We start from the raw sequence: 54,392 nt of genomic DNA on the forward strand, positions 1-54,392 counted from the left end.
TCAAGATGGCCGCGGGTCACAGCGGGCGGAGCAGCTCCGCCGCCAGCGCCCGGGTGACCGGCCGTCCGAGCCGCAGGGACTCGTCGTCCAGCAGTGCGACGGTCTGGCGGGCGGCCGCGTAGGACCGTTCGATGTGGCTTGCGAGATAGCTGACCACGGTCTCGTCGATCGCCAGTTGCCGGTCCGCGGCCAGCTTGACGATCAAGGCGCGGAACAGCTGGTCGTCGGGCGGCAGCAGCGTGACGACCGGGACGGCGCGCAGCCGCGACCTCAGATCGGCCAGGGCGATGGGCAGGGCCGCCGGGGCCTCGCGCGCCGTGATCAGCACGAAGGCCTCGTCCTGGCGGGCGAGGTTCAGCAGGTGAAACAGCGCTCGCTCGTCGAGATCGGTGGCCGTCAGATCCTCCAGCACCAGCGCGCCGGTGGCGAGTGCCCCAGGGACCACGCTCGCCTCGAGGGCATGCGCGGACAGGGATCGGGCGCCAGCCCGCTCGGCCCAGATCGCGGCGAGGTGGCTCTTGCCAGAGCCGTCGGGGCCGACCAGGAACATGGTCCGCGCCGGCCATTCCGGCCAGGCGTCGACCAGAGCGAGCCCGGCCGCGTTGCCTGGACCTTCGAAGAAATTGTCCCGCGTCAGGCTCTCCGCATGCGGCAGCGCGAAGGCCAGCTGACGAGGGGGGATATGGCCGGCCAAGATCGAATTGCTCCGTATCGTGTGGTGCGTGAGGTCGGGACGGGCCCTCCGCGGAGGATCACCGGACCTCGATGGTGCTCATGTGGCGCACCCAGTCGACGAGATACAGCCCGACCGACACGAGGGTAAAGACGGTGACCAGCACCATCAGCACCACATCGTAGGGCTGGGGCTCGAAGCCGAAGCTGAGCGAGGCCAGCACGAGCGCCGCGAATCCCACCTGGGCGACCGTGTTCAGCTTGGACACCATCAATGGCTTCATCGCGACCGGCCGGTCGAACAGCCAGGACACGATCACCGCCGAGACGATCATGATGTCGCGCGAGACCACCAGGATCACGATCCAACGCGGGATCGCGCCCCAGATGCCAAGCGTGACGAAGATCGAGACCAGCAGCGCCTTGTCGGCGAGAGGATCGAGCAGCGCTCCCAACTCGGACCGCAGGTTGAAGCGCTTGGCCAGGAAGCCGTCCACGGCGTCGCTCACCCCCGCGACCACGAAGACCAGAAATGCGATCTCCATCTGGCCGGCCGCAATGGCCCAGACGACGATCGGAACCAGCAGGATTCGACCCAGCGTGATCAGATTGGGGATACTGTGGGGAATGGTCACGCAGCGGGTCCCGACGACGACTCGATCAAAAGACAATCCGATTCCGAAACAGGGCGAACCGGTCCGTTCCTAGATAGTATGGGGACGAGCCCCTTGCGAGCCATTGCGCGCGGCCGGATTCCGACGTAACCAGCGGCCAGATTAGGGGTTTTTACCATGACCGAGCGCAAGAACGGGCTCACTTATGCAGATTCGGGCGTTGATATCGATGCCGGAAACCGTCTGGTCGATCTGATCAAGCCCATGGTGCGCGCAACCGCCCGCGCCGGCGCGGATGCCGAGATCGGCGGCTTTGGCGGCCTGTTCGACCTCAAGGCCGCCGGATTCAAGGATCCGGTGCTGGTCGCGGCAACCGACGGCGTCGGCACCAAGGTGAAGATCGCGATCGAGACCGGGCTGCATGGCGGCATCGGCATCGACCTGGTCGCCATGTCGGTCAACGATCTCGTCGTGCAGGGTGCCGAGCCGCTGTTCTTCCTCGACTACTTTGCGTGCGGCAAGCTCGACCCGGAGGCGACGGCGTCGATCGTCGCCGGTGTCGCCGAAGGCTGCCGGGAATCCGGCTGCGCGCTGATCGGCGGTGAGACCGCGGAAATGCCGGGCCTCTACAAGGACGGCGACTACGATCTTGCCGGTTTCGCGGTCGGCGCGGCGGAACGTGGGACGCTGCTGCCGTCTCCCGACATCGCGGCCGGTGACGTGGTGCTGGGGCTCGCATCCTCCGGCGTCCACTCCAACGGCTATTCGCTGGTGCGCAAGATCGTCGCCCAGTCCGGCCTCGGCTTCGATGCGCCGGCACCGTTCGCGCCGGTCCTGACTCTCGGCGCGGCGCTGCTGACGCCGACCCGGCTCTATGTGAAGTCGTGCCTTCGCGCCATCCGCGAGACCGGTGCGGTGAAGGGGCTCGCACACATCACGGGCGGCGGCTTCACCGACAACATTCCGCGCGTGCTGCCGAAGCATCTCGGCGTCTCGATTGACCTGACGGGCCTGCCGGTGCTGCCGGTCTTCAAATGGCTGGCGGAGCAGGGTGGCATTGCAGAGCGCGAGCTCTTGCGTACCTTCAATTGCGGGATCGGCATGATCGCGATCGTCAAGGCCGAGGCCGTCGATGCCGTCATCGAGGTGTTCACCGCGAATGGCGAGCACGTCGCACGGCTCGGCGAGGTCGTTGCTGCGACAGGCGACGAGCGGGTGATCTACACCGGCGCCCTCGATCTGGCTCTGTGAGACGGGTGAGCCGATGAAGCGCCGCGTCGCCATCCTGATCTCGGGCCGTGGGTCGAACATGGCCGCGCTGATCCACGCGGCGTCGCAGCCGGATTTTCCGGCCGAGGTCGCCATCGTGATCTCCAACCGAGCCGATGCGGCCGGACTGCAGAAAGCGCAGGAAAGCGGCGTCGCGATCGAAATCATCGAGAGCAAGCCGTTCGGCAAGGACCGCGCAGGGTTCGAAGCCAGACTGCAGCAGGCGCTCGATGCACGCGGCATCGAGATCATCTGCCTGGCCGGATTCATGCGCCTGTTCACGGCGGAGTTCGTGCAGCGCTGGTATGGCAGGATGCTGAACATTCATCCGTCGCTGCTGCCGTCGTTCCCCGGCCTTGATCCGCACGGCCAGGCGCTGCGTGCCGGCGTCAAGCTGTCAGGCGCCACCGTGCATTTCGTCATTCCGGAGACGGATGCTGGTCCGATCGTGATGCAGGGCGCGGTCGTGGTCAGGGACGACGATACGCCGGACACCCTGTCGACGCGCATTCTCGGCGTCGAGCATCGCATCTATCCCGAGGCGCTGAAGCTGCTGGCCAAGGGCCTAGTGCGGCTCGAAGGCGATCTCTGCCGGACGTCGTCCGTGGAGCAGGGCGATCACGCGCTGATCTGGCCCGTCGTCCGGTAGCTGTCGCCGGACGAAAAAAATCCCCGGCGGGGCCGGGGTACATCAAGGCTGACGAAGTCTGATCATCCGCGGCGAGCGAGCGTGACGCGGAGCTCGTGAGTTGGTTTACGAACCCGCGCTGTGGCGCCCTCCGCCGGGACGATGCTCACGAGAGCTTCAGGTTCTCTGCCGACGTCTTGCCGCGGCTCTCCACCAGATCATATTCGATCGTCTGGTTCTCGTTGAGCGTGGTCAGTCCAGCACGCTCCACGGCCGAGATGTGGACGAACACGTCCTTGTCTCCGCCAGCCGGTTTGATGAAGCCATATCCCTTGGTCGGGTTGAACCACTTCACGCTGCCCTTGTAGGTCGGCATCGCTGTCTCCTCGTCTAGACGAAAAAAAGACGCGGCCACGCTCGCGCGTGCCACGCCACAAACGGGCTTCCCGGGATCTGCTCAATTTCCGAAGTCGCGAAACGCACAGTCGAACGGCCAATCCGATTGTACGGGAGATTGCAACACGATTTTCCGCCGATATCAAGTTTGGCGGACTGATGAGAACGCGTCGCGGCGTCGCGTCGCCGGCTGCTGCAACTGCGTGGCTTGTGGCGCTGGAACCACAAATCCTTGCAGGGCAGCCGCGGCATGGCAATCCTCATTGACCGCGATCGGGAACTGCGGGCAGAACATCGCTGCAATATTGAAGCGAATTTGAGCGGGCGGCGAACGGGGCATCGATGCGCGGGGCGTCTCAGGCCAGGCTGGGTTGGCGAATGCGCAGCGGCGCATGCGGGGCGATGCTGCTCATCGGCGGGCTCGGTTTGGCCGCCGCTTCTTCGCCGTGCGCCGCGCAGGCCAGCATGCCGAGCATCGCCGCAAGCCCGACACCAACGCCGAGCCCGCTGCCCAGTCCGGCACCGGGCGCGATCAGTTCCGAACGCTCGGCCGGCCGAACCGTGCTCGATCTCGGCTCGAGCTTCCTCGAACGGCTCGGTACTCAGGTCACGCAGGGCGCCACCCGGCTGCCGCGGAGTAATCCCGGCGGCGGCGGCGCGCCGGAGGCTTCGGAACAGCCTCGGTTCCGGACCTGGGGCGAGATGTATGGCGTAACCGTCCGCAGCAATGCGCAAGGCGACTTCGCCGGCGACAAGAGGACGACTTGGGGCGGCGTCGCCGGTATCGGCATGCGTCTCGTGCCGGGCGTGAATGTCGGACTATCCGTCGACCAGAGCCGGACCTGGGTCGATGTGCCGCTGGCGCTGCAAGCGGCGACGCTCGATCTCACACAGTTCGGGTTCAACGCCTCGGTCGACCAGGGACCCTGGACCTGGGCGATCGCGGTCGTCCATGGCTTCGGCGGGATCAGTGCGCGGCGCGACACCAGCCTCGGTACGGCGACGTCGGTCTACGGCGCCCACATCACGGGCGTGCTGAGCGAGCTTGACTACTACTGGAGCATCGGTGAGAGCCGGATCGTTCCGAAGCTTGCCTTCGAATACACGCGCGCCACGACGGCGGCATTCCAGGAGGCGGGCGGGCTCGATCCGCTGTCGGTCAGCGGTGCCTCGCTGGAGCGCGCCCGCGTTCTCGTCGGCGCCGAGTTCGGCCGCTACTTCATCGTCGACGGCAAGATCCTCGACGTCTCGGCCTATGGCAAGCTGGTCGACAATTTCAGCCAGAATCTCGGCGCGGTGACCGTCAGCCTCGGTCCGCAGAGCATCACGCTGCAGGGCCTTGGCGAGGGCCGCTACGGCGCCGACGCCGGCGCGGCACTGTCGCTATCCCTGAATCGAACGGCACGCCTCTATCTCAACTACGATGCGAAGCTTCGCTCGGTGCTGCAATCGCATCAGGGCACGCTCGGCGTCGAGCTCAAATGGTAGCTCCTCATACGGGTTTCGGCGCGACGTAGCCGTTGAAGCCGACGACATCCCGCGCGGGCGCCATCAGCGGCACGAGATTCAGCGGATGGATGAACTCGTCCCGGAAGCAGGCATGGACCTTCGGATCGAAGATGCGCTTCAACCAGTCGATGACGACCTTGTGCCGGTCGGAGTTGCGAAACTCCTTGTGATAGGTCAGCCACAGATCCATGTGGTAGTTGATGCCGAGATCGACAGGAACGAGCGGCGCCCCGAGCGCGACCGCCGAGGTCGGCAGAAAGCCGATGCCGGCGCCGCGCTCGACCGCGTAAAGCACGGCAACGCTCGAATTGGTTGAGATGCCGACGATGCCTTCGAGGGACTCCAAGCCGAGGATGCGCGCATAGCCGGTCTCGTCGAGCTGCACGCCGTGCTGCTTGATGATGCGATGATCCTTGAGCTCCGCCAGCGATGTCGGCAGTCCATGCGCGTCGCGATAGGCTTCCGACACGAAGCCGTAGATGTGCAGACGGCCGAGCTTTGCAACGATCACGTCAGGGTTGGTCGGCCGTTCGAACTGGATCGAGATGTCAGCCTCCAGCCGCGACACGTCGGCCTGCTGCATCGCGCAGCTCAGATCGACGGTGATCCTGCGATAGGTCTTCTGGAAATCGATCAGTCGCGGCAGGATCCAGAAATTGCCGGGGCCTTCGGTCACGGCGACGCGCACCGACCCCTGAGTGTCGGTCGACAGCGAAGCGCGCCGGAAGATGTTGAAGCTCAGCCGCTCCATCTGCTCGACGTCGAACAGCAACGATCGTCCCTCGTCACTGAGCGACAAGCCGGATTGATCACGGATGAAGAGCTTGCATCCGAGCTCTTCCTCGAGCCGGTCGATCTTGCGCATCAGGGTTGTGCCGGTCAGTCCGAGAACATCCGCCGCGTTTCGGAAGCTGCGGTGACGCGTACAGAGCAGAAATGCTCTCAAATCCTCCCATGAGGGGTTAAGCGTTTCGTCAGACTTCCTGCGCTGCGTGGATGCAGCACCCCGATGCAAATGTTGCCGCATACACTCCAGCTCCGACAAGTATGATGACGTCATCAAAGCCAAGCTGGAAACATAGATGCAGAACCCTCACCGCGGAAGCACAGAATTCACGCTGCGACATCAGCTCGACGCGCTGCCGCGGACGGATCGGGTCGCGGCTCAGGCGGTCACGCCCGATCGGCTCGGCGAGCTCACGGCGCTCGCACGCCGGGAAATACCGGGCGTTCGTGCCTCAGAACACGAGCTTGCGGAGTTCTTGCGGCACGATCCGGACTCGATCTTCGCGCTCTACCGCGGCAGGAACCTGCTCGGCGGCATCGCCTTCCTCTATCTCAACTGCTCAGGCCTCGATGCGTTGCTCCTGGATGAGTTCAATTTGAATGATCCGCCGCGCAGATTTCTGGCGCGGCCGGACGAAGACGTAGCCGCCATCTATGTCTGGGCGCTCGTCGCGCAAGGGCGAGGAGCGATCGGTCTCGGCAATGTCGCGCAGGCGCTGCAAGGCGCGAGATTTCGCGCCGCCGATTACTATGCGCAACCATCGAGTCCGGAAGGGCGCGCGTTTCTCGGCGCGCTCGGCTTCACGCCGGTGCCGAGCTTTCAGCCCGATCTCTGGTGGTATCAGCGGCCGTGGAACCGGATGCCCGAGATGATCGCGCCTTCGATCCAGTCGATGAAGGGTTTCGAACAAGGGAGCATTGCGGATGCACAGCATTAGTTCGGCCAGGGCGGCAAAGACAAATCCCCGCGCGATCACGGTGCGCATCGCGCGCGACCCGAATGACCTCATGCTCGTTACCGCGATCCGCTCGGCGGTCTACCTGACCGAGCAGGATTGTCCGATGGAGGAGGAGTTCGACGGCAACGATCTGGTTGCAGCCCACTTTCTCGGTTTCGTCGGCAAGGAGCCGGCGGGATGCGTACGCGTGCGCTTCTTCGGCGACTTCGCCAAGGTGGAGCGGCTGGCGGTGCGCCATCAGTACCGGCGTTCGCGGCTGTCGTTCAAGCTGGTTCGCGAGGCTCTCGACTATTGCAGGCGAAAGGGCTTCAAGAAGGCCTATGGCCACGCGCAGGATCGTCTCGTCGATTTCTGGGCGCATTTCGGCGCCAAGCCGCTCGGCCATAATCGCAAGCTTACATTCTCCGACTTCTCCTACACGGAGATGGTGCTGGACCTCGAGCCGTGCGACGATGCGATCACGCTCGACAGCGATCCCTACATGATCATTCGTCCGGAAGGCGACTGGGATCGGCCGGGTGTGCTCGATCTCTCGGCCGGCCGGCCGGCATCGTCGCCCTTGCACGACTTCGCCGCAGCGAGACCGTGATGACGGGCCGAGATCTGTTCGGTGCCACCGAGGCGGATCCGCCTGTTCTCGTCTGCGCCGATCTGCAGTGCGAATATCTCGCCGAGGGACGCAGGCATCTGATCGCCGATGGCGACGTCGTCATGGCGCTGTGCCGGCAGTTGATCGCGCTCTGGCGCGACAACCTGTGGCCGGTCGTCCATCTCAAGCGGATCGCACAGGCAGCCTGGTTCAACCCGGCCTCCAACCTGACGAACTGGCTTCCGGACTTCAAGCCAACGCCGGGGGAGCTCGCGTTCGAGCATCCACTGCCCTCGGCCTATAGCTCGGCCCGGTTCGCCGAGTACATGGCGAACATGCGCAGCATGCGCTGCGTGCTGCTCGGCTTCTCGCTGGACGAGACGATCCTCTCGACGGTGGTGGACGGCTTTCACCGCAGTCACCGCTATCAGGTGATCGGAGACGCCGTCGCCTGCCGGCAGGCCTGCGCCGGCGACGCCGCGTTGTACAAGCTGGTTGTAACCAAGGTGATCGGCAATTTTGCCGGCGTCCTCGACAGCGCCGAGCTTATCGGCGCCGGCGGCCGGCTCGCGGTGTGACCGCGGCGGCTATTGGCGGTATCATCCTGAGGCGAGTCGTTCGGCCAGATCGATAATCATACGGCGATCGGCCGGATCGCTGATCTTGTTGAACGCGACGACGAGGCGAAGGGCCTCGACGACGTGCAGGTCGACCGGATTCTCGCTGAGCAGCCGCAGCAGCCTCTGTTCCGGCGGTTCGCAATCGTCTTTGCTCACGCGGCAGCTCCAGGACCGAGACCACGACATGACCCGAGAGGAAGAGCTCAAAGAGCTGGCGAGCAGCCTCCGGGCAGCCATCGCAAAGGCGCGCCAGCTCAATCTGCCGACCAGCGCCTACATCCTTTCGATGGCTCTGGTTGAGGTGTCCCAGACAATCGAGGCGGAGTTGAGGGGGCAGACCAGCGCCGAATGATGGGCGGCATCATGACCACCCGTGCCGCCTGCTGCAATCAACTTGGCAGACTCGGGAAGACGCAGCCGGCCAGAGCCGCTGCGACGCCGATCAGGCCCGGTCGACCCGGACGACGCGGCCCTTCTCGATGGCGAGTGCGAGCTTGCCGTGCTTCAGCGCGAGCGCGGCCTCGCCGAACAGCTCGCGGCGCCAGCCCTGCAGCGCAGCAACGTCGGCATTGTCATCGGCGGCGATCTGCTCGAGATCGTCGACGGTGGCGATGACCTTGCTCGCCACGGCGTGGCGTTCCGAGGTCATGCGCAGGAGAACCTTGAGCAGCTCGACGATCGCAGCGCCGTTGGAGTTGTTGCGCGGCTTTTCCAGCTTGGGCAGGGCGGCGAGATCGCGCGCCAGGCCGCGCTGCACGGCGGCAACGATGTCGGAGCCCCATTTGGAGCGCTCGAAGCCCTTGGGCAGCGAGCGCAGATTGCCGAGCTTCTCGATCGATGTCGGGGCATGGGTGGCGATGTCGCCGACCGCGTCGTCCTTCATCACGCGGCTGCGCGGCACGTCGCGGCTCTGCGCCTCCTGCTCGCGCCAGGCCGCGACCTCGATCAACACGGCCAATTCCTTCGGCTTGCGGACGCGGGTCTTCAGCCGCTCCCAGGCGCGCTCGGGGTGGAAGTCGTAGGTCTTCGGCGAGGTCAGGATCTCCATCTCCTCGCTGACCCAGTCACTACGCCCGCGCTTCTTCAGATCGGCATCGAGCGCGGCGAACACGTCGCGCAGATGGGTGACGTCGGCCTCGGCGTAGTGCGCCTGCTCCTTGGTCAGCGGCCGGCGCGACCAGTCGGTGAAGCGGTGGGTCTTGTCGGGGCGATGGCCGGTGATGCGTTCGACCAGTTGGTCATAGGCGATGCTGTCGCCATACCCCAGCACCATCGCGGCGACCTGGGTGTCGAAGATCGGATGCGGCACGATGCCGGCGCGGTGCCAGATGATCTCGATGTCCTGGCGGGCGGCGTGGAAGACCTTGAGGACCTTCTCGTTCGCCATCAGCTCGAAGAAGGCTTTGAGATCGATGCCCTCGGCCAGCGCATCGATCACCACGGCCTCGTCCGGGCTCGCCATCTGCACGACGCAGAGCAGGGGATAGTAGGTGGTTTCCCGCAGGAACTCGGTATCGACGGTGACGACCGGGTGGCGGGCGAGGCGGGCGCAGGCGGCTGCGAGGTCCGCGGTGGTGGTGATCAAGTCCATGAACGATCCATGACGAGGCTCTTACGCCGTCGTCCGAAAACGCTGACAAGTCAAGGGTGTCGGCAAAGGGTACGGGACGAATTCGTGTCCGCTTGTCGGCCCAATCCGCCCCGAACGCAAGCACCGCGACGCGAGCTGATCGCTCTATGGTTGATGATAGGGCGCGTCCGGCGCCGGTCAGTGATGCCGGACGCGGCCCGCAGGCCGGCGCGCCGAGGGCACCGCGAGCACGATCAGGCACAAGGCGATCATTGCCAGACCCATGAATTCGAACACCAGCGCGTCCACGTCTCAGACCTCCCCGACTTGTTGGTTCAACTTGTCGGGGCTGCGTTGATCGTTTCTTAAGGGCCCGGGCGCTGTCAGGGCGATGGTGGACGCGAGGTTAAGACCGCGTGTCAGGTGCCGCAGAAGGTCTGCAACACCTGCTCCTCCGGCTGCGGCGGATCGGCATAATCAGCCCGGTCCGGCTGGTCGTCATAGGGCCGGGCCAGCACCGCATGCAGCTCCTCGAACGGCGCGTAGTCGTCGTTCTCGACCGCTGCCGTGATCACCGCCTCGATGCGGTGGTTGCGCGGGATGAAGGCGGGATTGACCTTGCGCATGGCCGCGCTCCGCTCCGCCGCCGTCTGCGGTTCCTCCGCCAGGCGCTGGCGCCAGCGCTGGGCCCATTCGTCGAAGCCGGTGGGATCCTCGAACAGGACGCGGACCTCGCTGAGATCGCCGCTGCCGGCGGCGTCGCTGAGACGGCGGAACGTCAGCGTGAAATCGGCTCGGGCCGCCGCCATCGCGTCGAACAATGCCTGCGCCAGCGGCTGGTCGCCCTCGCGCTGCGTGGCCAGGCCGAGCTTGCGGCGCAGGCCCGCCTGGTGCGCGTCCGTAAACTGGGTGGCGAAGCCGTCGAGCGCAGCCTCGGCCTCCTTGATCGCCTGGTCCTTGTCGTCGCCGAATAGCGGCAACAGGCACTCGGCAAGCCGGGTCAGGTTCCACATCGCGATGCGCGGCTGGTTGGCGAAGGCGTAGCGGCCGAACTCGTCGATCGAGGAGAACACCTGCTTGGGATCGTAGGCGTCCATGAAGGCGCAGGGGCCGTAGTCGATGGTCTCGCCGGACACCGAGGTATTGTCGGTGTTCATGACGCCATGGATGAAGCCGACCAGCAGCCACTCGGCGATCAGCCTGGCCTGGCGGGCGATCACGGCATCCAGCAGGGCGTGGTAGGGGCGCTCGGTACCGGCGAGATCCGGATAGTGCCGGTGGATGACGTGGTCGGCGAGCCGGCGCACGGCGTCAGTGTCCTGGCGCGCGGCGAAATACTGGAACGTGCCGACCCGGATGTGGCTGGTGGCGACACGGGTCAGCACCGCGCCGGGCAGGGCGGTGCCGCGATAGACCTGCTCGCCGGTCACGACCGCAGCCAGCGAGCGCGTCGTCGGAATGCCCAGGGCCGCCATCGCCTCGCTGACGATGTATTCGCGCAAGACCGGCCCCAGCGCCGCGCGGCCATCGCCGCGGCGCGAAAATGGCGTCGGGCCGGAGCCTTTCAGCTGGATGTCGCGGCGGACGCCGTTGCGGTCGACGACCTCGCCGAGCAGGACCGCCCGGCCGTCGCCGAGCTGCGGCACGAAATGCCCGAACTGGTGGCCGGCATAGGCCATCGCGATCGGCTCAGCGCCCTCGGGCACGGTCTTGCCGGCCAGGATCTCGGCGCCCTCCGGCGTTTCCAGCTCGGCCGGGTTCAGCCCCAGCTCCGCGGCGAGAGGCCGGTTCAGCTTGATCAGACGAGGCGCTGCGACGGGGGTCGGCGCCACCCGGGCAAAGAAATTGTCCGGCAGCGTGGCGTAGGAGTTCTGGAAGGGGAAATGCACGGTCATGGCTCCAAGATAGGCGCGGGGCGGCCGTTTTTCGAGCCCAAACGGCCGTCGGATGAGCGTTTCGGCGCCAGCTCAATTCGGCATCGGCGCCGACGTTGCGGTGAGGCCCAGGGCGGGCGGCCTTTTCCGGCGCGAAGCCGAAAAGGCCCGTTCCTGCGGTTGCCGCGCCGGGGCGGCTCGGCTAAACCCTGCGCGCATTCGGAGCGCGCCCCTGCGGCTGCGCCGATTCCTTCTCCTCACGACGACCATTCAGGACGACCATGCATCGCTACCGGACCCACACCTGCGGCGCGCTCCGCGAGAGCAACATCGGAGAGACGGTCCGGCTGTCCGGCTGGTGCCATCGCATCCGCGACCATGGCGGCGTGCTGTTCGTCGACCTGCGCGACCATTACGGCATCACCCAATGCGTCGTCGATCCGGACTCGCCGGCGTTCAGCCTGGCCGAGAAGCTGCGCTCGGAATGGGTCGTGCGCATGGAGGGCAAGGTGCGCCGCCGCCCGGCCGGCGCCGACAACAAGAGCACCGACAATGACGATCTGCCGACCGGCAAGATCGAGCTGTACGTCTCCGACATCGAGGTGCTCGGCCCCGCGGACGAGCTGCCGCTGCCGGTGTTCGGCGAGCAGGAATATCCTGAGGACATCCGGCTGAAATACCGCTTCCTCGATCTGCGCCGCGAGAAGCTGCACCAGAACATCATGACGCGCGGCGCGATCATCGATTCGATGCGCCGGCGCATGAAGGAGCAGGGCTTCTTCGAATTCCAGACCCCGATCCTGACCGCGTCGTCGCCGGAGGGCGCGCGCGACTTCCTGGTGCCGTCGCGCATCCATCCCGGCAAGTTCTACGCGCTGCCGCAGGCGCCGCAGCAGTACAAGCAGCTGCTGATGATGTCGGGCTTCGACCGCTACTTCCAGATCGCGCCGTGCTTCCGCGACGAGGACCCGCGCGCCGACCGCCTGCCCGGCGAGTTCTACCAGCTCGACGTCGAGATGAGCTTCGTCGAGCAGGAGGATGTGTTCGCGGCGATGGAGCCGGTCATCACCGGCGTGTTCGAGGATTTCGCCAAGGGCAAGCCAGTGACCAAGGGCTGGCCGCGCATCCCGTTCGCCGAGGCGATCCGCAAATACGGCTCCGACAAGCCCGACCTGCGCAACCCGATCGAGATGGCCGACGTCTCCGAGCACTTCCGCGGCTCCGGCTTCAAGGTGTTCGCGCGCATGCTCGAGGACCCCAAGAACCAGGTCTGGGCGATCCCGGCGCCATCCGGCGGCAGCCGCGCGTTCTGCGACCGCATGAACTCGTGGGCCCAGGGCGAGGGCCAGCCCGGCCTCGGCTACATCATGTGGCGCGAGGGCGGCGAGGGCGCAGGTCCCCTGGCGAACAACATCGGTCCGGAGCGCACGGCTGCGATCCGCAGCCAGCTCGGCACCAAGGAGGGCGACGCTGCCTTCTTCGTCGCCGGCGATCCCGACAAGTTCTGGAAGTTCGCAGGCCTCGCCCGCAACAAGGTCGCCGATGAGCTGAACCTGTCCGACAAGGATCAGTTCAAGCTGGCCTGGATCGTCGACTTCCCGATGTACGAGTACAACGAGGACGACAAGAAGGTCGACTTCTCGCACAACCCGTTCTCCATGCCGCAGGGCGGCCTCGAAGCATTGCAGACGCAGGATCCGCTGACCATCAAGGCGTTCCAGTACGACATCACCTGCAACGGCTACGAGATCGCCTCCGGCGGCATCCGCAACCACAAGCCGGCCGCGATGGTGAAGGCGTTCGAGATCGCCGGTTACGGCGAGCAGGAGGTGGTCGACCGCTTCGGCGGCATGTACCGCGCCTTCCAGTACGGCGCCCCGCCGCATGGCGGCATGGCCGCCGGCGTCGACCGCATCGTGATGCTGCTCTGTGGCACCACGAACCTGCGCGAGATCTCGCTGTTCCCGATGAACCAGCAGGCCATGGACCTGCTGATGGGCGCGCCGTCGGAGGCCAGCACGAAGCAGCTGCGCGAGCTGCACATCAGGACCAACTTGCCGAACAAGTAGTTCGGCGGACTGAGGTTGATGCTCGAATCTTGGTCATTGCGAGCGCAGCGAAGCAATCCAGGGTGGCACGAGGACTCTGGATTGCTTCGTCGCCTGCGGCTCCTCGCAATGACGATCGTGTGGGGATCGCAGAGCGGTCGTCACAGGTCGCGCATCGTTCACGCGGCCGAACGGCCCGGCAGCATCCGTGTCAGGACGCCGTCGCGGCGGACGACGTGATGAAACAGCGCGGCCGCGACGTGAAGGACCACCACGATCCACGCGATCCATTTGCCGACGACATGGTGGATTGCGTCGACCGGTGGCTCGAACGCCTCCCAGGTGATCCCCCAGCGCGTCTCGATCCAGCCGAATAGCGCCGTCTCACGGAAGTTCGGCAGCGCGAACGCTCCGAAGTCGGTGGCGGCATCGGTGCCGATATAGCCGGTCAGCGGCATCAGGATCAGCAGCACGTACAATCCCCAATGCGCGGCGTGCGCGAGCCACGCCTCGGCATCTGATGCATGCGGCTGATCGGGCTGGACGTTGACGAGCCGCCACAGCAGGCGAGGCAGGACGGACAGGCCGACGATCATGCCCAGCACCCAATGGACGTTGAGCACGGGCAAGGCGTCCGGGGAAGTGTCGTCCATGAACCAGATGACATAGTACACGACGGCATAGGCCGCGATGAAGGCCGCGGCGCCGGTCCAGTGGAAGAGCTTGGCGATCGCACCGAACTCCATCGTCGTATTCTTCCATGGCATCACGAACCTCTTCCCACTGTTATGAGCTGCGATCTGCTGCTATCGCCAAAATCGGCAGCGAGCCAGCGATGGGCCGGCGGGTCAGGACGCTTCTCCCGTCAATTCAGTCTCACCTCGTCGTTATCGGATGCTGAGCTGCGGCATGTCGTCGCCGGTGACTCGAGACTGCGGCGCAAGATGACCCGGCCTTAAAGGCGTCGCTCTGCATTTGATGTTCTCGCGTTAATGCTGGTTAAGACTGCGAACAACTTCATCCGGGTCTCCGGTCGCGTCCAGGCAGCGCCGGACGATCGGGAGCATCGCGCTGACGTGGTCGAGCGGCCGGCCAGAGCGGTCATCGTGCCCCTACGGCAAACCGTTGATTCTGAGAACTAATCGTTCGTGCCGCTTGTTAGTTCGGCACCTTGCGCGACGCGGCGCGTAACGCGATCGAGCGGTGTGGGCCGCTATGAGTTCCAGGCGGCACCGATCAGTCGAATGGCGGTTGCGGTGTCATGCAACCTGTCCTTAATAGGAAGCCTGTCTGACTCATGTAGTGAACATAGCCAACCAATCACAAGAAGACGGATAGTTCAAAATGACCGTTCGCTGGTGTGCGCTCCTGCTCGGAACTTGCCTCTTCGTCCCTGCCGCCTCTGCTGTCCCCATTTCCCCCGATGTCGTTCGTGATCTCGCCGCCCGCGTCGGACCGGTCGTCGGCCAGGCCGCGACGTGCCGTGAGATCGCCCAGGGGCGCGTCCAGACCATCATCGATCAATTCAGCGAAGTGATCCGCCAGGGCTCTTCGAATGGCGGCGAGCGCGATGGGCTCATCCGCACCTTCAACAGCTATATCGCCGAGGGTCGCGGCCGGGTCGCGTCCTCGCAGGTGAACTGTCAGACCGCAGAGCGCCAGTTGGCAGAGCTTGAGCGGTCACTCAGCCAGCAGCAGTCGGCGGCGCCCTCGCTGTCCTTCGCGCTGGCGCCGTCGACCGCGGCCGCGTCGACGCAGCCCACGGCCAACCTGCCGCCTCCGCTTCCGCACGGCGTCAGCGACACCGAGATCCGGTTCGGCACCGTCATCCCGTTCTCCGGAGTCCGCAAGGAGTCCGCGCGCCAGATGAAACTCGGCATCGAGACCGCGTTCGCCCGCGCCAATGATGCCGGTGGCATCAACGGCCGCAAGCTGCGGCTGATTGCTGCCGACGATGGCTATGATCCCACGCGGACGCTCGGCGCCATGACACAGCTGTACGAGAAGGATCAGGTGTTCGGCTATATCGGCAACATGGGCACTGCCAACAACGCGGTGGCGATTCCCTACGCGCTGGAGCGCCGGGCGCTGTTCTTTGCGCCCTACAGCGGCTCCGCCGTCGTCCGCCGCGATCCGCCCGACCGCTACGTCTTCAACTATCGTGCGAGCTACGCCGAAGAGACCGCCGCGATCGTGCGCTATCTGATGAAGGTCAAGCGCATTCCGGCGAAGCAGATCGCCGTATTCGCGCAGAACGACGCCTATGGCGACGACGGCGCCAACGGTGTCGCCAAGGCGTTCCGCGCGAACGGCATCACCGATCCGATCATCCGCTATGGTTTCCCGCGCGGTACGCTCGACGTCGACGAGGCCGTCGGCAAGCTGAAGGCGCAGACCAAGCCGCCGATCAAGGCCGTGATCATGATCGCGACCGACCGCGCGGCGGCGAAATTCATCGAGAAGACCCACGAGGCGGTTCCAGGGCTGATCTATGCCAACATCTCGGCGGTCGGATCGTCGTCGCTCGCGGCCGAGCTGAAGCTGCTCGGCTCGAAATACACCAACGGCGTCATCGTCACGCAGGGCGTTCCCTCGGTCGCCGGCTATTCGAGCCTGGTGCTCGACTACAAGACCGCGCTGGAAAAGTACTTCCCCGGCGAAGCGCCGGATTACACCTCGCTCGAAGGCTTCATCTCGGCAAGCATCCTGATCCAGGCCCTGAAGCAGACGACGCCGCTCGAGACCGAGCGGCTGGTCGACACGCTGGAGTCGATGCAGAGCATCGACCTCGGCCTTGGCAGCAAGCTGTCGTTCGGACGCGCCGAGCACCAGGCCTCGCACAAGATCTGGGGCACCGCACTCGACGAGACCGGCACCTACCAGGCGATCGAGCTGGAATGACGGGCGGGGGGGGGGACGCAGCCGAACTTGTCGTCCCCCGTCAACGCCGCAGTGCAAACAACGTCCCCCGGCCGGCTTGTGGGCGGCCGGGCGGCACGGATCCGGCCTCGAGATCATGCCGGAACTGTTCGACGGATGCTTCATTGACTTGCAGGCGCAACAACCGTGAGCGACCGCAATGTCCATGCGAACACAGATTTCGGCGATGGTCTTCATGATGGTTCAGGCCGTGCTGTTCGGTGCGGGAGTTCTGACGATTCTTCTCACGCCGCTCAGCAATCACGCGATGCTCGCAATGCCTGTCATGATTGCCCTGAGCGTGGTGCTGTCAGCCATTGTCTCGTGGCAGATCGCACCGCGGCTCCGTGCGCGATATTGGCGCCGGCGTGGAATCAACCACGACCTGATCTCGGGCTGACGCCAGAGAGCAGCCCGCGGCCGCCCCGGCCCAGCTCGCTTCTGCGTCCGGCTGTCATCTGTGCGGCGCAGCACCAAAACAGGCGATGTCGTTTGAACCAACGCTGACCCGCGCGGTTAGACAGCATTCCCTTGGAGGATGAACCATGCGCGTTCCAGCAGCAGCGACCGTCGTGTTACTATCCTCTTGTCTCCTCTCCGCAGGCGCGTGGGCCCAGCAGGCCGACAGCATGCCGGGAACCAGCCAAACCCAGGCCGTTCCCGTGCAGCCGGAACGCACGCCCCAGCAGTCGGACCAGGCCCGTGAACGCGAGCGCCAGAGGGCCGAAGACACGCGGGTGAACCGCGACTGGACGGCACAACAGCGCGATGACGACCGCATGGGCATGGATCGCATGGACATGGATCGGATGCGCCAGCACCGCATGGGCCGCATGATGGACCAGGACATGGATCATCGCACCACGGGCCGAAACGCGCGAATGCAGCGCGATGATGACGACATGGATCGTCGCGCGCGCAGCTCCGAGGGGGATCGGCCCTACCGGCGCGTCAAGATCTGCTACGAATACGAGAACGGCGACGAGCTCTGCCGCTATCGCGACTAGCCCGGCAAAGGCGGCCGCAACGCATCGGCTTGCGTGTGCCGGCGCCACAAGCGCCGGCGTGCTGCGGCACGTTTGTTTGGAAGTGTAATTTGTGTTGGAAGCGCAACTTCGCGCCAGCTGATCTTGGCGTCATCTCGTGCGCCGCGCCAACAACAGTGCGCCGCCCAGGCTGCACATGACGGCGCCTGATGCCTGCCGCATCCGCGTCACGAGGCTCGGTCGGTGGGCGAGACGATGCCGCGCCTTGGCGGCCCAAAACGTCACGACCAGGTCGACGCTGGTGTTGAGCGTCACCGAAAGGGAAAAGTGAAGACACCCCGCAAGGACGAGGCGGCGCGGGGCAGCATCCGATCTAAATGGGCGGCGTTTTGATGCCAACGCTCTTGAGCTGCAGCGCCTCGGCTCCGAGATAGAAGAACGAATCTGGATCTTTCGTCAAACATCTCCTTGTCTTCGACACCAGCCGCGCGGACCATGTTAGAAAGTCTTCGTCCTTCCTCGCAACCCGCCCGTCTCGGTCGAAGTAGCTGTTCACGACGTAGAAGCGGCCGTCACTGAGATGCTGATCGCCCATGTAGCATCGGCTGAATTCAATCACGGGGGATCGGATCACGTCGACGCTTGAGAAGTTCCCGACGTCATCGAAGGACATCGCGTCGAGATCATCTGCTCGCGCAATGTAGATTGTGAGCGCCTCCTTCCCCATCTGCCGGACGGCGGCTGTTGGCAGAATATCAATCCGGCTGTCATTGCGGCGCCAAGCGAGGTAGACGAATTGACCGGCCGGATCGAGCTTGCTCAGCAGCTCTGCCTGGTCCTTCGGCGTCAGAAAGAAGTTGACTTGGCGGCTGCGCATGGGGCTGGGCGGAACTGTGAAGCGATCGACGGCGGGCCGCGCGAAAACAGAAGGCGCGGGGCCGGCTCGATCTTGAAGATGCCTGGTAAGTCTTGCGAGATCAGGCTCTATCGTCAAGTTTCATTGTCGTTCCGCGGCAAGCCAAGCCCGCGTTCACCGCGGTGACAGCTTTGAGGAAGACCAAGTGAGTCTATCAAGCATTCGGGCCGTTCCTGACAGGTACCTGCCGCCTGGAACGGCGGTCAGCTACGATGGTCAGCAGGACGGCGGCCCCGAATATGGGGTGGTCGTTCATTGCTGGCTGGAGCCGGAGATCGGCGGCTACGACTGCTATGTCGCCTTCTTCGGACACGAGCAGCCCATCGGGAAACCTGCAGGCAAACCCTACCTGCTGCGATACGCGGCGACATCGCTCAAGGTCATGCCGTCGTAGTCCGTCGCACATCTGCCCGACGGGCAATTGCTGCAACCCCATCATACGCTAATTGCCCGTCGTGTTAGTTTGCCGCAGCATCGGGGCTTGCACCGTCGGGCAAATCACCTTCACATTTCCGGCCATCCCGCCTCGATGAAGAGGGACGGTTCGCGGTCGTCACGAGACGTGAGGCGGGGAGGCGGTGGCCGCAGTCTGTCGCAACGCGTGTGAGCGCGCGGACGAACGGCGGGTTGCGGGCGGTCAAGTCGCGTGGTCCTGACACCCCGATGCTGGTGTCAAGCTCGCGCCGATGCCTTCCGGCATTGCGCGAATGACGGGGGCAAACAAGCCGGTCCCCGAGGAGAGCGCGAAGCAGCCGAAAAGCCCATCGCGCAGGGAATGCCGGATGATCGGCAGCACCTGTGGTACCTGCCGCCTGCATTTTTTTCGCAGGCGGGCCATGGGTTGCGGCCAGCACCCGGCATTCCCTGCGCCCTCTTCGGATGAGAGGGCCGAACGACCGGACAAACTCGGGCGATCGCGCCGCGGGCTTGAGGACGCGCGTCTTGGGGTGAACGGGACTTGCCGTGTTCATGGATGGCGTAGCGCGAGTCCCATTGCGCAGCATCGGCGGTTACGAGCACGCTCCCTCCGCGAGTCATTCCGGGGCGCGCACAGCGCGAGCCCGGAATCCATAACCACGACCGTGCGAGAAGGATCGAGATGCCTGCTCCGTCGACTCCTTCGCGAATCATTGTCGGGAGTATGGATTCCGGGCTCGCGCTGTGCGCGCCCCGGAATGACGGAGGAGAGGAGTGCGGACTCCTCTCTCTCTCCCTAGATCAGGAAAGACATCACGGCGCGGTCTGCGCCTCGATCTTGAATTGCGCCAGCGCGCTCGGCGGGTCGATCGCGATGAGCTGGGCGAGCTGCAGGGCCGGGACCTTGGCGCGCGGCGAGAGCTTCAGCGTAAGGGTCTGGCGTGGCTTCTCGATGAAGCGGCTGATTGCATCGACCGCACCGGCGACATCGATGTTGTCGGCCGCGACCTGGGCGCCGATCGCCTTGATGCTGTCGACCAGCGCCTTGCGCGCGGCATCCCGCGCGATCGCATGACCGCGCGCGTAGTTGGCGACGAGCAGGTCGACCGCGCCGAGATCGCGCAGGGTCAATTCCAGCCCGGAAGCCTCGATCTGTGCGGCTGCGGTTGTCGCCTGCTGCAGATCGATGGTGAAGACGTCGCGCGGCACCTGCGACAGCGAGACGCTGGCGGAGGCCGCGATGAGGTTGCTGACCTCGAGCTTGAAGGGCTGGAGCGCGAACGCGCCGGAGCTCTCGGTCCAGCCGAGGCCGAGATCGGCATCGAACGCGGCGGTGTCGATGCCGGCGATGAGGAGCGGCAGCAAGGCCGGATTGGACGCATCCAGCGGACCGGCCATCTTGGCCACCAGGTGCGCCTGGGTCGGGATGGGACCGACGAACTGGCCCCAGTCGAGGCTGAAATTGTCGATCTGGACCGGCTTGGTGCTCGCCTTGTAGGAGGTCGTCAGCCCCTTCAGCTCGATGCCGCCGATCAGCTTGAACAGCGCCATGGCTTCGGCCGCACCGGGCTTGGCCCCGGGGACGGCGAATTTGGCGGTGTGGCGCAGCAGGCCGCCCATGTCGAAGCGCTTGACCGCGAAGCGGCCGAGCTTGACCGGCCCGTTCGGGGTCCGTCCGTCGAAGCCCTCGAACGCGACGTCGCCCTTGCCGTCGTCGAGGTCGAACCGCGTCAGCGCGACCTTGACCGGGCCGTCGGGCGTCTCGACCGCCAGGCCTTTGACCTCGACGTTCTTGAACAGGACGCCATCATAGATGCTGGCGACCTTGTCGATGAGGTCGGGCGTCATGGCGCTTGTTCGCGGCGAGGTCGGCGTCAGGGCGGCGACCAGCGCCGGAAGCTGGATGCGCGACGGCCGCACGCCGAACTCGTCCATCGTCAGGCTGTCGATGTGGATGCGCATGCCGAGATCGGACGTGATCTCGTAGAGCCCCATCCCGGCGGAGCCGCTCAGGCGAATGGCACGATCGTCCTTGGTGGACTCGGCCGCGAACAGGCCGGCGATGGCGTTGACGTCGATGTCCTTGGTCACGATGTCGAGCATGCGGCCGCGCACCGTCTCGACCTTGCCGTTCGGCGGTTGCGCCGCCGTGCTGAAGGTGACCTCCTGGATCTTGTAGTTACCGATGCGTCCGCCCTTGATGTCGTCGACCACCAGCCCGGAATAGCCGAACTCGGTCGGCCCGACCGAGGGGCCGCCTTCCATCGTGCCGGTGACCCGCGGCACCGTGGCCGAGGTGGCGCTGATGGTGGCGAGCTGTTGGGCAAGCGCGCGGGTGGTCTCGAGTGCACCCGCACCGGCCGGGATCGCGGCGAGCCGCGCGGGGCCGGCGTAATCCTTCACCACCAGTTGCGGCAGCTTGTAGTTCAGACGGAGCGGCGAGGGGCCGGGGATCTGGCCGGCCATGGCGATGTCGCTGATCTCGATGCTGGCGGCCGTGACATGCTCGGAATCATGCTGGCTCAGCCCGGTCGCGGTGATGGTGCCGAACGTGACGCTGGCCGGCGGCTGCGCGGCCGACTCGAGCTTGACATCGGCGATTGTCAACTTGCGGCTCCACAGGTCGAACGCGACCTTGCCATGGGTTGCCGTGGCGCCGCTCTGTCGGATCTGGGCAAAGCTTGCCTCGACCTCGCGCTCGGCGCGGCCCTGGGCGTACCAGGGCACGCCGACGAAGCCGGCGACGGCCAGCGCGACGGCCGTGACAATTCCGATCAGGATACGGGTCATTTGATGTGCTCCGCCCAAGGCTTAGGCAGCAAGTGGTGATGGTCTCAATGAAATCGATGGAGTAGGGATGTGCTTCTGCGAACTGGGGAATCGCTGGCCCGGGATGCCGGCGAGCATGGTTTCGGATGTTGCATGAAAGCCGCCCAACGTGCATCACATGCGCTTCCACCGGCCGGAAAAACCGACGTCTGACCGAGACTCAAGAGACCAAAAATCCGGGTCGGAAACGCTGGAGCACGTATGTCGTCGTCCTATTCTGAAGATCTTCGTTCCGCAGCCCTGGCCTATCACCGCCTGCCGCGGCCCGGCAAGCTGGAGATCCAGGCCACCAAGCCGCTCGCCAACCAGCGCGACCTGGCGCTGGCCTATTCTCCCGGCGTTGCCGCTGCGTGCACCGAGATCGCCGGCAACCCGGCCGAGGCCGCCTCACTGACCGCGCGGGCCAACCTGGTGGCCGTCGTCTCCAACGGGACCGCCGTGCTCGGGCTCGGCAATATTGGCCCGCTGGCCTCCAAGCCGGTGATGGAGGGCAAGGCGGTCCTGTTCAAGAAATTCGCCGGGATCGACGTGTTCGACATCGAGATTGCGGCCGACACGATCGACCGGGTGGTCGAGACGGTCGCGGCGCTGGAGCCGACCTTCGGCGGCATCAACCTCGAGGACATCAAGGGACCGGAATGCTTCGAGATCGAGGCGCGGCTCAAGGAGCGCATGAAGATCCCGGTCTTCCATGACGACCAGCACGGCACCGCGATCATCGTCGGCGCTGCGATCAAGAATGCGCTGTCCCTGGCGGGCAAGCAGCTCTCCGAGGTCAAGATCGTGACCTCCGGCGCGGGCGCCGCTGCCATCGCCTGCCTCAACCTGCTGGTGTCGATGGGCGCGCAGCGCAAGAACATCTGGGTCTGCGACATCGACGGTGTCGTCCATGAGGGCCGCAACACGCTGATGGATCCCTGGAAGGCGGTCTATGCGCAGAAGACCGACAAGCGGACCCTGGCCGAGGTGATCGGCGGCGCGGACATCTTCCTCGGGCTGTCCGCCGGCGGCGTGCTGAAGCCGGAGCTGCTCAAGCAGATGGCCGAGAAGCCGCTGATCATGGCGCTCGCCAATCCCAACCCCGAGATCATGCCGGAGGAGGCGCGCGCGGCACGGCCGGACGCGATGATCTGCACGGGGCGTTCGGACTTCCCGAACCAAGTCAACAACGTGCTCTGCTTCCCGTTCATCTTCCGCGGCGCGCTCGACGTCGGCGCCACCGCGATCAACGAGGCGATGAAGCAGGCCGCGGTCGATGCGATCGCGCAGCTCGCCCAGGACCCGCCGTCGGACGCGGTGTCCCGCGGCTCCGATACCGGCGAGACCCAGGGCTTTGGTCCGGGCTCGTTGATCCCCTCGCCATTCGATCCGCGCCTGATCCTGCGCATTGCGCCGGCGGTGGCGAGGGCGGCGATGGAGTCCGGCGTCGCCACGCGGCCGATCACCAATTTCGACGAGTACACTGCGCTGCTGGAGCGTTTCGCGTTCCGCTCCGGCCTGGTGATGAAGCCGGTGTTCGCCAAGGCAAAGACGCAGCCGGTCCGCGTGATCTATGCCGAGGGCGAGGACGAGCGCGTGTTGCGCGCCACCCAGGTAGTACTGGAGGAGAAGCTGGCGAGGCCGATCCTGGTCGGCCGTCCTTCCGTGGTCGAGGCCCGCATCAAGCGCTTCGGCCTGTCGATCAAGGCCGGGCGTGATTTCGACCTGATCAACCCCGAGGACGATCCGCGCTACCGCTCCTATGTGCAGAGCTATATCGAGGTCGCGGGACGGCGCGGCGTGACGCCGGATGCGGCGCGCACGGTGGTGCGCACGAATGCCACCGTGATTGCGGCGCTCGCTGTCGTCAGGGGCGAGGCGGATGCGATGATCTGCGGCGTCGAGGGACGCTATATGAGCCATCTGCGCCACGTCCGTGAGATCATCGGATTCATGCCGGGGGTCAGCGACTACGCGGCGCTGGCGCTCACCATCACCAGCAAGGGCGCCTATTTCATCGGCGACACCCAGGTGCGGCCGGATCCCACGGCCGAGGAACTCGCAGAGATGGCCTCGCTGGCGGCCAACCACGTCACGCGTTTCAACATCAAGCCGAAGATCGCCTTCGTCTCGCACTCGGATTTCGGCGGCTACGACACGGATTCGTCGCGCAAGATGCGGCAGGCGACGGCATTGCTGAAGCAGCATCGTCCCGACCTCGAGGCCGACGGCGAGATGCAGGGCGACACCGCGCTGTCGGCGACCGCGCGCAAGGCGATTTTGCCGCATTCGGATCTCGAAGGCTCGGCCAACGTCCTGATCATGCCGAATCTCGACGCCGCCAACGTCGCCTATCAGATGATCAAGGTGCTGGCGGATGCGGTGCCGGTGGGGCCGATCCTGATCGGTCCGGCGCGGCCGGCGCATATCCTGACGCCGTCGGTGACGGCGCGCGGCATTCTCAACATGACAGCGGTGGCCGCGGTCGAAGCCCAGGAACGGGCGGGGAGGGCGCAGCCGACGCTGTTCGCGTGACGCTGCTGGCGTGATCGAAGTGTGGCGGAATTCGTCCGGTTTCGGTCGTATTCCGCCCGCCTTTATTGTTGAAAAGCGTTCGCGACGTCACATATCCGGCCCGGTGGGCCGGCGACACAACGTTTGAAGTTGATCCGTGAGGGCGAGAATGCCGGGTTTCATTACATTCGGGCGCGTTCTGTTCGCCGTGATCTTCATCTACACGGGCGCGACCAAGCTGTTCGGCATTCCCGCCACCGCCGATCTCATCGCCGCCAAGGTCACGATTCCCACGATGCTCGCGCCCTATGCGGCGCAGCTCGAGGCCGCTGCCAAGATGCCGATGCCGCAGATCCTGGCGATCGCGGCCGGCGCGTTCGAGGTGCTCGCCGGCGTGATGATCGCGCTCAACCTTCTCGGACGTTTCTTCGCGGCTCTGATGATCGTGTTCGTCGGCGCGACCATCTTCTACTTCCATGACTTCTGGAACCAGGCCCCGCCCGACAACGCCAAGACCCTGATCGACGCGCTGAAGAACCTGTCGATCATCGGCGCGCTGTTCATGATCTTCGGCTATGGCAAGGGTCCGAAAGCGCCCGAGCAGAGCGCGTATGGAGACATCTAGAGGGAGCTCTAAGCGGTGCGTTTCCAGGCGGTCACGCTGACGTCGTGGGCAGGATCGAGCATCAGCTGATTGGCGGGCGTGTAGCCGTGGGCCGTCAGCACCTGCTGCGGCGAACGGTCGGGACCGACGCCGGGAAAGCACGGTGCGCCGCCGGGCAGGGAGACGTGGGGGGCCATTGACAGGAAGAAGGTGTCGTAGCGGTCCATGAACATCTCGAACACGACGGGACCGCCGATCACCGCCACCGTGCCAGAGCTGACGCCCGCGGCTTCACAGGCGGCTTCGAAGGAGGTCCCCGCCGGATTCCAAAGGGTGGAGAGCGGCTTTTCCGGATCCGGCGCCAGTCCCGCCACCTTCCCGGTCACGACGATGCGCCGGCGCTTCGGCGAGTTCGGCTGGTCCTCATAGGAGTTGCGGCCGTGGACGATCAGATCGGCGCCATCGAGAGCCTGGGAAAAGAATGCGGCGTCGCCGGGAAATTTCAGGGCGGGCGGCATCGCATTGCTCGCGTCGGCCAACATCCCGTCGGCCGACACGATCACGTAACCTTCGATACGAAGCTTGGTCACTGACGAAAGGAATCCCGTCTCATTCGGACACTGTCGTCACAACGCTCGACACCGGCCTTTGGCTCACCGTCGGAAGCTTCGCGACCTTGGCGAGCTGCTCGTCATATTGCGGCAGCGACTGCACCGGCGCCTTGGCGCGCATCGCGACCACCTTGTAGCCGCCGGCCTTCAGGCGGCGCAGCATCTCGGGCAGGGCCTCGGCGGTATGCTTGTGGAAGTCGTGCATCAGGATGATGCCCTTGCCGAGCTTGTCGAGCTTCTTGAAGGTGACGTCGATCACCGCCTGGGCATTGCGCGCCTTGAAGTCGAACGAGTCGAGATCGCAGGAGAAGATGCCGATGTTGCGGGTGCCGAGATAGGTCACGATCTCCGGCGGATGCTGCAATGCCGGGAAGCGGAAGAACGGCGCCGGGGAATTGCCGCCGAGCGCCCACTTCACGGCGCTGATGCCGAGTTCGATCTCTTCCTTGCGCTGATCCTCGGTCAGCTTCTTGTTGGTCAGCGTCGCATGCGACCAGGTGTGCGTGCCGACCGTATGGCCGGCATTGTAGACCTGCTTCAGGATCTCCGGATAATAGGTCGCATGCTTGCCGATGATGAAGAAGATGCCGGTGGTGCACTGGTCGGCAAGCGCCTTGAGCACGCTGGGCGTGTTCTCCGGCCACGGACCGTCATCGAAGGTCAGCACGACCTCGTGATCCTTCAGGAAGTCGAGGTCCTTGAAGTGCTCGAAGCCGAATCCCGGACCTCCGGTCGTATCGATCTCGACGGTGCGGCCGACGCCGAGCGCATCGGGGTTCATGCAGGGCGCGCGCGGCGGCTGCGTCTGGGCGGCGACGGCGGGAACAGGGGCCGGTGCGGGAGCAGCAGCGGCCGGGGTCGGCGCCGCCGCCGTGCGCTGCGCCTGGGACCAGGCCGCGCCAGACGTCAACAGCGAAGCCGCCAAAGAGCTTGCGAACACCAATCCTGCTGCAATCCGCATCGTGTTTCCTCGGGGTTGTTGCAACGGGAGCGCCAGCGTCGAGAGTCGCTCCGTCATCCGGCCGGGATACTAGCCCAGCAGCCGGAGTGGCGCCAAAAGGAAACAAGGCAAAAACACGGGGAAGTTGCCAGCTTCCGCCGCATTCCTGCCGAGTGTTGCTCAGCCGTTCGCCAGCAACCGGGCAACTGCGGTCTTGACCCGCGTATCCGTCGGCTCAACCGAGGAGGCGAACACGTCGGCGATGTAGCCGTCACGACCGATCAGATATTTGTGAAAGTTCCAGCGCGGCGTCTCCTTGGGCCGCGCCTCGGCAGCCCAGCGGTAGAATGGGTGGGCGTTGGAACCGGTGACCACCGCTTTTGCGGTCATGGGGAAGGTCACGCCATAGTCTTTGTTGGCCTGCTCGGCGATGTCGCCGGCGATCCCAGGCTCCTGGTTGAAGTCGTTGGACGGCACGGCGATGATCGTCAGCCCGCGCTCATGGAACTCGCTCCACAGCTTCTGGAGCCCGGTGTATTGCGGGGTGTAGCCACACTGGGAGGCCGTGTTGACGACCAGCACCGGTTTGCCCGCAAAATCGGCGAGCCGAATCGGCTCACCGGCCAGCGCCGGGAAGGAGAAGCGATAGGCGGTCATCTTGCTCGCTGCATTGTCGGCACGAGCAGCCTGCGACGTGAGCGTCGCACCCGACAACGAGGCGCCAATGCCGAGAACAACCATCCTGCGATCGATCATGTGAATCTCCCTGAGCAGAGCCAGCCCCGTCAGCATGAATGTGCCCGCGCTCGACCGGCCGCTGCTTCAACGGCCGCCACGTTGCGCTGGATCAGACTGCGTTCCGGCACGGGGATACCCCTGCCGTGGGGCGGAAAGAGGGACGTCGTCGGTCGTCAGCGCAGCGAAAGGATGAACTCGGTGCCCTCGCCGGTTTCGCCCTGATTGATGCCTTGATCGGACACGATCAGCGAACTTCCGGTCGACAGGGCTTCGCCGAGCCACGCCATGACATCGGCGGGAATGGTGATGCGATCGAGCGCCTCGGCCGCGCTGCTCAGCTGAACGACCTGTTTCGGCTCGGCATCGGCGCCCGCGGACTTCTTACCCCGCCGGACCGCCCTGGCAGTGCCATCGTTCGCCGCGGTGCTCCGCGCCGAGGAGGGCAGCGAGACGACGGACCAGCGCATCGTCGCCGGATCGGCCTTGTCAGCCGTCGCGGTGAACACGTGGGTGCCGAGCGGCTTGTCGCCCGGTGCGATGGTGACCGGGGTGTTGAACACCGGAGCGAAGTTCTGCCGCACGTACAGCTTCGAATCCTTGCGGCTGATGAAGATCGCGATCTGGCTGTTGCGCTTCAATTCGGGCTTGGGCGCAATCGGCTTGTCCGGTGCGGCAACACGCGACTGATCCTTGGCGAGATCGTTGGGATCGACCGGCTTCGCCGGTGCCTCTGCCGCCGGTGTGGGCGGCGACGCAGGCTGCTCCGCGATCGGGGCGTCGGCAGGCTTGGACTCTACCGACTTGGATTCAGCAGGCTTGAGTTCGGTCGAACCGGTGGCTTCGGCATTCGCCGATGCCTCAGCCGGCTTCTCGAGAGCCGGAGCGGCCACCTGCGCAACATTCGTGGGCTCGCTCGCCGGAGCCACGTCGCCGGGGGCAGACCTTGCCTCTGCGTCGGCGGTCGCGGGCTCAATCTTGATCTCGGCGACACTGGGCTTCAGATCGGCAGTATCGCTTTGAACCTCCATCGGGAGCGAGCGCGATGGTTCGGCGCTTGGGGAAGCGTCCGAGACCATCGGAGGGAGTCCGTTGGCGTTGCTGGCATCGGCGGTCCGCACCTGGCGCGACGCGGCGGGCGATCCTTCGCCGGAGCGCGGGCTCTCGGCATGACCGATCGTGGCGCGCAGATCCGTCGTCGCGACTGTGATCGCGGTGGTGACGGCGGCGCCCTTGTCCGACTTGATCGCTGCCGGCGCAGTCGCGTCGGGTTGCACCGATGCGCTCGGCTGCGGTGCCTTCAGGGCAGCGAGCATCGGATGCGAGAAACTCGCAGGAGCCACTTCGCTCGGCGTGACCAAGACCCGGGATCCCATGCGCGTCCAGCCATAGAAGCGGGTTGCAAAGCTTGCCGGCATGCGGATGCAGCCATGCGAGGCTGGGTAACCGGGCAGCACGCCCGCATGGAGCGCGACGCCCGACCAGGTGATGCGCTGCATGAACGGCATCGGGGCGCCGCTATAGATGTTGGAGCGATGGAATTTCTGCTTCTGAATGACGCTGAACACGCCCAACGGCGTGGAATGTCCCTTCATGCCGGTCGAGACCGGCGCTTCCGCGAACAGACCGTTTGCGTCGTAGACCTTGAGCTGCTGCTTGTTGATCGACACCGCGATCGTGACCGGTCCTTGCGGCTTGGCAGCCTCCTTCTCGGTCTTTGTCAGCTTGTCGAGGTGGCGCGCCTTGGGCTTGCGCGGCACTGCCGGGCGTATGGTCGGAGCAATGGTGACGGGCTGAGCGTCGTTCCAGTAGTAATATGACGCTGCGTCAGCCTGTGAGGTCGCTGCTATGGCAAGCGGAACTGAAACGATTGCTGCACAATAGAACCGCCCCCTGGCGGCTGCACGAACGCAGAGCATTCCGGCAAATCCTCAAGAACCATCTGGTCTTTAGTGTCGCAGACGGAGTCTGCGTTCACCAGCTTGGGGCTTCTGCCCTGCGTGATTTCGTTCCAATCGTAGCAGAAAAGCCTCACATCCCGTTAAACGGGTAGTGGAAGGTCAGGGGCTGGAGCGCCTTCCTTGCAGGCATTTGTGTCCCTACATGGGCGGTATGCCGAGCATCGGCGGTATAACGGAGACCGACATGTCGTTCAGAGCCACCAAACGGTTTGATCTGTGGCTGAAAACCCTCGCTTGCCTGCTGCTTATCGGATTGTCCTCGCCTGTGATCTCAGCATACGCCGCGGACGAGCCGGATCTGATCTTCCGTCGGTCGACCGTGTTCAAATTGCTCAGCCCGAATGACAAGCTCGCGACCTATGGCGTTGATGATCCAGAGGTCGAGGGCGTTGCCTGCCACTTCACGGTGCCGCAGAAGGGCGGCTATGTCGGTTGGCTGGGCCTGGCCGAGGAGGTCTCCGACATCTCGCTCGCATGCCGGCAGATCGGCCCGATCAGGTTCAAGCGCAAGCTCGAACAGGCCGACGACATGTTCCGGCAGCGGCGGTCGCTGTTCTTCAAGAAGATGCAGATCGTTCGTGGCTGCGACGCCAAGCGCAACGTGCTGGTCTACATGGTTTACTCGGACAGGCTGATCGAGGGCTCACCGAAGAACTCGACCTCCTCCGTCCCGATCATGCCTTGGGGCAAATCCGATGACGGCGCAGTCCAGAAGTGCGGTGATTTCATTCAATAAGGGACCTGCCAAGGGACGATCGGCTGCCGAAAGCCTCGCTGGGCAATTTGTGCTTGGCAGGATCGTGGCAGCCGATCAGCCGGACCAGGCTCTGTGGCGTCGAGCCGGCATAGCCCTCGGTTCGCTGCTGCGCCATCGGCGTAGCCGGCGAGCCGCGGCGAGATACCTTCGGTTTGGGTGTGTGCAAGCGCCTGCCCATGGTGACCCTGCGGAGCAACGTCGGCCCCCAAACGCGCCGCGCTGCTGGGTCGCCGTAGCGATCTGGGAGGTTCTCCCTGCCGGCCACGGTTAACGCCAGGTCGTTAAGAAGCTCTCCATCGACAGATTGACGGTCGCCCCGGATCGCGCTGGCTCGGCCAAAGCAGGTGGCGCTTTAGATCACTCTCGTTTTGATTGTATTTTGTGTCGTCGGGTGGGTTGCGATGAAACGGAGCGGCGGGCCCATGAAACCATTTTGTGCCCGTGCCGCAGGCCGCTTGAAACGTGAAGCGGGTATGAAAGCGTGAGCGGCATGCGAATCGTGTCGTCGCGGCCTGCGTGGATGACATGACGAAAAACAAACACCAGCGGTCCACCATGCGTTTTCGACTGGATGCTGCGGCGCTTGCCGTGCTGCCGTGCCTCTTCTGGTCCTTCGTCGAGGCGCGGACGACGACCCGATTGCCAGATCTGCGCGGCGAGTTCGTACGGCAGTGTGCGCCTCATATGCTCGACCGGTGGACGCATCCTGAAGCTGTCTGCTCTTGCCTGCATGACCATGCGGCCGCGATGGTGGAGGATGCCGACTTGCGTGAGGCGCTGCTGCGCGGGATCAGTGAGACCGGCGTGCCGACCATCGAGACCGATTGGGTGCCCGCACCGAAGCGAGCGGAGATCGGGCCCACGTTCACCAAGATCGCGAAGCCCGCGCTGCAGTGCATGTTCGATCCGGCCAACTGATCGGCTGTCTGAACCGATGTCGATCAGCGTCCATCGTCCGCGGTGCTCGTCGTCAATCCAGGCCATATTGCGACATCAATGACTGCACGTCCGGCCGGCGCATGATGCGCGAGATCCGGGTACTGATGGCATCCTCGTCGCTGTGTCTCGACGATCTCGCAGTAGGCTTGGGCGCAGGGCGGGCCGCTGCCGCGCTTGCACGGGTTGGCTGATGTCCCGCAGGAGCGGGCTTTTCGGCGGACGACGAGGCGGCCGGTTGCGTCCCCGTGGTCTGGGTGGCCGCCGCGGCCGGCAGGCCGGACTGGGGCGGCGCGGCAACGGGAGCGGTCGCGGGGACGAGGGCCGGTGAAGCACCGGCCGTGACGGGCGGCGTCGCGGCCGGTGCCATCGGGCGTGTTTCGGTGGTGGCGGCCACGGGCGGTGTCGCGAGCATTGGATTCGACGTCTTGGCAGCTTCAGCAACGGGGGCGGCGGCCGTGAGCGAGTTGGTACGCGTCTGCGACGAAGCTGCCTCAGGCGCCGGGACGGGCGCAGCCAGTGCGGTGAGCGCCGGGGCTGGCGGCGAGATCGGCGCCGGCGGCTCGATCACCGGAAGCGGGGCGGCGATGGCCGTATTGCCTGCGGAGGCGGCCTCGCTGGTGATCTTTTCGCTGCGGTCCAGCTCGGGCTTCCTGATATCGCTGGGGACATTGAGGGCTTGAGTTTGCGCGTGGGCCAGCATCTGCCGCGCGGTCATCGGCGTCTCCGCCGAAGCCGAGATCGGCAACAGGACGGCGGTCGCGAAGGCCAGCTGCAGGGTCCTCGTAGACGATGTGAACTTGATCATGGCCGGCTCCTTGCGGTGTGAGATCTGCACTGGGTTCGTTCAGGCCGCGGCGCTGGCCGTCGCCCGGTCGTGGGCGACGACGACACGCTGGCCGCGCATCTTGGCGATGACCTCGTCGCGTGGGCCGAATGCCAGCGTCTTGCCGAAGGCCATCACCATGATGCGGTCAACATGCGCCAGAAGCTGCGGGCGGTGCGTGACGACGATCACGGTTCGGCCGGCGGCCTTCGCCTGGGCCATGGCCTGCGCCAGCGCCCGCTCGCCGTCCTCGTCGAGGTTCGAGTTCGGCTCGTCGAGGATCAGGAGCCGCGGATTGCCGTAGAGCGCGCGGGCGAGGCCGACGCGCTGTCGCATGCCGCCGGACAATGCCACGCCGCCTTCACCAATCGGCGTGTCGTAGCCGTTGGGCAGGCGCAGGATCACCTCATGCGCGCCGGCGGCCTTGGCGGCAGCGACAACGGCGGCCTCGTCGACCTTCGCAAGCCGGGCGATGTTGTCGGCGACGGTCCCCGAGAACAGTTCGATGTCCTGCGGCAGGTAGCCGATATGCTTGCCGAGCCGGTTTGGGTCCCATTGGCTGTAGGCGGCGCCGTCGATGCGGATCACGCCTTCGCGCAGCGGCCAGACGCCGGCCATGGCGCGCGCCATGCTCGACTTGCCGCTGGCGGAGGCGCCGACGATCGCGAGACTCTCGCCGGCCTTGAGTGAAAAGCTGACGCCCTTGACCGAGGGGCGGCCGGCCGCCGGCGGCCACACCACGGCGTTCTCGACGTCGATGTCGCCGCGCGGCGTCGGCAGCGCGGTCGGGGCGGCCGTGACCGGCAAGGCCTGGAACAGCTCCTCCAGCCTGCGGTAGGCCGAGCGGAATGCGATGATGCGCTTCCACTGCCCGACGACCTGCTCGACCGGGGCCAGCGCGCGGCCCATGATGATCGACGTCGCCATCATCGCGCCGGGCGAGATCTGCTGCTCGATCGCGAGCCAGGCGCCGATGCACAGCAGCGAGGTCTGCACCGCCATGCGCGCGAACTTGGTGACGGAATGCATCGCCGCGCCCCGCTCGACGAGGGTGCTGTGGGCATCGACCATCGCCGACTGCCGGCAGCTCCAGCGGTCCATGACGATGTCGCCCATGCCGAGGCCGCGCACGACCTCGCCATTGCGCAGCGCCGCCGCGACGAAGCGCGAGGCCTCGTTGGCCAGCGCGTTGGTGCGCTCGACGCTGGCGCGCGTGTAGAATTCGGTGAGCAGCGCCAGCGAGAACAGCACGATCGCGCCGAGCAGCGAGAGGATGCCGAGATAGGCATGCTGCAGAAAGCACAGCGCGACGAACACCGGCGTCCACGGCAGATCGCAGGCGATGGCGGCGGTGCCGCTGGAGATGCAGTCGCGGATGGTCTCGGCGTCACGGATGATCTGCTGGCCGAAGCGATGCCGCGGCGACAGCTCCGCCTTCATCATCGTCTCGAACAGCGGGTGGCGCAGCGTGCCTTCGAACTGCACGCCGGCCCGGGCCAAAACGCCGGAACGGGCGAATTCGAGGACGCCATACAACACCAGGAAGACACCCACGATGAGCGTCAGCATGACCAGCGTGCCGAGATTGCGGCTGGTGAGGACGCGGTCGTAGACCTGCATGGAATAGAGCGGCGAGGCGAGCATGCTCGCATTGATGAAGAGGCTGAGCACGAAGGTCGCGGTGAGCGCGGGAAAGCAGGCGCGGAGCGCGGTTCCCAGCGGGCTTCGGGTGGTGCTCGTCATGTCGGATCCCCTTGCGATGGTGCTGGGAGCTTCGCCTGGGGCACCCGTCGTCGACCGTGACTGACCTCACATAGCTCGAGGCTGATCTGCCGGCGCTTGAGTTGGCCGGTGGCAGCCGCTACCGGATGGTTCAGCCGTGCTCAGATTTCGCAGCTTGCCTGAATCACAGTGAGCTCATGCCTGCCGTAACGTCCCAGAACATCCGGCTCATGTCCGGCCTCGTCCTGTTTGCGTTCGCCGCGACGCATTTTCTCAACCATGCGGTGGGTCTGTTCAGCCTCGAGGCGATGGACGAGGTGCAGGAATGGCGACTGGTCGTCACCCGATCGTGGCCGGGAATGATCGTGCTGTCGGCGGCATTGCTCGCGCATGTCGTGCTGGCGTTCGCCAAGACGGTTCAGCGCGGCACGTGGCGGCTGTCCTCGTGGGAGTTTGTTCAGATCGCCACCGGATTTGCGATCCCGCTGCTGTTGCTGCCGCATGTCATCGAGACCCACATGGCTCATGCGCTGTTCGGCGTTCAGGATGGCTACCTCTATGCGCTGGCGTTGCTGTGGCCCAAGGCGGCCTGGATTCAGACCGCGCTGCTGCTGCTGGTCTGGATCCACGGCTGCGTCGGCCTGCATCATTGGCTGAAATTCCGGAGCTGGTACCGCCTCGTCCAGCCGCTGCTGGTTGTTCTCGCCGTCGCGGTGCCGATGGCGGCGCTGATGGGTTTCGTGGTGTCCGGACGCGCCGTCGCCACGTTTCTCGGCAATCCCGGCATGGCCGAGCAGATGCGCCAGGTCACCCATTGGCCGAGCAAACTCGACGGGAAGTGGATCGCCCTGCTGCAGGTTTCGGCGCAGATCGCGGTCGTCGCGCTGCTCGTTGCAGGCGTGACGATCATCGTGTTCCGTCACGTCGCGTCCCTCGCGGCGCCGAAGATCGCCATTGCTTTCACGGGTGGTGCGACGGTGCGGGCCGCGGTCGGTCCGACGCTGCTGGAGATCATCGGCAGCAATGATCTTTCGCAGCGATCCGACTGCGGCGGCCGTGCCCGCTGCGGTCTTTGTCGCGTCCGCGTTGATGAAGGTGCGGAGACGCTGGCACCGCCCGGCCACGCGGAGCGCGTCATGCTCGCCGACTTGGCGGCACCGGCGAATGTGCGCCTGGCCTGCCAGATCCGTCCGGCGGCGCCGCTGACGATCACGCGTCTCCTCGGCGGCGATCAAGCGGAGAGGGCGCCCCTCGTCGACCACCTTCCCGCCGAGCGCCGTGCGGTATGCCTGGTCCACGTCCGCGTCCGTCCGCTTGCGGCCATTGCGCGCGACCGGCTGCCATCCGACCTCGGGTTCATGATGAACGAGATCTTCGGCGCCATTGGCAGGGCGATCGAAGCCCATTCCGGGCGCATCGATCGTTTCCTCGGCAATGGCGTGCTCGCCGTCTTCGGCGAGGAGCAGGGAGCAGAACAAGGCTGCCGCGATGCGCTGCAGGCGATCGGCGCCATGGACGTGGTCATGGACCGCGTCAACGAAAAGATCGCCGCGGAGATCGGTCGGCCCGTCGAGCTGGCGATTGGTGCTCACCTTGGCGACATCGTCGTCGGGCAACTGACCCTTGGACGCACGTCGCAGGTGGCTGTGCTCGGGCTCGGGACGGAGTGGTCGGCGCTTCTAGCTGAATTGGCCGACACCAGAGGTTGGCAGCTCGCGATGTCCGGGGGCGTGGCGGCAGCAGCCGGCCTTGCTGATCTTGATGGAGCGATACGTGAGAGGCTTGCCGATCCGGAACAGGGCAGCGAGCTGGACGCCATCGGCGTGCGGCGTGCCCGCGATCTTGCTGTCGTCGCGGGCGCGCCACCGGTGCCGTCGGCATAGGTGTCTCGGCTCATTTCTCACGGAACGTCTTGGCGAGCGTGTTGAGCAGCGGGCCGACCAGATATTCGAGCACGGTGCGCTCTCCCGTGGAGATGATGACGTCGGCCTGCATGCCCGGCAGGATCTTCTCGGCGATCTCGGGCGGGATGGTCGAATAGTCGATCACGACGCGCGCCGAATAGTAGCTCTGCTTGGTCGCCTCGTCCGACATCGCGTCCGCCGAGACGCTCGAGACCTTGCCGAAGATCGTCGGCGTCGTGCGCGAGGAGAAATTGGAGAAGCGCACCTCGGCCCTCTGGCCGATGGCGACGCTCTCGATGTCGCGCGGCGAGACGTGCGCCATCACGTCGACGCCTTCGCCGACCGGAACGATCTCGGCGAGCGTATCACCGGGCTTCACGACGGCGCCGACGGTGTGGACTTTCATGTTCATGACGATGCCGTCGCGCTCGGCGCGGATGTCGACCCGGCGCAGCACGTCCTCGGCGATGACCAGCTTCTCGCGCAGGTCCGACAGCTTGGCCCGGGTACCGTCGAGCTGCTGGCCGACTTCGGTCAGATATTTCTGCAGCGTCTGGTCGATCTGCAGGCGCGTCTGCGCGGCCGTCTGCGTCAGCCGCGCGACGTCGGCCTGCGCCTGGCCGAGATCGCCTTCGACGCGGGCGCGCTCGCGTTCCAGCTCGAGGAACTTGTTGCGCGGATAATAGCCTGCGGCGACCGCCGGGCGCACATTGTTCATCTGCGTCTCGAAGCTCGCGAGCTGCGCGGAGAGCGCGGCGCGCTGGCGGTCACGGCCGGCGAACTCCTGCTGCTGCTGGGCGATCTGCGAGTTGAGGATGTTGATCTGGCTGATCAGGCCATTGCGGCGCTCGACGAACAGCCGCTGCTGGTCGGCGATGGCAAGCGCCGCCTCCGGCACGTTCTGGCGGTTGAGCAACGTGTCGGGAAACGTGATCATCCGCGCATTGCCGCGCTCGGCGAGCAGGCGCGCCTCCTCGGCCAGCGACGCGTCCATCTGCTTGCGAAGGAGGTCGGTGTTGGCCTGGGCCTCGGTCGGCTGCAGCCGAAACAGCAGGTCGCCGCGATGCACGGCGTGAGTTTCCTTGGCCAGGATCTCCCTGATGATTCCGCCCTCACGGTGCTGAACCACCTTGTGATCGCCGGAGACGGACACGGTGCCCGGTGCGATCGCCGCGCGATCGAGGGGGGCGTAGGCGGCCCATACGCCGAAGCCGCCGAACACCAGCGCAATCGACAGATAGCCGAGCAGGGCGTAGCGGCTGAAATCGGCCTTGACCGGCTGCGGCCGGTCGGCCGCTTCGAAGAAGCCGTGATCCTGCACCGCTGACATCGACATGCTGCGTCCCCGCTTGTCCACGGGCAGGAGCATCGTCGATGCGCGGCTGTGGGACTGTGCGGAAGGTCACGCGCCGGAGGTCGGCGGCGAGAGCCGCATCGAACGAGGTCAGCTACTTCTTCTTCGGCCCGAAGCGCGGCACGCATTTCGTGGTGCGGACAATACCGGTTTCAGCCATCTTGGAGCCGGAGACCTCCTTCACCTGGCCGGCGGGGCAGGTGCCGTCATCGACCAGCACGCGCTGGCCGAGCCGGAGATCGGTGATGTCCTGCTCGCGCCCGACATATTGCGCCTGCGCGGGTGCGGCAACCAAAAGCAGGACACCGAGGACGCCGAGAGGGCGCGCTGCGACATTCGCGAACGAGGAGATTTGAGAACGCATCACTTTCCTTCGATCTTCAGTCCGTTTGGCCCGATATTGATCTGGACACCCTCCGGCTGCTTCTTGGCCTGATAGAAATTGTAGCCGAGCACGATGATCGCCGCGCTGAGAATGCCGAGGAGGAAATAAAGGATATTGCGGTGATCCGACATGTTAAATTCCAAAGTATGTTGCGGTCATTTTCGTATGCGCGAATGTACGGGCGGCCTTGCGATTCTGAAAGCAGCGGCGAATCCGGTGCAACTCTGCATGAGATTGTGATTTGCTGCAGTCATCGGCAATTGGAACCTCGACAGGCATGATCACCCAGGACATTACGCAGCGCATCGTCGACGCCGTCGATGCCGACTTCGACCGGCAGCTCGCGACCACGAGCGACTTCGTCGCCATTCCCTCGACCCGCGGCGCCGAAGGGCCGTGCCAGGACATGTTTGGCGATCTCCTGCGCGCGCGCGGCTACGAGGTCGACGACTGGCACATCGATCTCGACGATCTCAAGGAGATGCGCGGCTACGGCCCGATCGAGCACGACTTCTCGAGAGCACGCAGCGTGGTCGGAACCTACCGGCCGGCGACGTCGGCCGGGCGATCGCTGATCCTGCAGGGCCATTGCGACGTGGTGCCGGCCGGTCCGCTCGACATGTGGGAGACGCCGCCGTTCTCGCCGGTGATCCGCGACGGTCGGATGTATGGCCGCGGCGCCTGCGACATGAAGTCCGGTACCATCGGCGCGCTCTATGCGCTCGATGCCATCAAGGCGGCCGGCTTCAAGCCCACGGCGCGCATTCACATCCAATCCGTCATCGAGGAGGAGAGCACCGGCGTCGGCGCCCTGTCGACCCTGCAGCGCGGCTACCGCGCGGATGCCTGCTTCATCCCGGAGCCGACCAGCGGCAAGATGGTGCGTTCTCAGGTGGGCGTGATCTGGTTCCGCCTGAAGGTGCGCGGCTTCCCGGCGCATGTGTTCGAAGCCGGCGTCGGCGCCAATGCGATTCAGGCGAGCTATCATCTGATCCATGCGCTGGAGAAGCTCGAAGCCGACTGGAACGAGCGGGCCAAGAGCGATCGTCATTTCAGGACGCTCACGCATCCGATCAACTTCAATCCTGGCATCATCAAAGGCGGCGACTGGGCCTCGAGCGTGCCGGCCTGGTGCGACGTCGATTGCCGCATCGCCATCCTGCCGGGCTGGTCGGTCAAGGACTGCCAGAACGAGATCCTCGCCTGCGTCGCCGCGGCTTCGCGTGATCATCGTTTTCTCTCCAACAATCCGCCGGTCGTCGAGTGGTCGGGCTTCCTGTCCGAAGGCTACGAGTTGACCAATTCGGCCGAGCCGGAGGCGGCGTTCGGCAAGGCCTTCACCGCCGTCTACGGCGGCGAGGTCCAGGATCTCGTCTTCACGGCGCTCACGGATACCCGCTTCTACGGGCTCAACTACAACATCCCCAGCCTCTGCTTCGGCGCGACCGGCGCCGCCATGCACGGCTTCAACGAATATGTCGAGCTCGACTCGCTGCGCCAGGTGACCAAGACCATGGCGCTGTTCATCGCGGAGTGGTGCGGGATCGAGAAGGTCTGAGCGGCGGCACGATCGGACCGAAGCAATGACCTCTCAGGTCATTGCTTCGGGTTCGAAGCCCGGCGCATCCAGATGCGGCGCTGACCCGCGAAGACGGGTCGTCCGATCAACGGGGGAGGGAAGGCATGACGCCACTCGACAAGATCAATGCGATGAAGATGCCGTTCGCGGAATTGAAGGGTGTGACCTTCACCGAGGCCAGCGCCGATCGCGTCGTGGCGCAAATGCAGGTGCGGCCGGATCTCTGCACTCTGCATCACACCATCCATGGCGGCGCCGTCATGGCGCTGGCGGATTCGGTCGGCGCGGCCGCAACCGTGATCAACCTGCCGCAGGACGCCAAGGGCACCACGACGATCGAGAGCAAGACCAACTTCATCGGCGGCGCCAAGGAGGGGACGGTGGTGACGGCAACCGCCACGCCCGTGCATCGCGGCCGCCGCACCCAGGTGTGGCAAACCCGGATCGAGACCGACGACGGCAGGCTGGTCGCACTCGTGACCCAGACTCAGCTCGTGCTGTGATGATTCGTACACAAACGAATCGTTAACTCACGCGATCCTTGCATGGCCGCATGTTCTCTCCGTAGAGCGCGGGGCTTGCAATGAATGTTGCGATGCACAATATAGCTTCTGTCTAGGGAAAGACGTCTGTGTGCGAGGGCTCTCGAGAGGAGTCTCAGGCAGTGTCACAGGTAGATACTTTTCGTCCCCGGCCGGGCTTCGGCTATGTGCGGACCCTCAGCCAGCACGAAGAACTGCCGTTGCTGCGCGATCATCTGTTGCGGCTCGATGCGGAAAGCCGGCACGATCGATTCAACGGCTTCCTCGATGACAGTTTCATCGAACGCTATGCGGCCCGCTGTGCGGCCGATGGCACGATCGTCGTCGCCTACATGGAAAATGGCATGGTGCGCGGCGCCGCCGAGCTGCATCCGCCGGAGCAGTCCGAGGACGGGCTTCCGGAGATTGCGTTCAGCGTGGAGGCTTGCGTGCGTCGCCGCGGGGTCGGCAGCCTGCTGTTCCAGCGCGTGATCTCGGAGGCGCGGTGGAAGGGCTATCGCAAGCTCCGCGTCACGACGGGATCGCAGAACCATGCGATGCGGGCGCTGGCGGCCAAGTTCGGTGCGCATCTGGCGTTCCGTCACGGCGAATCGACCGGCACGATCGATCTGACCGAGCAGCCCCAGGATGAGCTGGCGAAGCTCGTGATCGATGCGCCGATCGCGGCAGCGCGGGCGTTCTTCACCCTCAATCGCGCCTGCTGGAAGCTCGTGACCCGGATGTACGGCGACAAGCGCGCCGCCTGAGCCGAGCCGTTGCTGCGACGATAAAGGCGCGACAGCGATCACCGCTGCCGCGCCTTTTCGTTTGATTGCATTGCCGATGCGCCCCGGAGGGCGGCGTTCAGGTGCCGGTGCGCTTGTCGAAATTGAAGCGGCGCACGGTGCGGCGCTCGACCACGACGGCACGCTGCTGCGTGCCCTGGTCGGCCGTGATGACGCGCGTGTTGGTGCGCGCGGCAACGCGGACTGCCTTCTTCACCTCGGGGAGCACCTGCTCGAGCGGCAGACCCATCAGCGCCGACGCGATCTCGGCCTGAGCCTGCACGTCGTCGGTGATGCCTGACGCAGCGAAGATCGCTTCTTCCAGTGTCGGGGGATCACGCCTGACGCGACGCGGACCGTACTTGGTGTTCCAATCTTCGCTCATGGGGGCCTCGTGAATCGTCCGGGATACCTAGAAGCAGAATTGTTGCATTGCAATATATATTCCGCGGGGCAGCCCAGCTATGCGTTCACCATGTCGCGATTGGGCAACGCTGCCTGCGTCATGTGGATATCCTGGGGCCAGCGGCGCAAGGCCGCGAGCCCGGCTTTCGTGAGGACGTAGACGCCGCGCTCGGCGCGGTCGAACCAACCATAGACGTTACGCTGCAAGATCTTCGGCGCATCCGGAATGTCCGTTCGGAGGTCGCGGACGCGTTTCGGCCCGCCCGACAGCGCCGAGGCGCAGGCCAGCGCCTGCTGCCGATAGGCCGTCATGATGGGAGCACGGGTCGAGCCGCCAGCGACGGGGTCGCCCTTGCGCCGCTGATGCTCGATCACGAGACGCGAACGTTTCTTGGGGTTCTTGCGCGGCGCCGTAGTGGGCGGCTGCACCAGCACTTCGATGTCTCCGGCTGAGGTCACGGCCAGCATGCCGAAGCCGAGCCGGCGGCACAGATTGCGGTAGCGGGAGTCGCTTTCGCGGCCCTTGCCGCGTGCCGACAGGTTCGCCGCAACCCACACCTCGTCACAGGCACCGGCCCGATCGACTGCCTGCAGCAGCAGTTCCAGGTTGAAGACCTGCTTCAGCTCGCAGACGACGACCACCGGCGGGTCGTCGCCCTTGAGCGCCACCACGTCGCAACCGCCGATTTCCCCTTTGACCGAGAAGCCGAGGTTTTCGAGGAAGCGTTTGACGGGAAGGTAGAGCGCGGTTTCCAAGGGGCCGTCCGATGTGTGCGACTCAGAGCGCGCGCGAGTCTAGCCCGCCGAGTCCGGTGATGTCAGCGCCAAGTCGGGGTGAACGGCTGGCTTCGCTACACCCGGCCGACAACCGGTAGCAGCGCGCCGGTCACGCCGCTCGCGGCGTCGCTGGCTAGAAACAGAATGACCTCCGCGAGTTCCTGCGGCGTCACCCATTTGTCGAAATCGGCCTTGGGCATGCTGGCGCGGTTGGCCGGCGTATCGATCGTCGACGGCAGGACGGCGTTGACGGTGATCTTGCCCTTCCATTCGGCCGCGAGTGCTTCCGTCAGGCGATGCACTCCCGACTTGGACGCCGCATACGGGCCCATGCCGGCACTGGCCTGGAGCGCGCCCATGGCGCCGATGTTGACGATGCGGCCCGTGCTGGAGCGGACGAGATGCGGAATCGCCGCGCGCGATGCGTGCAGCGCGGTCATCAGGTTTCGCGCATGCATCGTCTCCCAGACGGAATCGTCGCCGTCGGCGGTCGTCTCGAACGCGAACGCGCCGGCGATGTTGATCAGCGCATCCAGAGTGCCGAAGTGGGCGGCGACGGAGTCGATCGCGACCTTTGCCTGCTCGGGGTCGGAGAGATCGACGCCTCCGAGCTCGATGCGGTCGTCACTCGCCGGGATTTCGGCCTGGGCATGATCGATCCCGGCCACATGCGCGCCCCGTGCGAGCGCGAGATCGGCCACGCTGCGTCCGAGCGCCCCTTGCGCACCCGTAATGACAATCACTGCTCCGTTCATTCCGTCCCTGGTCTCCGTTGACGCGCCCCACAGCGCCGCTCGTTATACTATGGCCCTGCCGATGAGTTGCAATGGCCGGGCGGCCGGGGCATGCAATTGCAATCAGAAAGCGTGGTTCGTCAGAGGTGACCATGACCGCGACAGGCTCTCTCGAATTTCCCGACGTTTCCACCGGTTTTCCTCGTCCGATCAGACGGTTCAGGCAGAGTCTGGATGCGCAGCGCAAGACCCGGATCGTGGCGCTTGGCTCATCTTCCACCGCCGGCACCAACGGAATTGTCGCTTTTCCGGCCCGGATCGAGCAGTCGCTGCGCAAGACCAATTTCGGCTGCCTGATCGACGTCCTCAATCGGGGTGTGGGCGGACAGGAATCCCCGGAGGAGCTCTCGCGTTTCGAATGCGACGTGATTGCGGAGCAGCCCTCGCTCGTCATCTGGCAGGTCGGCACCAACGCCGCCTACAGGCCCGAGGTCTACAGTCCCGATGACGTCGAGGCGGCGCTGCGCGTCGGCCTTCGATGGCTGGCGGGGCTGGCCATCGATGCCATCGTGATGGACCTGCAATATACGGCTGCCATCGTGACGGTGCCCAGCAGGCTGGCGCGTGCCGAGGACATTCAGCGTCGCATCGAGAAGGTCACGTCTGCGGCCGACGTCAATGTCTTCAGGCGCTGGAATCTGATGAAGAGCTGGCATGAGGCCGGCCAGATTCCGTTGTCGGCGCTCGACGACGGGCACGGCGACCGCTTGCATGTGAGCGAAGCCGCCACTGCGAAGATCAGCGACGTTTTGGCCAGCGCCATCATGGCGGCACCGGTCGCGCTGGCCTGATCGATAAAATTAGCCGGACTTTCGTAAGTGGATTGCCAGCGCGGCCCGCTAGCCTGTCGCTATGCCGCTTGAGGGGCGTTGGAGCTTTGACATGATGAGACATCTGCCGGACCATGGTTTGCCGCTGGTGCAACTGAAGGAGCAGCGGCGGGATCTGGTGGTCGCCTTGCAGAACCGTGCAGGTCCGGTGACCGGCTGGGAATTGATGCAGATCGCGGCGGTTCAACAGGCGATTTCCGCATTCGAGGAGGTGATTGCCGATCTCGACGCGATGGAAGCCGCCGAGACAGCCGATATCGAAGCGGCCTGATCGCTCAAGCGTATTCGGGCCGCCCAGGCTCACAGCGTGAGATAGCGCTCCTGTAGTGTCTTCCGTGCCGCGCCGTCGATGCCGAGACCGTCGCGCAGGTAGGTGTCGACGTCGCCGAAATCATCACGCATGGCGTCGAACGCAGCTGCCAGGAACGAGGCCTGGACTGTCCCGATCGTCTGGACGACATCAGCGGGAAGATCCGGGTGAGCTGCAGTCTCGCGACGATAGAGCTGGTTCGTGAGCAGGTAATCTTCCAAGATGGCGTCATCCGGAACCTCGAGCGCGTGCAAGACCAGCGCGCAGGCCACACCGGTGCGATCCTTGCCGGCCGTGCAATGGATCACCAACGGGGCGTCCTCATTGAGAACATGCTGGAATAGCGCGCGGAAGCGCGGCGTGTAGCTGCGGACGTAGTTGCGGTAGGACTCGCGCATCAGCTCCAAGGCATGGTCGGTTGTGAGCTGTCCTCGTGTCGCCAGAGCCCGCAGCGCCGGCACCACGCTCGGCTCGATCGGCACGGAATGCACGGTGATCTCGGCGATGGTGCAGAGACCGGCAGCGCGCTCGTGGCGACCGCGGAAATCGAACGCCGTCCGAACGCCAAGCTCCCGCAGGACCGCGACGTCGGGCTCGGTCAGCTGTCCGAGATGGTTCGACCGAAACAGCTGCCGCCATCGCACGTGCCGGCCGTCCCTGCTGGGATATCCGCCGAGATCTCTGAAATTGCTGGCACCGTGAAGGCCGAGATGGCGGAGCGGATGGGCAGACATCAACCCATTCTAGGGGATGCGGGCTTCGATGTGAAACGCCGTTTCATCGACGCGACGCGTATGCGTAGCCTTCGACAGGATAGGGAAGACCATGAAACGGGTCACGACGGCGGCCTGTTTGACCCTGGCACGTCGAGCCCGCCGGCGGCCGTCAGCAGCGGCGAGAGACATGCAGACAGCGGCGCAAGAAAAAGGGCCGGAACCTTGTCGGTCCGACCCTTCAGCAAAGGCGTGCTGGCGTCACGGTACAGTCTGACATCAGCGGTCCCACACCGGCTTGGCTTCCTGGATCGCCTCGTCATGATACCAGCTCGCGCTGTAGATCGTCGGCTGGATCGACGGCGCGATCGGCCGCTCAGGCGACGATCCGGACTGGCGAGGTGCAAGACCCGCTCGCCCTCCGCGCGGAAATTGGTAGATCGTTGCGGATCCCTCGTCCACATTGGTGCCCATTCCTCATTCTCCTTCCGTCGGCCACACATCAGGTTGCGCCCGACTCGTTCCGTTGTGGTTACCAGCGTCGATATCAGTGCTGCCCGGAGGGAATGCAACATGATCAAAACGAAATCACATGTTGCGCGTTTTGCAGGCATTTATGCATGTGCTCCCCCAGCAGCAATGTTCATCTGACCAACACTTGGGCTGGACCAAAGGTTGCGGACAGAGCTCCAACTCTTTTCGAAAATGTCCCGGAACTGCTGACGGCTTGTTCGGCCTCTCTTGCGCGTCGCCGCAAATGCCAAGGAATCAAGCGGGTTTTCGACAAGCTCTCCGCTCCGCCATGCGCTCCGTGCAATCCCGGTCGCGCTGCTTTGCCGCACCCCTGACGTGCAAAACCGGCCGGCAGCTCGGCCCCGATCGGTCTTCGTCCATGCGACGGGACGTCGCGGGACTTGGCACATTCCATGCTTAAGAGTGCGCTGGCCGATCGTGGCCGGGTAAGCGGGGAGCCTTCGATTGCTGGGCTCCCACCTTTCGATAAGACAGAGAGGCTCAATGACGAAATACAAGCTCGAGTACATCTGGCTCGACGGCTACAAGCCGGTGCCGAATTTGCGCGGCAAGACACAGATCAAGGAATTTTCCTCTTTTCCGACCCTGGAACAGCTGCCTCTTTGGGGCTTCGACGGCTCGTCGACGATGCAGGCCGAAGGCCATAGCTCCGACTGCGTGTTGAAGCCGGTCGCCGTGTATCCCGACGCCGCCCGCACCAACGGTGTGCTGGTGATGTGCGAAGTGATGATGCCGGACGGCAAGACCCCGCATCCGTCGAACGCCCGCGCCACCATCCTGGACGATCCAGACGCGTGGTTCGGCTTCGAGCAGGAGTACTTCTTCTACAAGGACGGCCGTCCGCTCGGCTTCCCGGAATACGGCTATCCGGCGCCGCAGGGCCCGTACTACACGGGCGTCGGCTTCAAGAACGTCGGCGACGTCGCCCGCAAGATCGTCGAAGAGCATCTCGACCTCTGCCTCGCGGCCGGCATCAACCACGAAGGCATCAACGCCGAGGTGGCGAAGGGCCAGTGGGAATTCCAGGTGTTCGGCAAGGGCTCGCGCACGGCTGCTGACCAGATGTGGATGGCCCGCTACCTGATGCTGCGCCTGACCGAAAAGTACGGCATCGACATCGAGTTCCACTGCAAGCCGCTCGGCGACACCGACTGGAACGGCTCGGGCATGCACTGCAACTTCTCGACCAAGTACATGCGCGAAGTCGGCGGCAAGGAGTATTTCGAGAAGCTGATGGACGCCTTCAAGGAAGCTCGCGCCGACCACATCGCGGTGTACGGTCCGGACAACCACATGCGCCTGACCGGCAAGCACGAGACCGCCTCGATCGACACCTTCAGCTGGGGTGTGGCCGACCGCGGCGCCTCGATTCGCGTGCCGCATTCCTTCGTGAACAACGCCTATAAGGGCTATCTGGAGGACCGCCGTCCGAACTCCCAGGGCGACCCCTACCAGATCGCGTCTCAGGTCCTGAAAACGATCGCGATGGTTCCGACCGGCGCGAAAGCCGCAGCCTAAGACGCCGACCACAATACCCCGGGGCCGGGGGCTGATATGATGATCCGCCGGAGCAGCCGCTTCGGCGGATCATTCGTTTGGCGGGCTCGAACGATCGGAGGCGGCCATGGCCTTGATCAATCGCAAGTCCGGTTTCGATCGCAGCGGTATGTCTTTCCGTAGCGGTTTGTTTGGAAGCGGGGCATGGAATGAGCTATCGCAAGTGGGTTTCAGGCGTTCTGATCGCCTGTTCGGCCATCTCCCTGGCTGCAGGGCAGTCGCAGTCCAGTGCAGAACAATATCTGCCGCGGCTCGGCGACATCATGAATCTGATTCAGGTCAGACACGCGAAGCTCTGGTTCGCGGGACAGTCCAAGAATTGGGATCTCGCGTCCTATGAGCTCGCCCAGTTGAGGCAGAGCCTGACTGACGCCGCGGTCTTCTATTCGGGCCTGCCGGTGGACAATGTCACCACGCTCGGCCAGCCGATCCAGTCGATCTCGGACGCCATCGCCGCCAAGGATGGCAAGCGTTTCGCTTCCGCCGTGACCGAGCTGACGTCCGGATGCAACGCATGCCACGCGACCATGGATCGGGGCTACGTCGCGATCCGCATTCCGACCGACAAGCCGTTCGGCAACCAGGATTTTCGGCCTCCAGGCCGCTGACCGGCGCGGGGCGGAAGGTGCGGGGAGGGCGCCCAAATTGCGCCTTCCACCGGCGCCGCGCATCGACTAAGAGCGGCGGCAACCTGTCCACCGCCTGAGCCCTCATGATCCGCCTCGATAACGTCAGCAAGCAAGTCGGCCACCAGATTCTCTTCATCGAAGCCTCCGCCGCGCTCCAGCGCGGCGAAAAGATCGGCTTGGTCGGCCCCAACGGGGCCGGCAAGACGACGCTGTTCCGGATGATCTCAGGCCGCGAGCAGCCCGACGAGGGGCAGGTCTCGATCGATCGCGGCGTCTCGATCGGTTATTTCAACCAGGATGTCGGTGAGATGTCCGGCCGCAGCGCGGTGGCGGAGGTGATGGACGGCGCCGGGCCGGTGTCGTCGGTCGCCGCCGAGCTCAAGGAGCTCGAGGCCGCCATGGCCGATCCGGACCGCGCCGACGAGATGGACGACATCATCGCGCGCTATGGCGAGGTGCTGGCGCGGTTCGAGGAGCTCGACGGCTACGCGCTCGACAGCCGCGCCCGCGAGGCGCTGGCCGGCCTCGGCTTCTCCGAGGAGATCATGGACAAGGACGTCGGCCTGTTGTCCGGCGGCTGGAAGATGCGCGTCGCGCTGGCGCGCATCCTCCTGATGCGTCCCGACGTGATGCTGCTCGACGAGCCGTCCAACCATCTCGATCTCGAGAGCCTGATCTGGCTGGAGCATTTCCTCAAGGGCTACGAGGGCGCGCTGCTGATGACCTCGCACGACCGCGAATTCATCAACCGCATCATCAACAAGGTGATCGAGATCGACGCCGGCCAGCTCACGACCTATTCCGGCGACTACGATTTCTATGAGCAGCAGCGGGCGTTGAACGAGAAGCAGCAGCAGGCGCAATATGAGCGCCAGCAGGCGATGCTCGCCAAGGAGATCAAGTTCATCGAGCGTTTCAAGGCGCGGGCCTCGCACGCGGCGCAGGTGCAGAGCCGGGTCAAGAAGCTCGACAAGATCGAGCGGGTCGAGCCGCCGAAGCGGCGCCAGACCGTGGCGTTCGACTTTCTGCCCGCCCCGCGCTCGGGCGAGGATGTGGTAGCGCTGAAGAACGTGTCCAAGAGCTACGGCAGCCGCCGTATCTACGACGGGCTGGACTTCATGATCCGGCGCCGCGAGCGCTGGTGCGTGATGGGCGTCAATGGCGCTGGCAAGTCGACCCTGTTGAAGCTCGTCGCCGGTAGCGCGGAGCCCGATGACGGTTCGGTGACGATCGGCGGCAGCGTCAAGATGGGCTACTTCGCGCAGCATGCGATGGACCTGCTGGACGGCGACGAGACCGTGTTCGAGTCGCTCGAGCATTCGTTCCCGCAAGCCGGTCAAGGCTCGTTGCGGGCACTGGCGGGCTGCTTCGGCTTCTCCGGCGACGACGTCGAGAAAAGATGTCGGGTGCTGTCGGGGGGCGAGAAGGCGCGGCTCGTGATGGCCAAGATGCTCTACGATCCGCCGAACTTCCTGGTGCTGGACGAGCCGACCAACCATCTGGACATGGCGACCAAGGAGATGCTGATCGCGGCCCTGTCGAACTTCGAGGGCACCATGCTGTTCGTCTCGCACGATCGTCATTTCCTCGCCGCGCTCTCCAACCGCGTGCTCGAGCTGACGCCCGACGGCCTGCATCAGTATGGCGGCGGCTACACCGAGTATGTCGCGCGCAGCGGCCACGAAGCGCCGGGCCTGCGCGGCTGACGACGCGGCCATACTCGTCGTTCGTGCTCTGCTTGCGCTTTGTTCGCATCATCCCCGGCTAGCTCATCTGGACGTGGGTGAAGACGAACAGGAACAGCGCGCCGATCGCGATCAGGAAGATGCCGGCCCAGAGCGGCGCCGCCACGCCGCTCTTATTTGTGGGATCGAGCACGGCCGTCTCGGGTTGTAGCGGATCGTAGTAGACGGTGACGTCGGTGTTGACCGGGTATTTGGCGGCTACGGCTTCAGCGCTCGACCTGTCGGAATGCAGCGCGGTCCAGCCCCAGTTCCAATGCGTGCTGTGGAAAGAGCGACCATCCACCGTGTAGCTGTATTCGATCGTGACCCGGAAGCGCTCCTCTTCCGTTTCTCGTCCGCGATCGTCCTCACGTCGTGTGATCTCCATCGTCACGCCGGAGCGCGTGATGCGTCCCGGCGTAGTCGGCCAGGAGCGGCTCGCCAGGCGCTCCTGCCGCAGCTTCCAGTAGGAGGCGAGTGCGACGGCTCCGAAGCCGAACAGGGCGAACGGCATCAGGAAGGCGAACAGCGGCACGCCAGCCTCGGTCGTGAGCACCTTGCCGGCGAGCGAATGCGCCACCAACACGGCGGTCACGGCCGACAGCACGACGAACAGCGCCACAAGCGCCGCCGTGCCGCTGGCATTGGTAGGCTCGAGCACCGATTGCGAGGGGCGTTTCGGATCATAATAAACGCGGACCTTCGCGCCTTGCGGATATTTGCCGGTGAGCTCGTCGGCTTGCAGGCGCGTGACGCGGCTCGGGCTGCCGAAACGGATGCGGCGACCTTCGTAGCTCTTGCCCAACACCTCGTAGCGGTAGCGGATGTCAGGCTTGGCATCGGTGTCATCTGCCGACCGATGCGTCGCCGCGACAGACACCGCCGAGGCCACGATCTCCCCCTCGACGACCGGCCAGGCGCGGCCGCCGCTGGTCTTCTTGCGCTGAAGCCAGAGTCCGTAGCCGGAATTGAGGGCGAGAAAGCCGAAGATGCCGGCGGCGACACGGGTCCAGAGCAGGGCGGATGCGGTGAGCATGTTGATCTCGCATGGGCCCGCCAGGGCGGGCGACATGCAGTGGTGTCCTGCGGGTTTCCCTCGGTTCAACAGTGTGCCGGTCCTCCTCAGCTCTCCACCATCTCGCCCATCGAGTTCTTCGACGGTCCGCAGGGCCCGCTGAGCGATTACGTCCAAGTTGAAGCCAATCCGGCCTACGCCCTGCATGCGGGCATCCCGAACGTGATCGGGAAGAAAGTCCGCGAGATGGTGCCGGCCGAGGGCTGGGTCGAGCTCTATGGCGGCGTGCTGCGCCCTGCTGACCAAGCCGTTCGACATCGAGGCGCTCGCCGCCCGCGTCGTCGCTTGCCGATACGCTTCGCGCTGATGGAGCCCGCTGGCATGGCCTTGCCCCGCCAAGCATCATGGCGGGGCGCCAGTGTCGTCAGCCGCCAGCGCGTCAGCCGCCGGCCTCGCACTTCTTCATGAAGCTGGTCTTGGCCGCGCCGGCGAGCTTCTTGCCGTCGGAGCCGACCGCCTTGGTTTCGCAGGTCTCGGCCATGCACTTCTTCATGAACGAGGTCTTGGCGGCGCCGGCCAGCGCCTTGCCGTCCTTGCCCACGGCCTTGGTCTCACAGCTGTCTTGGGCGAAGGCAGATCCGGCGGCGAAGGTCGCGAGCGCGGCAATCAGGAAAAACTTCTTCATGAGTGTGTCTCCTTGGGACAAACAACGCGGCGGATGGGACCCGCAAATCTTGGCGCGATCAAGTTTCCTTTTCGGGCTTGGCACCCGAAATCCGGCCGCAGGGCAGAGTTGGTTCATTACCGTGTCAGCCCTATGAGGCCGAGATGCGCATCTGCGGTAACCGTGTGCTCATGCGGTGCTGTGCTGCAGAAACGCGAGCGTCGCCGGGTCGCGCGCACCGTCGCAATAGCGATCGAGCGCCTGCGCGAAGATCCCGTTCGGGCTGATCGAATCGAACAGCGTCATGCATGAGCGGAATTTGGCATCGTCCGGAACACCCAGAATGTCGCGCAGCGACTTGCCCTGCACCGCGAGCACCAGTCGGGTGCATTCGACGAGCCGCGGGCCGAGCAGGGGATGCGCCAGATAGGCCTCGGCCTCGGCGCGGGAGCGGATCGCGTAGCGCTGCGCCATGGCGGACCTGCCGAGCCCCTCGACCTGGGGAAAGATGAACCACATCCAGTGGCTTTGCTTGGCACCGGCCGCAAGTTCGGCGGTCACGCGCGAATAAATCGAATCCTGTGCGTCGGCAAATCGGCCGAGATCATCCCATTCGGCGTTCATACATTCCTCCAACCGGCTGATTCATCGATATAATCGGCTTTCTGGGACGGTCGCGGCGCAGCCCGTGCGAGGCTTGGGCGTCGGCTCACGCCGGATCACTCCGGGCTGGCGTTTGTCTAGATTATGCCGCACTCTTGCCATCCTATGTCATGACGGGTCGAATCGTACCCCTTGGGGTCGGTCACCTTTCCCGGGTGGTCCGAAAAGGGGGGTATATCGGGGACGTGATGGCTTCCAGTGAAGCAAGCGTAGACGTTCTGTTGTCGCAAGGCCGCTTCGGGCGCTCCGAAGCGATCGCACTCGTGCTTGCAGCACTTGCGGTCGCAGCGGGCGCGGCCGCATGGGTCGGAGCCAACAGCGATGAGACGTCGCTTGCGAGCGCGGCGATTCCGGCCGCCGCCGCGCCGTCCATGACCTTCGAAACACGTTTCGCGCCGGCCTCCGCCTCGGCCACGGCCTATTCGGAAAAAGACGCGGTTCGCGCGCTCGACCGTTTCGCCCTTCGCGGCGCGATCGACCGCCAATTGCTCGATGCCCGGGCCGCGCTGGTGAAGGGCATGGAAGCGCGTGATCCGGGCGCACGCGACCCCAGCAACAGCGATTGGCGGCCGATGTTGACGGAGGGAAATACCGTCACGATGCCTGCACCGGGCGTGCCGCTGCCGCGCCCGCGCCCGTCCGTCGCCAACCTGCCGACCAGCCTGGTTTCGGCCAGTGCGCCTGAAGCGGTCGGACGCGTCGACGATCGCTCCATCCTGCAGAAGCTGTCCGACCTGTTGCCGAGCCCGACCAAGTTCGCCTCGCTCGGTCCGGATAGCGGCATCGTCCGATCCGGAATCGATCTCGGTGCGCTCGGCTATGACAAGACCGCCGTGTACGACATCAAGGCCAAGATGGTGTATCTGCCGTCCGGCATCGGGCTCGAGGCCCATTCCGGCATGGGCAGCCTGCGCGACGACCCCGAGCACGTCAATCAGCGCATGGTTGGCGCGACCCCGCCCGCCACCTATGACCTGAAGCCGCGCGAAAAGCCGTTTCACGGCGTTCGCGCCCTGCGCATGAACGTGGTGGAAGGATCGACCCTCGGCCGGAGCGGATTGCTGACCCACCCCTATATGCTGGGTCCGGAGGGTGATTCGAACGGCTGCGTCTCGATCAAGAATTACGATCGCTTCCTGAAGGCGTATGATGACGGCGAGTTCAACCGACTCGTTGTCGTCGTCGGGCTCGAGGCTGGCACCCCGACGCGGACCGCGCAAAAGACCGAGTGACGTTTTGTTGCTGGGCCTCGGCGCGACCTCGGCGGTGACGCCCGTCGCATCTTCCGGAAGGTCCCCATGATTGATCCCGCAAACTCGGAAACGCGTCTGCGTACTACCTTCAACATCAAGGTGAACGGCAAGCCGGTCGTGATTTCGACGGTCGGGCAGGCCCATCAGTTCCTCACCAGCCTCAACGCAGTCGAGTGGATGGAGTTCAAGTCGCTGCACGACCAGGCCATGGCCGCGCTGCAGGCCGCGGCCGACAACGCCATCATGACAGTGCAGGCCACCAACGCCGTGCGCACGCTGTTCGTGAGCGCGAAGCTGTTGTGAGACTGGATCATCCCCCAGGGCACCCGCGGCCTCTGGCTCGTGTTGATGCCTGCTTTACATTCGGTGTCATCGCCCGGCTTGCCGCCTCCGCTAAAGCTGCGGCGCGCCCTGGCGCTCGTTGCCGCGTCGAAGCCCATCGGGCGAAGACGGGACCGGGCGACCCAGTACGCCGCCGCAGTCGTGATTGATCGAGAGGCCGCGGCGTAGTGGATGTCCCGCCGGAGCCTGTCCTCGGGCTCGCCGAAGGCGAGACCCGGGGGCGGGGCATGACGGCGGTGGGTGGCGCCACGGTCTCTCAACATCGTCATGCCGGGGGCGCGCGCATGCGCGAGCCCGGCATCCATAACCACGAGCGGGCGTGTCGGGCAGGTGTGTCGCTCCAGCGTGCTCCATCAGTTCTGCTGCAGCGTATGGATTCCGGGCTCGCGCTCCGCGCGCCCCGGAATGACACCGAGCGATTTGAAGCACCGTCCTGCGAAGTCTCATTCACGCACGCCCTCGCGTTCTCGCCGCGCTGATGCGCCCGAGTGATCCATCCGTCTTGCCATCCGCACAGCAGAGGGCGCGGGGAATGCCGGGCTGCTGGCCGCAACCCATGGCCCGCCTGCAGAAAAAAAGCAGGCGGCAGTCACCACAGGTTCAGCCGACAACCGGCATTCCCCGCGCGATGATCTTAACGGCTGCTTCGCGCGCTCCCCGGTGCGCCGGGCGTTCTGGTCACCGTGCACGACAACGCGCTTTGGGCGCGCCACCGTGGGGGCATCAGCGTCGGGATGCCAGGACCACGCGACTTGACCGTACGCGACGTCAGCGTTCGTCGGCGCAAAGATGCGCTGCGCTGCCATCGCGTCCACCGCTCCTCCCGCTCCACGTCCGTGACGACCGCGAACCGCCCCTCCTGCGAGCGGGAGATGGCGCGACAAAAGCACTGAATTAGATTTAGGAAAAGCAGAATATTTTTGGCGGCGGGACTGGACAGGCCAAATCAGCTTGATGGGCCTGCGGAAAATCGTTTCCGCGCGCACCGCCGTTGCTGCCGATTCAGGCCCTGGAGGTGACGCCGCGAGATGGAAATGCGCCTTGATTTGCCCGACGGGCAGATGGTCGCTTCGTTCCGATGATCGTTGTTCGACCGAGAGCCGCGGGGCGAACATGTTTGTTAGTCGCCCGGCGCACGCTGATCGCGCGAGGAAGCGACGACAGGCCGAAGCACGCTCGATCCGCGCCACGCGAAACGACCGGGGATGGTCTTCGCCTGCATGCCGCGGTGCACGCGCTGGGCCGTCCAACATCATTGCACGGGAATGGATCGGCGAGGCCCAGGCCGGGCTGCCGCTGGAGCTGTTCTACGAAGGCGGCGAGTGACTCTCGCTGATGCTGCGGCGCGGCCGCAGCGTCAGTCGGCCATCTCGGCGGCGTCGAGCGCGATCTCCTCGCGCTCGGCCTTCTCGGCCGTCGCAGCGTTGGCGGTCTCGGCCGTTTCGAAATCGTCCTCGGCGATCTCCTGGACAGGTGCCTCCTGGACCTCGGCCGTCTCGACCTGCTCGGCGGCGAGTTCGGCCGCCACGACGGCCTCCGGCCCGGCGTCGTCATTGGCCGGCGTCGCGAACAGGTTGGGGGCGGGAATGGTGGTGGGCACCACCGGCCGCTGCTTGGCCTTGTACCAGGACGAAAACTTCTGCGAGATGCCAGCTTCGAACTCGGCGAGCGGCATGCTGTTGCCGTCCTCGTCGGTGATGACGACCTGCCAGCCTTCCGCCTCCATCACCTGTGCGTTGGCGAGAACGATGAGGGCGCTTTCGCGCTGCTTGCGGATTGTCTGCTGCTCCCGCTCAGCCACCATCGTGTACGCCATGAACCTGACTCCCACACCTGAACTCGGGACACGTGATGGTCCGAAGCACCATCAGGACGCCGCCACTACGCCGTGAGAGTGTGAGCGCGGCTGGGCCGGATTGCGTTCGTCTAATGACAATTTGGCGGCGTCTCACGGGGTCCGACAGCGCAAAAGGAGTCGAAGATGCAACAGGCCGCAAAATTGTGGTGCAGGAACGAGAGCGCTTGTTGAAGGCGCGCCGCGACGTGTCATCATTTGATTCTGCGGCGGCAACTGCTTCGCGACATCAGCGAAAGCAGCGGGTGAACCGGACAAACAGCGGGCGAATTGGGGACGGCGATGCGAACTCATCTGTTCAGGATGCGGAATTGGAATGTGGCGATGGCAGGGCTTGCGCTGGCGATGGTCGCCAGCCCGCGCGCGGGCCATGCCTTCACGGAGGACGACCAGCGGCGGCTGTGCACGGGCGACGTGTTCCGGCTGTGCTCGTCGGAGATTCCCGATCGCGACCGCATCATTGCCTGCATGATGAAGCAGCGCGCCAGCCTCAGCGACGGCTGCCGCAGCGTGTTCGGCCGGCCATCCGAGCGCTCCGCTTCGGCCACGGTGACGCGCTGAGCCTGCCTCGTCTCGTTTCTGCAACCACGCGCCGCGTCCATCGATCTGCGGC

The 54,392-nt window shown here is 65.1% G+C and carries 56 protein-coding genes; 28 read left to right on the forward strand and 28 right to left on the reverse strand.

Translation table 11 applies throughout. The features are described 5' to 3' along the window. Nucleotides 1-16: 16 nt before the first annotated feature. Both ACQR0W_RS11270 and ACQR0W_RS11275 read right to left on the reverse strand, forming a co-directional pair. A complete protein-coding gene (locus ACQR0W_RS11270; protein WP_316164711.1) occupies nt 17-694 on the reverse strand; it encodes a DnaA ATPase domain-containing protein in 678 nt (225 codons plus the stop codon). A 58-nt stretch (nt 695-752) separates the two neighbouring features. Beyond that, entirely contained in the window at nt 753-1,307 is a 555-nt protein-coding gene (locus ACQR0W_RS11275; protein WP_315712371.1) for a CDP-alcohol phosphatidyltransferase family protein, read from the reverse strand. Nucleotides 1,308-1,463: 156 nt separating this feature from the next. Here ACQR0W_RS11275 and purM point away from each other — a divergent pair, with 156 nt between their 5' ends. Continuing rightward, nucleotides 1,464-2,537 (forward strand): phosphoribosylformylglycinamidine cyclo-ligase, encoded by a 1,074-nt coding sequence (gene purM / locus ACQR0W_RS11280; RefSeq protein ID WP_315712369.1) that lies wholly within the window; start codon nt 1,464-1,466, stop codon nt 2,535-2,537. A 13-nt stretch (nt 2,538-2,550) separates the two neighbouring features. Further along, nucleotides 2,551-3,204 carry a phosphoribosylglycinamide formyltransferase gene (gene purN, locus ACQR0W_RS11285; protein WP_315712367.1) on the forward strand — a complete coding sequence of 218 codons (654 nt, stop codon included), beginning with the start codon at nt 2,551-2,553 and terminating at the stop codon, nt 3,202-3,204. 145 nt (nt 3,205-3,349) lie between these two features. On the opposite strand, the gene ACQR0W_RS11290 is transcribed toward purN, so the two are convergent. Beyond that, nucleotides 3,350-3,559, reverse strand: coding sequence for a cold-shock protein (locus tag ACQR0W_RS11290; protein WP_315712366.1), 210 nt, complete (start codon nt 3,557-3,559; stop codon nt 3,350-3,352). 485 nt (nt 3,560-4,044) lie between these two features. Here ACQR0W_RS11290 and ACQR0W_RS11295 point away from each other — a divergent pair, with 485 nt between their 5' ends. After that, entirely contained in the window at nt 4,045-5,067 is a 1,023-nt protein-coding gene (locus ACQR0W_RS11295) for an autotransporter outer membrane beta-barrel domain-containing protein (RefSeq protein WP_316170418.1), read from the forward strand. Between the two features lie 4 nt (nt 5,068-5,071). On the opposite strand, the gene ACQR0W_RS11300 is transcribed toward ACQR0W_RS11295, so the two are convergent. Next, nucleotides 5,072-6,115 carry a LysR family transcriptional regulator gene (locus ACQR0W_RS11300; RefSeq protein ID WP_315749972.1) on the reverse strand — a complete coding sequence of 348 codons (1,044 nt, stop codon included), beginning with the start codon at nt 6,113-6,115 and terminating at the stop codon, nt 5,072-5,074. Between the two features lie 55 nt (nt 6,116-6,170). Here ACQR0W_RS11300 and ACQR0W_RS11305 point away from each other — a divergent pair, with 55 nt between their 5' ends. The 3 genes from ACQR0W_RS11305 to ACQR0W_RS11315 are packed head-to-tail and all read left to right on the forward strand — an operon-like array spanning nt 6,171 to nt 8,000. Further along, nucleotides 6,171-6,812 carry a hypothetical protein gene (locus ACQR0W_RS11305; protein WP_315749974.1) on the forward strand — a complete coding sequence of 214 codons (642 nt, stop codon included), beginning with the start codon at nt 6,171-6,173 and terminating at the stop codon, nt 6,810-6,812. Next, entirely contained in the window at nt 6,799-7,422 is a 624-nt protein-coding gene (locus ACQR0W_RS11310; protein WP_315826804.1) for a GNAT family N-acetyltransferase, read from the forward strand. The genes ACQR0W_RS11305 and ACQR0W_RS11310 overlap by 14 nt, the downstream gene beginning before the upstream one ends. Further along, complete coding sequence (locus tag ACQR0W_RS11315; RefSeq protein ID WP_315712360.1) at nt 7,422-8,000, forward strand: isochorismatase family protein; 579 nt, start codon at nt 7,422-7,424, stop codon at nt 7,998-8,000. Before ACQR0W_RS11310 ends, ACQR0W_RS11315 begins: the two co-directional genes overlap by 1 nt. Before the next feature lie 21 nt (nt 8,001-8,021). On the opposite strand, the gene ACQR0W_RS11320 is transcribed toward ACQR0W_RS11315, so the two are convergent. Next, nucleotides 8,022-8,198 (reverse strand): hypothetical protein, encoded by a 177-nt coding sequence (locus ACQR0W_RS11320; protein ID WP_315712358.1) that lies wholly within the window; start codon nt 8,196-8,198, stop codon nt 8,022-8,024. Between the two features lie 28 nt (nt 8,199-8,226). On the opposite strand from ACQR0W_RS11320, the gene ACQR0W_RS11325 reads away from it, so the two are divergent. Then, on the forward strand, nt 8,227-8,394 hold the full coding sequence (locus ACQR0W_RS11325) for a hypothetical protein (protein WP_315712357.1): 168 nt from the start codon (nt 8,227-8,229) through the stop codon (nt 8,392-8,394). A gap of 90 nt (nt 8,395-8,484) precedes the next feature. Here ACQR0W_RS11325 and rnd read toward each other — a convergent pair whose 3' ends face one another. Next, nucleotides 8,485-9,633, reverse strand: a complete 1,149-nt coding sequence (gene rnd, locus ACQR0W_RS11330; RefSeq protein ID WP_316170419.1) for a ribonuclease D — start codon at nt 9,631-9,633, stop codon at nt 8,485-8,487. A 398-nt stretch (nt 9,634-10,031) separates the two neighbouring features. Continuing rightward, a complete protein-coding gene (locus ACQR0W_RS11335) occupies nt 10,032-11,507 on the reverse strand; it encodes a protein adenylyltransferase SelO (RefSeq protein WP_316164713.1) in 1,476 nt (491 codons plus the stop codon). 260 nt (nt 11,508-11,767) lie between these two features. On the opposite strand from ACQR0W_RS11335, the gene aspS reads away from it, so the two are divergent. Next, nucleotides 11,768-13,555: an aspartate--tRNA ligase gene (gene aspS / locus ACQR0W_RS11340; protein ID WP_315712352.1), complete on the forward strand. Its 1,788-nt coding sequence runs from the start codon at nt 11,768-11,770 to the stop codon at nt 13,553-13,555. 158 nt (nt 13,556-13,713) lie between these two features. Here the strand turns inward: aspS and ACQR0W_RS11345 are convergent, their stop codons facing one another. After that, nucleotides 13,714-14,301, reverse strand: coding sequence for a cytochrome b (locus tag ACQR0W_RS11345; protein ID WP_316164714.1), 588 nt, complete (start codon nt 14,299-14,301; stop codon nt 13,714-13,716). 577 nt (nt 14,302-14,878) lie between these two features. Between ACQR0W_RS11345 and ACQR0W_RS11350 the strand changes: the two genes are divergently transcribed. The 3 genes from ACQR0W_RS11350 to ACQR0W_RS11360 all read left to right on the forward strand — a co-directional run bounded on the left by ACQR0W_RS11350 (nt 14,879) and on the right by ACQR0W_RS11360 (nt 17,460). Further along, nucleotides 14,879-16,435 (forward strand): ABC transporter substrate-binding protein, encoded by a 1,557-nt coding sequence (locus ACQR0W_RS11350; protein ID WP_315712350.1) that lies wholly within the window; start codon nt 14,879-14,881, stop codon nt 16,433-16,435. A 205-nt stretch (nt 16,436-16,640) separates the two neighbouring features. Next, nucleotides 16,641-16,853 carry a hypothetical protein gene (locus ACQR0W_RS11355; protein WP_315712348.1) on the forward strand — a complete coding sequence of 71 codons (213 nt, stop codon included), beginning with the start codon at nt 16,641-16,643 and terminating at the stop codon, nt 16,851-16,853. A 145-nt stretch (nt 16,854-16,998) separates the two neighbouring features. Next, complete coding sequence (locus ACQR0W_RS11360) at nt 16,999-17,460, forward strand: hypothetical protein (RefSeq protein WP_316164715.1); 462 nt, start codon at nt 16,999-17,001, stop codon at nt 17,458-17,460. A gap of 352 nt (nt 17,461-17,812) precedes the next feature. Here ACQR0W_RS11360 and ACQR0W_RS11365 read toward each other — a convergent pair whose 3' ends face one another. Then, complete coding sequence (locus ACQR0W_RS11365; RefSeq protein WP_316164716.1) at nt 17,813-18,316, reverse strand: hypothetical protein; 504 nt, start codon at nt 18,314-18,316, stop codon at nt 17,813-17,815. A gap of 184 nt (nt 18,317-18,500) precedes the next feature. Here ACQR0W_RS11365 and ACQR0W_RS11370 point away from each other — a divergent pair, with 184 nt between their 5' ends. Then, nucleotides 18,501-18,749: a hypothetical protein gene (locus ACQR0W_RS11370; RefSeq protein ID WP_316158550.1), complete on the forward strand. Its 249-nt coding sequence runs from the start codon at nt 18,501-18,503 to the stop codon at nt 18,747-18,749. A gap of 836 nt (nt 18,750-19,585) precedes the next feature. Here the strand turns inward: ACQR0W_RS11370 and ACQR0W_RS11375 are convergent. Continuing rightward, the gene (locus ACQR0W_RS11375; RefSeq protein ID WP_316170421.1) at nt 19,586-21,562 is read right to left on the reverse strand and encodes a hypothetical protein; all 1,977 of its coding nucleotides are present in this window, start codon (nt 21,560-21,562) and stop codon (nt 19,586-19,588) included. A 240-nt stretch (nt 21,563-21,802) separates the two neighbouring features. Here ACQR0W_RS11375 and ACQR0W_RS11380 point away from each other — a divergent pair, with 240 nt between their 5' ends. Together ACQR0W_RS11380 and ACQR0W_RS11385 are read left to right on the forward strand one after the other, a co-directional pair. Beyond that, nucleotides 21,803-24,115 (forward strand): NADP-dependent malic enzyme, encoded by a 2,313-nt coding sequence (locus ACQR0W_RS11380; RefSeq protein WP_316186919.1) that lies wholly within the window; start codon nt 21,803-21,805, stop codon nt 24,113-24,115. Nucleotides 24,116-24,263: 148 nt separating this feature from the next. Beyond that, complete coding sequence (locus ACQR0W_RS11385) at nt 24,264-24,719, forward strand: DoxX family protein (RefSeq protein WP_315712340.1); 456 nt, start codon at nt 24,264-24,266, stop codon at nt 24,717-24,719. Between the two features lie 8 nt (nt 24,720-24,727). Here ACQR0W_RS11385 and ACQR0W_RS11390 read toward each other — a convergent pair whose 3' ends face one another. The 4 genes from ACQR0W_RS11390 to ACQR0W_RS11405 all read right to left on the reverse strand — a co-directional run bounded on the left by ACQR0W_RS11390 (nt 24,728) and on the right by ACQR0W_RS11405 (nt 28,903). Then, nucleotides 24,728-25,288: a dihydrofolate reductase family protein gene (locus ACQR0W_RS11390; protein WP_315826814.1), complete on the reverse strand. Its 561-nt coding sequence runs from the start codon at nt 25,286-25,288 to the stop codon at nt 24,728-24,730. Between the two features lie 19 nt (nt 25,289-25,307). After that, a complete protein-coding gene (locus ACQR0W_RS11395; RefSeq protein WP_315712338.1) occupies nt 25,308-26,270 on the reverse strand; it encodes a polysaccharide deacetylase family protein in 963 nt (320 codons plus the stop codon). A gap of 159 nt (nt 26,271-26,429) precedes the next feature. Next, a complete protein-coding gene (locus tag ACQR0W_RS11400; RefSeq protein ID WP_315712337.1) occupies nt 26,430-27,005 on the reverse strand; it encodes a glutathione peroxidase in 576 nt (191 codons plus the stop codon). 155 nt (nt 27,006-27,160) lie between these two features. Continuing rightward, entirely contained in the window at nt 27,161-28,903 is a 1,743-nt protein-coding gene (locus tag ACQR0W_RS11405) for a L,D-transpeptidase (protein WP_316170422.1), read from the reverse strand. Nucleotides 28,904-29,129: 226 nt separating this feature from the next. Here ACQR0W_RS11405 and ACQR0W_RS11410 point away from each other — a divergent pair, with 226 nt between their 5' ends. Both ACQR0W_RS11410 and ACQR0W_RS11415 read left to right on the forward strand, forming a co-directional pair. Further along, nucleotides 29,130-29,681, forward strand: coding sequence for a CreA family protein (locus ACQR0W_RS11410; protein ID WP_315826939.1), 552 nt, complete (start codon nt 29,130-29,132; stop codon nt 29,679-29,681). Nucleotides 29,682-30,257: 576 nt separating this feature from the next. After that, a complete protein-coding gene (locus tag ACQR0W_RS11415; RefSeq protein WP_316170525.1) occupies nt 30,258-30,620 on the forward strand; it encodes a hypothetical protein in 363 nt (120 codons plus the stop codon). A 52-nt stretch (nt 30,621-30,672) separates the two neighbouring features. Here the strand turns inward: ACQR0W_RS11415 and ACQR0W_RS11420 are convergent, their stop codons facing one another. Both ACQR0W_RS11420 and ACQR0W_RS11425 read right to left on the reverse strand, forming a co-directional pair. After that, nucleotides 30,673-31,446 carry a hypothetical protein gene (locus ACQR0W_RS11420; protein WP_316170423.1) on the reverse strand — a complete coding sequence of 258 codons (774 nt, stop codon included), beginning with the start codon at nt 31,444-31,446 and terminating at the stop codon, nt 30,673-30,675. A gap of 39 nt (nt 31,447-31,485) precedes the next feature. After that, nucleotides 31,486-33,207 (reverse strand): type I secretion system permease/ATPase, encoded by a 1,722-nt coding sequence (locus ACQR0W_RS11425; protein ID WP_315749991.1) that lies wholly within the window; start codon nt 33,205-33,207, stop codon nt 31,486-31,488. Between the two features lie 101 nt (nt 33,208-33,308). On the opposite strand from ACQR0W_RS11425, the gene ACQR0W_RS11430 reads away from it, so the two are divergent. Continuing rightward, nucleotides 33,309-35,069, forward strand: a complete 1,761-nt coding sequence (locus tag ACQR0W_RS11430; RefSeq protein ID WP_316186920.1) for a 2Fe-2S iron-sulfur cluster-binding protein — start codon at nt 33,309-33,311, stop codon at nt 35,067-35,069. Nucleotides 35,070-35,079: 10 nt separating this feature from the next. On the opposite strand, the gene ACQR0W_RS11435 is transcribed toward ACQR0W_RS11430, so the two are convergent. The 3 genes from ACQR0W_RS11435 to ACQR0W_RS11445 form a co-directional block, all read right to left on the reverse strand. Beyond that, nucleotides 35,080-36,426 carry an HlyD family type I secretion periplasmic adaptor subunit gene (locus ACQR0W_RS11435; protein WP_315712331.1) on the reverse strand — a complete coding sequence of 449 codons (1,347 nt, stop codon included), beginning with the start codon at nt 36,424-36,426 and terminating at the stop codon, nt 35,080-35,082. Nucleotides 36,427-36,538: 112 nt separating this feature from the next. Then, entirely contained in the window at nt 36,539-36,808 is a 270-nt protein-coding gene (locus tag ACQR0W_RS11440; RefSeq protein ID WP_315712330.1) for a DUF6719 family protein, read from the reverse strand. Continuing rightward, nucleotides 36,808-36,960: a hypothetical protein gene (locus ACQR0W_RS11445; protein ID WP_315712328.1), complete on the reverse strand. Its 153-nt coding sequence runs from the start codon at nt 36,958-36,960 to the stop codon at nt 36,808-36,810. Before ACQR0W_RS11445 ends, ACQR0W_RS11440 begins: the two co-directional genes overlap by 1 nt. Nucleotides 36,961-37,106: 146 nt before the next feature. Here ACQR0W_RS11445 and ACQR0W_RS11450 point away from each other — a divergent pair, with 146 nt between their 5' ends. The 3 genes from ACQR0W_RS11450 (at nt 37,107) to ACQR0W_RS11460 (ending at nt 39,696) form a co-directional block, all read left to right on the forward strand. Continuing rightward, entirely contained in the window at nt 37,107-38,387 is a 1,281-nt protein-coding gene (locus ACQR0W_RS11450; RefSeq protein ID WP_316170426.1) for an ArgE/DapE family deacylase, read from the forward strand. A gap of 125 nt (nt 38,388-38,512) precedes the next feature. After that, nucleotides 38,513-38,911, forward strand: coding sequence for a PaaI family thioesterase (locus ACQR0W_RS11455; protein WP_315712326.1), 399 nt, complete (start codon nt 38,513-38,515; stop codon nt 38,909-38,911). A 128-nt stretch (nt 38,912-39,039) separates the two neighbouring features. Beyond that, nucleotides 39,040-39,696: a GNAT family N-acetyltransferase gene (locus ACQR0W_RS11460; RefSeq protein WP_409977870.1), complete on the forward strand. Its 657-nt coding sequence runs from the start codon at nt 39,040-39,042 to the stop codon at nt 39,694-39,696. 97 nt (nt 39,697-39,793) lie between these two features. Here ACQR0W_RS11460 and ACQR0W_RS11465 read toward each other — a convergent pair whose 3' ends face one another. The 3 genes from ACQR0W_RS11465 to ACQR0W_RS11475 all read right to left on the reverse strand — a co-directional run bounded on the left by ACQR0W_RS11465 (nt 39,794) and on the right by ACQR0W_RS11475 (nt 41,651). Beyond that, complete coding sequence (locus tag ACQR0W_RS11465; RefSeq protein ID WP_172109527.1) at nt 39,794-40,099, reverse strand: hypothetical protein; 306 nt, start codon at nt 40,097-40,099, stop codon at nt 39,794-39,796. A gap of 77 nt (nt 40,100-40,176) precedes the next feature. Beyond that, complete coding sequence (locus ACQR0W_RS11470; RefSeq protein WP_315826817.1) at nt 40,177-40,875, reverse strand: DUF2161 domain-containing phosphodiesterase; 699 nt, start codon at nt 40,873-40,875, stop codon at nt 40,177-40,179. A gap of 95 nt (nt 40,876-40,970) precedes the next feature. Further along, entirely contained in the window at nt 40,971-41,651 is a 681-nt protein-coding gene (locus tag ACQR0W_RS11475) for an SDR family oxidoreductase (protein ID WP_315749997.1), read from the reverse strand. 71 nt (nt 41,652-41,722) lie between these two features. Here ACQR0W_RS11475 and ACQR0W_RS11480 point away from each other — a divergent pair, with 71 nt between their 5' ends. Beyond that, nucleotides 41,723-42,481, forward strand: coding sequence for an SGNH/GDSL hydrolase family protein (locus ACQR0W_RS11480; protein WP_316164721.1), 759 nt, complete (start codon nt 41,723-41,725; stop codon nt 42,479-42,481). A 91-nt stretch (nt 42,482-42,572) separates the two neighbouring features. Beyond that, nucleotides 42,573-42,791 (forward strand): hypothetical protein, encoded by a 219-nt coding sequence (locus tag ACQR0W_RS11485; protein WP_012044361.1) that lies wholly within the window; start codon nt 42,573-42,575, stop codon nt 42,789-42,791. Nucleotides 42,792-42,820: 29 nt separating this feature from the next. Here ACQR0W_RS11485 and ACQR0W_RS11490 read toward each other — a convergent pair whose 3' ends face one another. After that, complete coding sequence (locus ACQR0W_RS11490; RefSeq protein ID WP_316186921.1) at nt 42,821-43,564, reverse strand: tyrosine-protein phosphatase; 744 nt, start codon at nt 43,562-43,564, stop codon at nt 42,821-42,823. Nucleotides 43,565-43,822: 258 nt separating this feature from the next. Further along, on the reverse strand, nt 43,823-44,017 hold the full coding sequence (locus ACQR0W_RS11495; RefSeq protein WP_315826819.1) for a DUF2735 domain-containing protein: 195 nt from the start codon (nt 44,015-44,017) through the stop codon (nt 43,823-43,825). A gap of 543 nt (nt 44,018-44,560) precedes the next feature. Between ACQR0W_RS11495 and ACQR0W_RS11500 the strand changes: the two genes are divergently transcribed. The 3 genes from ACQR0W_RS11500 to ACQR0W_RS11510 all read left to right on the forward strand — a co-directional run bounded on the left by ACQR0W_RS11500 (nt 44,561) and on the right by ACQR0W_RS11510 (nt 47,969). Then, nucleotides 44,561-45,595 (forward strand): glutamine synthetase beta-grasp domain-containing protein, encoded by a 1,035-nt coding sequence (locus tag ACQR0W_RS11500; RefSeq protein WP_315712320.1) that lies wholly within the window; start codon nt 44,561-44,563, stop codon nt 45,593-45,595. 188 nt (nt 45,596-45,783) lie between these two features. Beyond that, entirely contained in the window at nt 45,784-46,242 is a 459-nt protein-coding gene (locus ACQR0W_RS11505) for a hypothetical protein (protein WP_316186922.1), read from the forward strand. 104 nt (nt 46,243-46,346) lie between these two features. Beyond that, nucleotides 46,347-47,969: an ABC-F family ATP-binding cassette domain-containing protein gene (locus tag ACQR0W_RS11510; RefSeq protein ID WP_316235112.1), complete on the forward strand. Its 1,623-nt coding sequence runs from the start codon at nt 46,347-46,349 to the stop codon at nt 47,967-47,969. 58 nt (nt 47,970-48,027) lie between these two features. Here the strand turns inward: ACQR0W_RS11510 and ACQR0W_RS11515 are convergent, their stop codons facing one another. From ACQR0W_RS11515 to ACQR0W_RS11525, 3 genes are all read right to left on the reverse strand, one after another. Further along, the gene (locus ACQR0W_RS11515; protein ID WP_316235111.1) at nt 48,028-49,023 is read right to left on the reverse strand and encodes a DUF3592 domain-containing protein; all 996 of its coding nucleotides are present in this window, start codon (nt 49,021-49,023) and stop codon (nt 48,028-48,030) included. Between the two features lie 418 nt (nt 49,024-49,441). After that, nucleotides 49,442-49,687: a hypothetical protein gene (locus ACQR0W_RS11520; protein ID WP_315712314.1), complete on the reverse strand. Its 246-nt coding sequence runs from the start codon at nt 49,685-49,687 to the stop codon at nt 49,442-49,444. Between the two features lie 168 nt (nt 49,688-49,855). Beyond that, on the reverse strand, nt 49,856-50,290 hold the full coding sequence (locus ACQR0W_RS11525; protein WP_315751747.1) for a DUF1810 domain-containing protein: 435 nt from the start codon (nt 50,288-50,290) through the stop codon (nt 49,856-49,858). 227 nt (nt 50,291-50,517) lie between these two features. Here ACQR0W_RS11525 and ACQR0W_RS11530 point away from each other — a divergent pair, with 227 nt between their 5' ends. Together ACQR0W_RS11530 and ACQR0W_RS11535 are read left to right on the forward strand one after the other, a co-directional pair. Next, nucleotides 50,518-51,561, forward strand: a complete 1,044-nt coding sequence (locus tag ACQR0W_RS11530) for a DUF2778 domain-containing protein (RefSeq protein ID WP_315712643.1) — start codon at nt 50,518-50,520, stop codon at nt 51,559-51,561. 66 nt (nt 51,562-51,627) lie between these two features. Further along, the gene (locus tag ACQR0W_RS11535) at nt 51,628-51,885 is read left to right on the forward strand and encodes a hypothetical protein (protein WP_315712312.1); all 258 of its coding nucleotides are present in this window, start codon (nt 51,628-51,630) and stop codon (nt 51,883-51,885) included. Nucleotides 51,886-53,281: 1,396 nt separating this feature from the next. Here the strand turns inward: ACQR0W_RS11535 and ACQR0W_RS11540 are convergent. Further along, nucleotides 53,282-53,740, reverse strand: coding sequence for a hypothetical protein (locus tag ACQR0W_RS11540; RefSeq protein WP_315826822.1), 459 nt, complete (start codon nt 53,738-53,740; stop codon nt 53,282-53,284). 363 nt (nt 53,741-54,103) lie between these two features. Between ACQR0W_RS11540 and ACQR0W_RS11545 the strand changes: the two genes are divergently transcribed. Next, on the forward strand, nt 54,104-54,340 hold the full coding sequence (locus tag ACQR0W_RS11545; protein ID WP_315712310.1) for a hypothetical protein: 237 nt from the start codon (nt 54,104-54,106) through the stop codon (nt 54,338-54,340). Nucleotides 54,341-54,392: the final 52 nt, after the last annotated feature.

It is taken from the genome of Bradyrhizobium sp. HKCCYLRH1034, assembly GCF_051168375.1.
In the GTDB taxonomy this organism is placed as follows: domain Bacteria; phylum Pseudomonadota; class Alphaproteobacteria; order Rhizobiales; family Xanthobacteraceae; genus Bradyrhizobium.

What these genes read in the sequence shown, in the direction of transcription:
- ACQR0W_RS11540 (WP_315826822.1), bottom strand. Translation starts at nt 53,740, where the DNA reads ATGGCGTACACGATGGTGGCTGAGCGGGAGCAGCAGACAATCCGCAAG.
- ACQR0W_RS11360 (WP_316164715.1), top strand. Translation starts at nt 16,999, where the DNA reads ATGCGCGTTCCAGCAGCAGCGACCGTCGTGTTACTATCCTCTTGTCTC.
- ACQR0W_RS11440 (WP_315712330.1), bottom strand. Translation starts at nt 36,808, where the DNA reads ATGCGTTCTCAAATCTCCTCGTTCGCGAATGTCGCAGCGCGCCCTCTC.
- ACQR0W_RS11350 (WP_315712350.1), top strand. Translation starts at nt 14,879, where the DNA reads ATGACCGTTCGCTGGTGTGCGCTCCTGCTCGGAACTTGCCTCTTCGTC.
- ACQR0W_RS11450 (WP_316170426.1), top strand. Translation starts at nt 37,107, where the DNA reads ATGATCACCCAGGACATTACGCAGCGCATCGTCGACGCCGTCGATGCC.
- ACQR0W_RS11355 (WP_315712348.1), top strand. Translation starts at nt 16,641, where the DNA reads ATGGTCTTCATGATGGTTCAGGCCGTGCTGTTCGGTGCGGGAGTTCTG.
- ACQR0W_RS11425 (WP_315749991.1), bottom strand. Translation starts at nt 33,207, where the DNA reads ATGACGAGCACCACCCGAAGCCCGCTGGGAACCGCGCTCCGCGCCTGC.
- ACQR0W_RS11455 (WP_315712326.1), top strand. Translation starts at nt 38,513, where the DNA reads ATGACGCCACTCGACAAGATCAATGCGATGAAGATGCCGTTCGCGGAA.
- ACQR0W_RS11415 (WP_316170525.1), top strand. Translation starts at nt 30,258, where the DNA reads ATGCGTTTTCGACTGGATGCTGCGGCGCTTGCCGTGCTGCCGTGCCTC.
- ACQR0W_RS11375 (WP_316170421.1), bottom strand. Translation starts at nt 21,562, where the DNA reads ATGACCCGTATCCTGATCGGAATTGTCACGGCCGTCGCGCTGGCCGTC.
- ACQR0W_RS11435 (WP_315712331.1), bottom strand. Translation starts at nt 36,426, where the DNA reads ATGTCGATGTCAGCGGTGCAGGATCACGGCTTCTTCGAAGCGGCCGAC.
- ACQR0W_RS11525 (WP_315751747.1), bottom strand. Translation starts at nt 50,290, where the DNA reads ATGAACGCCGAATGGGATGATCTCGGCCGATTTGCCGACGCACAGGAT.
- ACQR0W_RS11515 (WP_316235111.1), bottom strand. Translation starts at nt 49,023, where the DNA reads ATGCTCACCGCATCCGCCCTGCTCTGGACCCGTGTCGCCGCCGGCATC.
- ACQR0W_RS11290 (WP_315712366.1), bottom strand. Translation starts at nt 3,559, where the DNA reads ATGCCGACCTACAAGGGCAGCGTGAAGTGGTTCAACCCGACCAAGGGA.
- ACQR0W_RS11300 (WP_315749972.1), bottom strand. Translation starts at nt 6,115, where the DNA reads ATGCGGCAACATTTGCATCGGGGTGCTGCATCCACGCAGCGCAGGAAG.
- ACQR0W_RS11305 (WP_315749974.1), top strand. Translation starts at nt 6,171, where the DNA reads ATGCAGAACCCTCACCGCGGAAGCACAGAATTCACGCTGCGACATCAG.
- ACQR0W_RS11495 (WP_315826819.1), bottom strand. Translation starts at nt 44,017, where the DNA reads ATGGGCACCAATGTGGACGAGGGATCCGCAACGATCTACCAATTTCCG.
- ACQR0W_RS11500 (WP_315712320.1), top strand. Translation starts at nt 44,561, where the DNA reads ATGACGAAATACAAGCTCGAGTACATCTGGCTCGACGGCTACAAGCCG.
- ACQR0W_RS11385 (WP_315712340.1), top strand. Translation starts at nt 24,264, where the DNA reads ATGCCGGGTTTCATTACATTCGGGCGCGTTCTGTTCGCCGTGATCTTC.
- ACQR0W_RS11335 (WP_316164713.1), bottom strand. Translation starts at nt 11,507, where the DNA reads ATGACCGTGCATTTCCCCTTCCAGAACTCCTACGCCACGCTGCCGGAC.
- ACQR0W_RS11345 (WP_316164714.1), bottom strand. Translation starts at nt 14,301, where the DNA reads ATGCCATGGAAGAATACGACGATGGAGTTCGGTGCGATCGCCAAGCTC.
- ACQR0W_RS11530 (WP_315712643.1), top strand. Translation starts at nt 50,518, where the DNA reads ATGGCTTCCAGTGAAGCAAGCGTAGACGTTCTGTTGTCGCAAGGCCGC.
- ACQR0W_RS11545 (WP_315712310.1), top strand. Translation starts at nt 54,104, where the DNA reads ATGGCAGGGCTTGCGCTGGCGATGGTCGCCAGCCCGCGCGCGGGCCAT.
- ACQR0W_RS11480 (WP_316164721.1), top strand. Translation starts at nt 41,723, where the DNA reads ATGGCCGGGCGGCCGGGGCATGCAATTGCAATCAGAAAGCGTGGTTCG.
- ACQR0W_RS11380 (WP_316186919.1), top strand. Translation starts at nt 21,803, where the DNA reads ATGTCGTCGTCCTATTCTGAAGATCTTCGTTCCGCAGCCCTGGCCTAT.
- rnd (WP_316170419.1), bottom strand. Translation starts at nt 9,633, where the DNA reads ATGGACTTGATCACCACCACCGCGGACCTCGCAGCCGCCTGCGCCCGC.
- ACQR0W_RS11310 (WP_315826804.1), top strand. Translation starts at nt 6,799, where the DNA reads ATGCACAGCATTAGTTCGGCCAGGGCGGCAAAGACAAATCCCCGCGCG.
- ACQR0W_RS11410 (WP_315826939.1), top strand. Translation starts at nt 29,130, where the DNA reads ATGTCGTTCAGAGCCACCAAACGGTTTGATCTGTGGCTGAAAACCCTC.
- ACQR0W_RS11295 (WP_316170418.1), top strand. Translation starts at nt 4,045, where the DNA reads ATGCCGAGCATCGCCGCAAGCCCGACACCAACGCCGAGCCCGCTGCCC.
- ACQR0W_RS11315 (WP_315712360.1), top strand. Translation starts at nt 7,422, where the DNA reads ATGACGGGCCGAGATCTGTTCGGTGCCACCGAGGCGGATCCGCCTGTT.
- purN (WP_315712367.1), top strand. Translation starts at nt 2,551, where the DNA reads ATGAAGCGCCGCGTCGCCATCCTGATCTCGGGCCGTGGGTCGAACATG.
- aspS (WP_315712352.1), top strand. Translation starts at nt 11,768, where the DNA reads ATGCATCGCTACCGGACCCACACCTGCGGCGCGCTCCGCGAGAGCAAC.
- ACQR0W_RS11325 (WP_315712357.1), top strand. Translation starts at nt 8,227, where the DNA reads ATGACCCGAGAGGAAGAGCTCAAAGAGCTGGCGAGCAGCCTCCGGGCA.
- ACQR0W_RS11485 (WP_012044361.1), top strand. Translation starts at nt 42,573, where the DNA reads ATGATGAGACATCTGCCGGACCATGGTTTGCCGCTGGTGCAACTGAAG.
- ACQR0W_RS11445 (WP_315712328.1), bottom strand. Translation starts at nt 36,960, where the DNA reads ATGTCGGATCACCGCAATATCCTTTATTTCCTCCTCGGCATTCTCAGC.
- ACQR0W_RS11400 (WP_315712337.1), bottom strand. Translation starts at nt 27,005, where the DNA reads ATGATCGATCGCAGGATGGTTGTTCTCGGCATTGGCGCCTCGTTGTCG.
- ACQR0W_RS11520 (WP_315712314.1), bottom strand. Translation starts at nt 49,687, where the DNA reads ATGAAGAAGTTTTTCCTGATTGCCGCGCTCGCGACCTTCGCCGCCGGA.
- ACQR0W_RS11535 (WP_315712312.1), top strand. Translation starts at nt 51,628, where the DNA reads ATGATTGATCCCGCAAACTCGGAAACGCGTCTGCGTACTACCTTCAAC.
- purM (WP_315712369.1), top strand. Translation starts at nt 1,464, where the DNA reads ATGACCGAGCGCAAGAACGGGCTCACTTATGCAGATTCGGGCGTTGAT.
- ACQR0W_RS11405 (WP_316170422.1), bottom strand. Translation starts at nt 28,903, where the DNA reads ATGCTCTGCGTTCGTGCAGCCGCCAGGGGGCGGTTCTATTGTGCAGCA.
- ACQR0W_RS11365 (WP_316164716.1), bottom strand. Translation starts at nt 18,316, where the DNA reads ATGCGCAGCCGCCAAGTCAACTTCTTTCTGACGCCGAAGGACCAGGCA.
- ACQR0W_RS11465 (WP_172109527.1), bottom strand. Translation starts at nt 40,099, where the DNA reads ATGAGCGAAGATTGGAACACCAAGTACGGTCCGCGTCGCGTCAGGCGT.
- ACQR0W_RS11490 (WP_316186921.1), bottom strand. Translation starts at nt 43,564, where the DNA reads ATGTCTGCCCATCCGCTCCGCCATCTCGGCCTTCACGGTGCCAGCAAT.
- ACQR0W_RS11510 (WP_316235112.1), top strand. Translation starts at nt 46,347, where the DNA reads ATGATCCGCCTCGATAACGTCAGCAAGCAAGTCGGCCACCAGATTCTC.
- ACQR0W_RS11420 (WP_316170423.1), bottom strand. Translation starts at nt 31,446, where the DNA reads ATGATCAAGTTCACATCGTCTACGAGGACCCTGCAGCTGGCCTTCGCG.
- ACQR0W_RS11505 (WP_316186922.1), top strand. Translation starts at nt 45,784, where the DNA reads ATGAGCTATCGCAAGTGGGTTTCAGGCGTTCTGATCGCCTGTTCGGCC.
- ACQR0W_RS11475 (WP_315749997.1), bottom strand. Translation starts at nt 41,651, where the DNA reads ATGAACGGAGCAGTGATTGTCATTACGGGTGCGCAAGGGGCGCTCGGA.
- ACQR0W_RS11395 (WP_315712338.1), bottom strand. Translation starts at nt 26,270, where the DNA reads ATGCGGATTGCAGCAGGATTGGTGTTCGCAAGCTCTTTGGCGGCTTCG.